The 56116-nt window shown below is 72.1% G+C and carries 51 protein-coding genes (1 of these 51 cut by a window edge); 20 read left to right on the top strand and 31 right to left on the bottom strand.

The window, feature by feature from the left end; genetic code table 11:
• Positions 1–1395: the 5' portion of a PepSY-associated TM helix domain-containing protein gene (locus ACGF3A_RS40815; protein WP_393735772.1), read on the bottom strand. 24 nt of this gene lie to the left of the window's left edge; 1395 of the gene's 1419 nt are visible here — the first part of the coding sequence; its start codon is at positions 1393–1395; the stop codon falls past the left edge of the window.
• A gap of 345 nt (positions 1396–1740) precedes the next feature.
• On the opposite strand from ACGF3A_RS40815, the gene ACGF3A_RS40810 reads away from it, so the two are divergent.
• From ACGF3A_RS40810 to ACGF3A_RS40790, 5 genes are all read left to right on the top strand, one after another.
• Positions 1741–2343, top strand: a complete 603-nt coding sequence (locus tag ACGF3A_RS40810; protein WP_393735770.1) for a hypothetical protein — start codon at positions 1741–1743, stop codon at positions 2341–2343.
• 56 nt (positions 2344–2399) lie between these two features.
• Positions 2400–4427, top strand: coding sequence for an SPFH domain-containing protein (locus ACGF3A_RS40805; protein ID WP_393735768.1), 2028 nt, complete (start codon positions 2400–2402; stop codon positions 4425–4427).
• A 259-nt stretch (positions 4428–4686) separates the two neighbouring features.
• Positions 4687–9579 (top strand): DNA repair ATPase, encoded by a 4893-nt coding sequence (locus ACGF3A_RS40800; protein WP_393735766.1) that lies wholly within the window; start codon positions 4687–4689, stop codon positions 9577–9579.
• Positions 9580–9625: 46 nt separating this feature from the next.
• Complete coding sequence (locus ACGF3A_RS40795) at positions 9626–10942, top strand: cytochrome P450 (protein WP_393735764.1); 1317 nt, start codon at positions 9626–9628, stop codon at positions 10940–10942.
• A 37-nt stretch (positions 10943–10979) separates the two neighbouring features.
• A complete protein-coding gene (locus ACGF3A_RS40790) occupies positions 10980–11792 on the top strand; it encodes a helix-turn-helix domain-containing protein (RefSeq protein ID WP_393735762.1) in 813 nt (270 codons plus the stop codon).
• A 12-nt stretch (positions 11793–11804) separates the two neighbouring features.
• Here ACGF3A_RS40790 and ACGF3A_RS40785 read toward each other — a convergent pair whose 3' ends face one another.
• Positions 11805–12404: a TetR/AcrR family transcriptional regulator gene (locus tag ACGF3A_RS40785; protein ID WP_393735760.1), complete on the bottom strand. Its 600-nt coding sequence runs from the start codon at positions 12402–12404 to the stop codon at positions 11805–11807.
• 97 nt (positions 12405–12501) lie between these two features.
• Between ACGF3A_RS40785 and ACGF3A_RS40780 the strand changes: the two genes are divergently transcribed.
• The 3 genes from ACGF3A_RS40780 (at position 12502) to ACGF3A_RS40770 (ending at position 14606) form a co-directional block, all read left to right on the top strand.
• A complete protein-coding gene (locus ACGF3A_RS40780) occupies positions 12502–12948 on the top strand; it encodes a VOC family protein (RefSeq protein ID WP_393735758.1) in 447 nt (148 codons plus the stop codon).
• Positions 12949–13035: 87 nt separating this feature from the next.
• Positions 13036–14022: a LuxR C-terminal-related transcriptional regulator gene (locus tag ACGF3A_RS40775; protein ID WP_393735756.1), complete on the top strand. Its 987-nt coding sequence runs from the start codon at positions 13036–13038 to the stop codon at positions 14020–14022.
• A 122-nt stretch (positions 14023–14144) separates the two neighbouring features.
• Positions 14145–14606, top strand: a complete 462-nt coding sequence (locus ACGF3A_RS40770; protein ID WP_393735754.1) for a hypothetical protein — start codon at positions 14145–14147, stop codon at positions 14604–14606.
• A 23-nt stretch (positions 14607–14629) separates the two neighbouring features.
• On the opposite strand, the gene ACGF3A_RS40765 is transcribed toward ACGF3A_RS40770, so the two are convergent.
• Positions 14630–15124, bottom strand: coding sequence for a carboxymuconolactone decarboxylase family protein (locus tag ACGF3A_RS40765; RefSeq protein WP_393735752.1), 495 nt, complete (start codon positions 15122–15124; stop codon positions 14630–14632).
• Between the two features lie 190 nt (positions 15125–15314).
• Between ACGF3A_RS40765 and ACGF3A_RS40760 the strand changes: the two genes are divergently transcribed.
• On the top strand, positions 15315–16223 hold the full coding sequence (locus ACGF3A_RS40760; protein ID WP_393735750.1) for an RNA polymerase sigma-70 factor: 909 nt from the start codon (positions 15315–15317) through the stop codon (positions 16221–16223).
• Positions 16224–16291: 68 nt separating this feature from the next.
• Positions 16292–17089: a Clp protease N-terminal domain-containing protein gene (locus tag ACGF3A_RS40755; protein WP_393735748.1), complete on the top strand. Its 798-nt coding sequence runs from the start codon at positions 16292–16294 to the stop codon at positions 17087–17089.
• Here ACGF3A_RS40755 and ACGF3A_RS40750 read toward each other — a convergent pair.
• The gene (locus tag ACGF3A_RS40750) at positions 17032–18093 is read right to left on the bottom strand and encodes a glycoside hydrolase family 130 protein (RefSeq protein ID WP_393735746.1); all 1062 of its coding nucleotides are present in this window, start codon (positions 18091–18093) and stop codon (positions 17032–17034) included. The genes ACGF3A_RS40755 and ACGF3A_RS40750 overlap by 58 nt on opposite strands.
• A 234-nt stretch (positions 18094–18327) precedes the next feature.
• Here ACGF3A_RS40750 and ACGF3A_RS40745 point away from each other — a divergent pair, with 234 nt between their 5' ends.
• Complete coding sequence (locus ACGF3A_RS40745) at positions 18328–21471, top strand: discoidin domain-containing protein (RefSeq protein WP_393735744.1); 3144 nt, start codon at positions 18328–18330, stop codon at positions 21469–21471.
• A gap of 37 nt (positions 21472–21508) precedes the next feature.
• On the opposite strand, the gene ACGF3A_RS40740 is transcribed toward ACGF3A_RS40745, so the two are convergent.
• Positions 21509–22498, bottom strand: coding sequence for a YncE family protein (locus tag ACGF3A_RS40740; protein ID WP_393735742.1), 990 nt, complete (start codon positions 22496–22498; stop codon positions 21509–21511).
• Between the two features lie 127 nt (positions 22499–22625).
• Positions 22626–23012 (bottom strand): nuclear transport factor 2 family protein, encoded by a 387-nt coding sequence (locus tag ACGF3A_RS40735; protein WP_393735740.1) that lies wholly within the window; start codon positions 23010–23012, stop codon positions 22626–22628.
• A gap of 117 nt (positions 23013–23129) precedes the next feature.
• On the opposite strand from ACGF3A_RS40735, the gene ACGF3A_RS40730 reads away from it, so the two are divergent.
• Positions 23130–23708: a TetR/AcrR family transcriptional regulator gene (locus tag ACGF3A_RS40730; RefSeq protein WP_393735738.1), complete on the top strand. Its 579-nt coding sequence runs from the start codon at positions 23130–23132 to the stop codon at positions 23706–23708.
• Between the two features lie 55 nt (positions 23709–23763).
• Here ACGF3A_RS40730 and ACGF3A_RS40725 read toward each other — a convergent pair whose 3' ends face one another.
• Positions 23764–24489: a maleylpyruvate isomerase family mycothiol-dependent enzyme gene (locus tag ACGF3A_RS40725; RefSeq protein WP_393735736.1), complete on the bottom strand. Its 726-nt coding sequence runs from the start codon at positions 24487–24489 to the stop codon at positions 23764–23766.
• A 126-nt stretch (positions 24490–24615) separates the two neighbouring features.
• On the opposite strand from ACGF3A_RS40725, the gene ACGF3A_RS40720 reads away from it, so the two are divergent.
• The 3 genes from ACGF3A_RS40720 to ACGF3A_RS40710 all read left to right on the top strand — a co-directional run bounded on the left by ACGF3A_RS40720 (position 24616) and on the right by ACGF3A_RS40710 (position 26898).
• Positions 24616–25392 (top strand): class I SAM-dependent methyltransferase, encoded by a 777-nt coding sequence (locus tag ACGF3A_RS40720; RefSeq protein WP_393735734.1) that lies wholly within the window; start codon positions 24616–24618, stop codon positions 25390–25392.
• An 11-nt stretch (positions 25393–25403) separates the two neighbouring features.
• Positions 25404–26309 carry an aminoglycoside phosphotransferase family protein gene (locus ACGF3A_RS40715; protein WP_393735732.1) on the top strand — a complete coding sequence of 302 codons (906 nt, stop codon included), beginning with the start codon at positions 25404–25406 and terminating at the stop codon, positions 26307–26309.
• A gap of 157 nt (positions 26310–26466) precedes the next feature.
• The gene (locus ACGF3A_RS40710) at positions 26467–26898 is read left to right on the top strand and encodes a hypothetical protein (protein WP_393735730.1); all 432 of its coding nucleotides are present in this window, start codon (positions 26467–26469) and stop codon (positions 26896–26898) included.
• A gap of 23 nt (positions 26899–26921) precedes the next feature.
• Here the strand turns inward: ACGF3A_RS40710 and ACGF3A_RS40705 are convergent, their stop codons facing one another.
• From ACGF3A_RS40705 to ACGF3A_RS40680, 6 genes are all read right to left on the bottom strand, one after another.
• A complete protein-coding gene (locus tag ACGF3A_RS40705; RefSeq protein WP_393735728.1) occupies positions 26922–28631 on the bottom strand; it encodes a DUF885 domain-containing protein in 1710 nt (569 codons plus the stop codon).
• Positions 28632–28682: 51 nt separating this feature from the next.
• Positions 28683–29978, bottom strand: coding sequence for an MFS transporter (locus tag ACGF3A_RS40700; RefSeq protein WP_393735726.1), 1296 nt, complete (start codon positions 29976–29978; stop codon positions 28683–28685).
• Positions 29979–30087: 109 nt separating this feature from the next.
• Positions 30088–30873 (bottom strand): hypothetical protein, encoded by a 786-nt coding sequence (locus ACGF3A_RS40695; protein ID WP_393735724.1) that lies wholly within the window; start codon positions 30871–30873, stop codon positions 30088–30090.
• Between the two features lie 423 nt (positions 30874–31296).
• Positions 31297–31617, bottom strand: a complete 321-nt coding sequence (locus ACGF3A_RS40690; RefSeq protein WP_393735722.1) for an antibiotic biosynthesis monooxygenase family protein — start codon at positions 31615–31617, stop codon at positions 31297–31299.
• A 97-nt stretch (positions 31618–31714) separates the two neighbouring features.
• On the bottom strand, positions 31715–33070 hold the full coding sequence (locus tag ACGF3A_RS40685; protein ID WP_393735720.1) for a class I SAM-dependent RNA methyltransferase: 1356 nt from the start codon (positions 33068–33070) through the stop codon (positions 31715–31717).
• A gap of 133 nt (positions 33071–33203) precedes the next feature.
• Complete coding sequence (locus ACGF3A_RS40680; protein WP_393735718.1) at positions 33204–35267, bottom strand: APC family permease; 2064 nt, start codon at positions 35265–35267, stop codon at positions 33204–33206.
• A gap of 68 nt (positions 35268–35335) precedes the next feature.
• On the opposite strand from ACGF3A_RS40680, the gene ACGF3A_RS40675 reads away from it, so the two are divergent.
• The gene (locus ACGF3A_RS40675; protein WP_393735716.1) at positions 35336–36004 is read left to right on the top strand and encodes an NAD-binding protein; all 669 of its coding nucleotides are present in this window, start codon (positions 35336–35338) and stop codon (positions 36002–36004) included.
• On the top strand, positions 36001–36669 hold the full coding sequence (locus ACGF3A_RS40670) for a potassium channel family protein (RefSeq protein WP_393735714.1): 669 nt from the start codon (positions 36001–36003) through the stop codon (positions 36667–36669). Before ACGF3A_RS40675 ends, ACGF3A_RS40670 begins: the two co-directional genes overlap by 4 nt.
• Positions 36670–36688: 19 nt before the next feature.
• Here ACGF3A_RS40670 and ACGF3A_RS40665 read toward each other — a convergent pair whose 3' ends face one another.
• The 6 genes from ACGF3A_RS40665 to ACGF3A_RS40640 all read right to left on the bottom strand — a co-directional run bounded on the left by ACGF3A_RS40665 (position 36689) and on the right by ACGF3A_RS40640 (position 42643).
• A complete protein-coding gene (locus ACGF3A_RS40665; protein WP_393735712.1) occupies positions 36689–37456 on the bottom strand; it encodes a DUF3159 domain-containing protein in 768 nt (255 codons plus the stop codon).
• A gap of 3 nt (positions 37457–37459) precedes the next feature.
• The gene (locus tag ACGF3A_RS40660) at positions 37460–37864 is read right to left on the bottom strand and encodes an OB-fold nucleic acid binding domain-containing protein (RefSeq protein WP_393735710.1); all 405 of its coding nucleotides are present in this window, start codon (positions 37862–37864) and stop codon (positions 37460–37462) included.
• 305 nt (positions 37865–38169) lie between these two features.
• Complete coding sequence (locus tag ACGF3A_RS40655; RefSeq protein ID WP_393735708.1) at positions 38170–38856, bottom strand: response regulator; 687 nt, start codon at positions 38854–38856, stop codon at positions 38170–38172.
• Positions 38831–41458, bottom strand: a complete 2628-nt coding sequence (locus tag ACGF3A_RS40650; RefSeq protein WP_393735706.1) for an ATP-binding protein — start codon at positions 41456–41458, stop codon at positions 38831–38833. The genes ACGF3A_RS40655 and ACGF3A_RS40650 overlap by 26 nt, the downstream gene beginning before the upstream one ends.
• Positions 41459–41521: 63 nt before the next feature.
• Positions 41522–41878: a phosphopantetheine-binding protein gene (locus ACGF3A_RS40645; RefSeq protein ID WP_393735704.1), complete on the bottom strand. Its 357-nt coding sequence runs from the start codon at positions 41876–41878 to the stop codon at positions 41522–41524.
• A gap of 57 nt (positions 41879–41935) precedes the next feature.
• Positions 41936–42643, bottom strand: coding sequence for an ABC transporter ATP-binding protein (locus ACGF3A_RS40640; RefSeq protein ID WP_393735986.1), 708 nt, complete (start codon positions 42641–42643; stop codon positions 41936–41938).
• A gap of 160 nt (positions 42644–42803) precedes the next feature.
• Between ACGF3A_RS40640 and ACGF3A_RS40635 the strand changes: the two genes are divergently transcribed.
• Positions 42804–43937, top strand: a complete 1134-nt coding sequence (locus tag ACGF3A_RS40635; protein WP_393735702.1) for a glycoside hydrolase family 88 protein — start codon at positions 42804–42806, stop codon at positions 43935–43937.
• Between the two features lie 99 nt (positions 43938–44036).
• On the opposite strand, the gene ACGF3A_RS40630 is transcribed toward ACGF3A_RS40635, so the two are convergent.
• From ACGF3A_RS40630 to ACGF3A_RS40595, 8 genes are all read right to left on the bottom strand, one after another.
• Positions 44037–44561, bottom strand: coding sequence for a hypothetical protein (locus ACGF3A_RS40630; protein ID WP_393735700.1), 525 nt, complete (start codon positions 44559–44561; stop codon positions 44037–44039).
• Between the two features lie 86 nt (positions 44562–44647).
• Complete coding sequence (gene kdpC, locus ACGF3A_RS40625; protein ID WP_393735698.1) at positions 44648–45259, bottom strand: potassium-transporting ATPase subunit KdpC; 612 nt, start codon at positions 45257–45259, stop codon at positions 44648–44650.
• 6 nt (positions 45260–45265) lie between these two features.
• Positions 45266–47395 carry a potassium-transporting ATPase subunit KdpB gene (kdpB, locus tag ACGF3A_RS40620; protein WP_393735696.1) on the bottom strand — a complete coding sequence of 710 codons (2130 nt, stop codon included), beginning with the start codon at positions 47393–47395 and terminating at the stop codon, positions 45266–45268.
• The gene (gene kdpA / locus ACGF3A_RS40615; protein WP_393735694.1) at positions 47395–49056 is read right to left on the bottom strand and encodes a potassium-transporting ATPase subunit KdpA; all 1662 of its coding nucleotides are present in this window, start codon (positions 49054–49056) and stop codon (positions 47395–47397) included. Before kdpA ends, kdpB begins: the two co-directional genes overlap by 1 nt.
• An 8-nt stretch (positions 49057–49064) precedes the next feature.
• Positions 49065–49154, bottom strand: a complete 90-nt coding sequence (gene kdpF, locus ACGF3A_RS40610) for a K(+)-transporting ATPase subunit F (protein ID WP_393735692.1) — start codon at positions 49152–49154, stop codon at positions 49065–49067.
• A 311-nt stretch (positions 49155–49465) separates the two neighbouring features.
• Positions 49466–50242 (bottom strand): DUF3710 domain-containing protein, encoded by a 777-nt coding sequence (locus tag ACGF3A_RS40605; RefSeq protein ID WP_393735690.1) that lies wholly within the window; start codon positions 50240–50242, stop codon positions 49466–49468.
• 1 nt (position 50243) lies between these two features.
• Positions 50244–50759 carry a dUTP diphosphatase gene (gene dut / locus ACGF3A_RS40600; RefSeq protein WP_393735688.1) on the bottom strand — a complete coding sequence of 172 codons (516 nt, stop codon included), beginning with the start codon at positions 50757–50759 and terminating at the stop codon, positions 50244–50246.
• A complete protein-coding gene (locus ACGF3A_RS40595; RefSeq protein WP_393735686.1) occupies positions 50756–51376 on the bottom strand; it encodes a PaaI family thioesterase in 621 nt (206 codons plus the stop codon). Before ACGF3A_RS40595 ends, dut begins: the two co-directional genes overlap by 4 nt.
• 58 nt (positions 51377–51434) lie before the next feature.
• Between ACGF3A_RS40595 and ACGF3A_RS40590 the strand changes: the two genes are divergently transcribed.
• Positions 51435–51899 carry a DUF3093 domain-containing protein gene (locus tag ACGF3A_RS40590; protein ID WP_393735684.1) on the top strand — a complete coding sequence of 155 codons (465 nt, stop codon included), beginning with the start codon at positions 51435–51437 and terminating at the stop codon, positions 51897–51899.
• 9 nt (positions 51900–51908) lie between these two features.
• Here the strand turns inward: ACGF3A_RS40590 and ACGF3A_RS40585 are convergent, their stop codons facing one another.
• The 4 genes from ACGF3A_RS40585 to ACGF3A_RS40570 all read right to left on the bottom strand — a co-directional run bounded on the left by ACGF3A_RS40585 (position 51909) and on the right by ACGF3A_RS40570 (position 55387).
• Entirely contained in the window at positions 51909–52820 is a 912-nt protein-coding gene (locus ACGF3A_RS40585; protein WP_393735984.1) for a hypothetical protein, read from the bottom strand.
• Positions 52799–53098, bottom strand: a complete 300-nt coding sequence (locus ACGF3A_RS40580) for a DUF4193 domain-containing protein (protein ID WP_016470291.1) — start codon at positions 53096–53098, stop codon at positions 52799–52801. The genes ACGF3A_RS40585 and ACGF3A_RS40580 overlap by 22 nt, the downstream gene beginning before the upstream one ends.
• 384 nt (positions 53099–53482) lie before the next feature.
• Positions 53483–54727 (bottom strand): sensor histidine kinase, encoded by a 1245-nt coding sequence (locus tag ACGF3A_RS40575; RefSeq protein WP_393735682.1) that lies wholly within the window; start codon positions 54725–54727, stop codon positions 53483–53485.
• Positions 54728–54733: 6 nt separating this feature from the next.
• A complete protein-coding gene (locus ACGF3A_RS40570) occupies positions 54734–55387 on the bottom strand; it encodes a response regulator transcription factor (protein WP_393735680.1) in 654 nt (217 codons plus the stop codon).
• A 323-nt stretch (positions 55388–55710) separates the two neighbouring features.
• Between ACGF3A_RS40570 and ACGF3A_RS40565 the strand changes: the two genes are divergently transcribed.
• Entirely contained in the window at positions 55711–55884 is a 174-nt protein-coding gene (locus tag ACGF3A_RS40565) for a hypothetical protein (protein WP_393735678.1), read from the top strand.
• The last annotated feature ends 232 nt before the right edge of the window (positions 55885–56116 follow it).

Genomic DNA, 56116 nt, shown 5'->3' with positions numbered 1-56116 from the left:
ACGACGGTCACGGCCGCCGTCGCTGCCGTCACCGCCGTCACCGGCACGGCGCCGCACCACGGCCCGCGTGAGGTCCACCGCGAGGAAGAGGACCAGCGGGAGGCCGAACCACGGCAGCCAGTACGCGAGCAGCGCGACCGCCACCACGGCCGGGGCCAGCACCGCGCCGGGCACGCGGCGCCAGCCGCCGGGCGCGGGAGCACGGCCGGGGCGGCGCAGCCACCACATGCGGTAGCCCCAGAGGATCATCGCGGTCAGCGCGAGGGCGAGGAGCGCCAGCGCGAGCTGGTTGGGCAGCCCGAAGAGCAGGCCCATGTGCGCGTCGATGCCCCAGCGGGAGAGCTTCGCGAGGACCGGGTAGTCGTCGAAGCGGAGCGTCGCGGTGACCTTTCCGGTGCCGGGGTCGACGGCGACGGAGTCCTGCCGTACGGGCCAGGAGCGGGTGTCCTCCTTCACCGTGTACGCGGTGCCCTTCCCCGAGGGGGGCGTGACCTCCAGCACCCCGCCGAGCCCGGCGCCGCGCGCGGCCCGTACGGCACGGTCGAACCCGGCGCCGGACGCCGCGCCCGCCCGGTGCTCGCCGCCGCCCGGCAGTTCGGCGGAGACGGCGGGTGTGGCGCTGTCGAAGCGGGAGCGGAGGCTGTCGATGCTCGCGCCCGCGTACGCGGACCAGGTCAGGCCCGTCGCCGAGAGGCCCAGCAGTCCCACCGAGGCCCACAGGCCGACGGCGCCGTGCCAGGACCTCACGCGGCGCCGCCCGGCGGGCGCCGCACGCTCGGGCAGCAGCGTGCGGCGCAGCTTCGCGCGGGAGCGGCGGGCGCCGAGCCAGAGCGCGAGCCCGCCCGCGACCTCGACCCACAGCCAGCTCGCGGCGATCTCGCTGTAGTTGCGGCCCAGGTCGCCGAGGTGGAGGTTGCGGTGCAGGTCGTCGAACCAGGCGCGGACCGGCAGCCACTGGCCGAACGTCTCCAGGGTGCCGAGCACCTCGCGGTCGTACGGGTTCACGAACGCGGTGCGCGTGTATCCCTCGCGCAGCCCCGGCTCCTCGAAGACCACCCGCGTGCTGTCGTCGGCGCCCGCGCCCGTCCGTACCGCGGAGAGCGTGCCGTCGGGCACGGCCTCCCGCGCGGCGGCTATCTGCTCGGCCAGCGGGGCCTGTTCGCGCGCGGGCGCCGGCTCGACCTTCAGCTCGTGCCGGTACACGGCCTGTTCGATCTGCGGCATCGCCGTGTAGAGCAGCCCGGTGACGGCGGCGACCAGCAGGAAGGGGCCGATGACGACGCCCGCGTAGAAGTGCACGCGCAGCAGGAGCGGCCGCAGGTCCCGCCACGAGGGCGGCCGCGGGGGCGGAGCCGAGGGCTCCGCCCGCTCTGTACCGGCGAGAGTGCTGGTCATCCTGCTGTCCTTCCGTGCCGCCCGCGGCCGTGAGAGCGGGTTCGGGAGAGTCAGTCGGAGGGCGTACGGGGGTGGTTCCGGGCCGTGCGGACGAGGGGGTGTGACGCGGCGCACGCCGGGGCCTCGACGACGCGTCCTCTCCGGCGCGGCCTTTACGCGTCCTTAACGCCGCCCGGCATTCAGAACCGTCTGAACATTGCCGGGGCACGGCAATGCGGTACGCCCGTCGACTCGCCAGAATGCCGGTACGGCAAGCACGGCAGGGCCAGACGGTGCCGGACACCGGCAGAGGTGTGTAGAGGTGTGCACCGGGGCCCCAGCGACCGGGGGAACGGGGGTGAGGGAATGCGGACGTTCGCCGAGGCGGCACTGGCCTTCCCCACAGTCTGCTTCTCCGCCGCACTCGCCGTGGTCGTGGTCTTCTGGCTGCTCGTCGCAGTCGGTGCCGCCGAGGGCGAGGGGCCCGGCGCCTGGGAGTGGGGCGGGGTCCCGCTCACGGTCGGGCTCTCGTTCCTCGTCGCGTTCGCCTGGTTCCTGAGCCTGGCCGCCATGGCGCTGCTCGCGCCGCTCGGCCTGACAGGGGTGCCGGGCGGGCTCGCCGGATGCGCGGTGCTCGTAGGGGCCCCGCTCCTCGGCCAGCGCGCGGCCCGCACGCTCGTACGGCCGCTCGCCGCGCTCTTCCCCGACGAACCCCCGCCGTCCCGCTCCGACTTCGTGGGCCTGACGTGCGTCATCCGCACCGGGCGCGTGGACGCGGGCTTCGGCCAGGCCGAGGTCAGGGCGCGGGACGGCTCGACGGCGCTCGTCCAGGTACGGCAGTACGCCGACGATCCGCTGGCACTCGGCGACACCGGCCTGCTGTACGCGTACGAGGCCGACGGCGAGTTCTTCTGGGTCGCGCCCTTCGACGACGCGCTGCCGGACGCCGGCGGCCACGCCGCCGCCTGACCCGCGCGTCGTCGCTCTCCCCTTCTTCCGCTGTCCGCTTCCACCGAGGACTTCACATGGATGCCATCACCGTGGGCATCGGCGTGCTCGTCGCCGTTGTCCTGCTCATCGTCCTGGCCGTGTTCTTCGTCGTCTCCCGGCTCTTCCGCAAGGTGGAGCAGGGGCGGGCGCTGATCGTCTCCAAGATGCGGAAGGTCGATGTGACCTTCACCGGGCAGGTGGTGCTGCCCGTGCTGCACAAGGCCGAGGTCATGGACATCTCGGTGAAGACCATCGACATCGCCCGCATGGGCCAGGACGGACTGATCTGCCGGGACAACATCCGCGCGGACATCCGCATCTCGTTCTTCGTCCGGGTCAACAAGACCGTCGAGGACGTCATCAAGGTCGCGCAGGCGATCGGCACGGAGCGGGCCAGCGACCAGGGCACGCTGCAGGAGCTGTTCAACGCCAAGTTCTCCGAGGCGCTCAAGACCGTCGGCAAGCACATGGACTTCGCCGACCTCTACACGAAGCGCGACGAGCTGCGCGACAGCATCATCCGCGTCATCGGCACCGACCTGAACGGCTACAGCCTCGAAGACGCCGCGATCGACTACCTGGAGCAGACGCCGCTCGCCCAGCTCGACCCGTCCAACGTGCTGGACGCGCAGGGCATCCGGAAGATCACCGAGCTGACGGCCGTCGAGCACGTGCGGACCAACGAGTTCCAGCGCAACGAGGAGAAGGAGATCACCCGGCAGAACGTCGACGCGCGCGAGGCCATCCTGGAGCTGGAGCGCCGCCAGGCGGACGCCGAGATCAAGCAGAAGCGCGAGGTGGACACCGTCCGCGCCCGCGAGGAGGCCGAGACGGCGCGGGTGATGGAGGAGGAGCGGCTGCGCGCACAGGGCGCGTTCCTGCGTACCGAGGAGCAGCTCGGGGTGCAGCGCGAGAACCAGACCCGTGAGGTCGAGGTCGCGCAGAAGAACCGCGAGCGCGTCATCGCCATCGAGAACGAGCGGATCGAGAAGGACCGCCGCCTGGAGGTCATCGCCCGCGACCGGGAGACGGAGCTGACCCGGATCGCCGCCGAGAAGGAGGTCGAGGCGGAGCGCCGGGAGATCGCCGAGGTCATCAGGGAGCGCGTCGCGGTGGACCGTACGGTCGCCGAGCAGGAGGAGTCCATCAAGAAGCTGCGCGCCGTCGAGGAGGCGGAGCGCGAGCGGCAGGCCGTGATCATCGCGGCGGAGGCCGAGGCGCAGGAGCGGCTCGTCAAGGACATCAAGGCCGCCGAGGCCGCCGAGCAGGCCGCCACCCACAAGGCCGCCGAGGAGATCACCCTCTCCGAGGCCCGGCTGAAGTCCGCGGACCTGGACGCGCAGGCCAAGACCCGGCTCGCGGAGGGCGTCAAGGCCGAGAAGGCGGCCGAGGGCCTCGCGGCCGTCATGGTCCGCGAGAAGGAGGCCGACGCCATCGAGAAGTCGGGCCAGGCCGAGGCCCGCGCCACGGAGGCCCGGATGCGCGCGGAGGCCGAGGGCACGGAGGTCGCCCTCAAGGCCGAGGCGGCGGGCCTGACCGAGAAGGCCGCGGCGATGGCGGCGCTGGACGAGACGTCCCGCGCGCACGAGGAGTACCGCCTGCGCCTGGAGGCCGAGAAGGACATCCGGCTCGCGGGGATCGACGTGCAGCGGCAGGTCGCCGAGGCGCAGGCCACGGTGCTGGCGACCGGCCTGGAGAACGCCGACATCAGCGTCGTCGGCGGCGAGTCGGTCTTCTTCGACCGGCTGATGTCGTCCATCGCGCTCGGCAAGGGCGTCGACGGCTTCGTCCAGCACTCCGAGACGGCGCAGGCACTGGCCGGACCCTGGCTGGACGGCACGGCGAGCTTCACCGAGGACCTCACACGGCTGGTCGGCTCGGTCTCCACGTCCGGCGTGCGCGACCTGACGGTCTCCGCGCTCCTGATGCGCCTGATGCGCGACGGCGGCGACCGCTCCCCCCAGTTCGCCGAACTCCTCGACAAGGCCCGCCAACTCGGCCTCGCGGACATGCCGCTGGCAGAACTGAACACCAACGGCGACGCCTCCGGCGCGCGGAGCTGACCAGGCCGTGTCCGGCGGATCGTGGGTGCCCTCTCGTCTCAGGCCTGGGCAGGGGCTGCCCCTCCTCTCCGTCGCAGTCCGCGGGTTGGGGTCGGTTGCTCGCGCAGTTCCCCGCGCCCCTTGAGGGCGCTCCGGGAGCACCCCGTCAGGGGCGCGGGGAACTGCGCGACAAGCCACGACGCAGCCGCAGCCTGCAAGGCACGAGACGGGGCAGCCCCTGCCCAGCAGCCACGACTGACGACCAGAAGGGAATCCACCCATGACCGACGGGCTCGACACCGGGACCTACGAGGTGCTGCGGGACCGGCTCGTCGCGCGCGCCGGGGAGTTGGGGGCGCGCGCCGAGGCCCTCAACGCGCGCCGCACCGAGGAGTTCGGCTCGACGCGCCTCGCGCTCGACGGCTCCGCGCAGCTGCGCACCGCGCACCCCGCCGTGCCGTGCGACGTCGTGGCCGTCGGCCCGTACCTGCTCTTCGGCCGCGCCCCCGCCCCCGGCCTCCCCCGCGAGGCGGGGCGGGAGACGGGCCCCGAGGACGTGTTCAGCCTGCACGACGGAGAGCTGGACCCGCTCCCGTACGACACCGTGCCGGGCCTGCTCGACGACGCGGACTTCCGGCGGGAGTTCGCCGCCCTGCACCGCTACTACCGCGACGCCACGCTGCTGCGGCTGCGGCGCACCGAGGGCAAGCTCCTCGCCGTCTTCCGGACCGGGGAGAAGCCCGGGGACGTCCGCGTGCTGCGCTGGGCCCTGGACGGTGACGGGGACGGCGACGGTACGGGCGCGCGGTTCCTCGACGCGCGCGGCGAGCGCGACCACGTGCTGCCGCCGCCGCACGACGTCACCTGGACGGCGACGAGCCGCGCCGACCACGTGCTGGGCCGCCACCCCCATGTCGCCGTCGGCGAAGGCCTGTTCGTCTCGACCGTCGGCGGCGCCCTCACGCTCAAGACCGAGGACGACACCGAGACCGGCGAGGGCGTCTGGTCCGAGCCCGTCGCCGAGCCGCTCCAGTCGCTCGCCGACGCGGACATCGCGTACGCCCGCGCGGGCGCCCTCACCCTGCTGCGCGTCCTCCCCTACAAGGAGGAGCACGCCCGGTACCTGGCCGTCAGCCGCCTCACCGGGACCGTCGTCCGGCTCGACGGCATCGGGCAGGGCTGCCGCCGGCTGCCGGAGGACCAGGGCGTGGTCTTCCCCGGCGGGTACTGCCTGGCCGACGGCACGGCGAAGACGTTCGACGCCGTCGCCACGGACGGTCTGGAGTACGAACGTACGGTCCGCGCGCCCAACGGCGAGGACGTCCTCCACGCGTTCCACGCCCAGGCCGCCGGGCGCGCGCTGCTGCTCTCGTACAACACGATCCGCAAGGAGTTCGCCGCGCCGCTCTCCTGCCGGGGGTACGCGCTGTTCGACGACGGGACGCTGCGCGTGCTCCGTGCGGAGTCCGGGACGGGCGAGCCCGCGCGCGTGCACCCCCTGCAGACCTGGACGTCGCCCTACGCCACCGACGCCTGGGCCGCCGCGCGCCCGGCGGGCAGCGGCCCCCTCGCCCGTATCGGCAACGCCGACCTGGTCCGGGGCATCGCCGACTGCCTGACCGTCGCGCGCACGGCCACGGAGACAGCGCCGACCGCCGAGGTCTACCAGGAGCTGCTCGCCCTGTGCGCGCGGACCGCCGACAGCCACCCCTGGCTCGGGGAGCCGGAGACGGGCGACCTGCGTGCGCCGCTGGAGGAGGTGCGGGGCACGGCGGGGCAGGTGCTGGCCGAGTTCGAGACCGTACGGGAGCTGGCCCGGCAGGCGGCGGACGCGCTCGACGAGGGCGCCGCGCGCCTCGCCTCGGTGGTGCGCGGACTGCGCGGCCAGGCGCCCCGCACCGCCGTCGGCTGGGTCGACGGGCTCGCCGCGCTCCGGCAGGCGCACGGGCACCTGCTCACGCTCAAGGAGATGCGGTACGCGGACGCGGACCGCATCGACGCGCTCGCGGCGGACGCCGAGGCCGAGCTGTCCGCCTTCGGGCAGCGCGCCGTCACGCACCTCGCGGAGGAGGAGTCCTTCGCCGCGTACCACGCGGACGTCGAGGAACTGGTCGCGGAGGCCGGGGCGTTGACCACCGCCGCCGAGGCGGGCCCCGTCACCGAGCGCATCGATGATCTCGCCGCCGGGCTGCGCACGGTGACCGACGTGGTCTCCGCGCTCGACACGGGCGACGCGACCGTGCGCACCGCCGTCCTGGAGCACGTCGCCGCCGTCCTCGGCGCCGTCAACCGGGCCCGCGCCACGCTGGAGGCCCGGCGCCGCGCACTGCTCGCGGAGGAGGGACGGGCCGAGTTCGCCGCCGAGTTCACGCTGCTGGGCCAGGCCGTCGCGGGGGCGCTCGCCGCCGCGGACACGCCGGAGGCGTGCGACGAGGAGCTGGCGCGGCTGCTCGTACGGGTGGAGAACCTGGAGTCCCGCTTCGCGGAGGACGAGACCTGCCTCTCCGAACTCGACGCCAAGCGCGCCGAGATCCACGAACTGCTCTCCGCGCGCAAGCAGTCCCTCGCCGACGCCCGCGCGCGCCGCGCCGAGCAGCGGGCGACCGCCGCCGGACGCGTGCTGCGTACGCTCGCGCGCCGGGCCCGCGAACTACCGGACGGCGACGCGGTGTCCGCGTTCTTCGCCTCCGACCCGATGGTCGCCAAGGTCCGCCGCACCGCCGAGGAGCTGCGGGAACTCGACGAGCCCGGCCGCGCGCAGGAGCTGGACGACCGGCTCGCCGCACTCCGCCAGGAGGCCGCGCGCGCCCTGCGCGACCGCGACGACCTCTACTCCGACGGCGGCCGGACCGTACGCCTGGGGCGGCACCGCTTCGCCGTCAACACCCAGCCCCTCGACCTCACGCTCGTCCCGCACGGCGACGGCCTCGCCTTCGCCCTCTCCGGCACCGACTACCGCGCCCCCGTCACCGACCCGGACTTCCTCGCCACCCGCCCGTACTGGGACCGCGCGGTCCCGTCCGAGTCCCCGGCCGTCTACCGCGCCGAGCACCTCGCCGCGCGCCTGCTCGCCGAGCACGGCGCGGAGGCGCTCGCCGCGGCGGACGACCTCGGCGCACTCGTACGGCAGGCCGCGCGCGACGCCTACGACGAGGGCCACGAGCGCGGCGTCCACGACCACGACGCCGCCCTGATCCTCGCCGCGCTGCTGCGGCTGCGCGAGAGCGCGGGCCCGCTGTGCCACGAGCCGGACGCGCGCGCCACGGCCCAGCTCTTCTGGGCGCACCGCACGACCGCCGGTCAGCGCACCGCCTGGACGCGGCGGGCGGTCTCGCTCGCACGGGCGCGCGACGCCTTCGGGGCGCACGAGGCGGTGGCGGAGCTGAAGGCGGAACTGGCGGGGGCTTTGGCGGAGTCCTCGGCGGAGTCCTCGGCGGACCCGGAGGAGACGGGATCCGCCCCGTTCGCGGCAGCGGCGGCATACCTCTTCGACGAGCTCACCTCGGCGCCGGAGGGCTTCGTGCTCAGCGCCGCGACACGCACGCTCCTCGACAAGTTCCGCCGCACCGCCGACGCGGAGGCGTACGAGAGCGACCTCGGCGCCCTCGACCGGCTCGCCGACCGGCGCCAGCTCGCGGAGGCGTGGCTCGGCTCGTACGCGCGCGCCGCGGGCGAGCCCCTCGCGCCGGGCGACCTGGCCGAGGCGGTGGCCGCCGAACTCTGCCCGGACCTCCCCCGCTACGCCCTGGAGGCGCCGGTCGCGGAGCGGATCACCGGACTCCTCGGCGCCCATCCGCGTGTCGAGGGCGGCGCGCTGACCCTGCGGATCGACGAATTCCTCGCCCGTACGGAGGACTTCCGTACCCGCGACGTGCCCGGGTTCCGCGCGTACCAGCGGGAACGCACCGCGCTCGTGACCGCCGAGCGGGACGGGCTGCGGCTGGAGGACCACCGGCCGCGGGCGCTCTCGTCCTTCGTCCGGGGACGCCTCGTCGACGAGGTCTACCTCCCGCTCGTCGGCGACAGCCTGGCCCGCCAGATGGGCACGGCCGACGAGTCGGGCACGGGCGGCGCGGGCGGCCTGCTGCTGCTCGTCTCCCCGCCGGGGTACGGCAAGACGACGCTCATGGAGTACGTCGCCGAACGCCTCGGCCTCGTCCTCGTCAAGGTCAGCGGCCCGGCGCTCGGCCACGCCGTGACCTCGCTCGACCCCGCCGAGGCGCCGAACGCCATGGCCCGCCAGGAGGTCGAGAAGATCAACTTCGCGCTGGAGGCGGGCACCAACACCCTCCTGTACCTGGACGACATCCAGCACACCTCCCCCGAACTCCTCCAGCGGTTCATCCCGCTGTGCGACGCCACGCGCCGCGTCGAGGGCGTGTGGAACGGCCGGGCACGCACCTACGACCTGCGCGGCAAGCGCTTCGCCGTCTGCATGGCGGGCAACCCGTACACCGGGGACGGCAGCCGCTTCCAGATCCCCGACATGCTCGCCAACCGCGCCGACGTCTGGAACCTGGGCGACGTCCTCACCGGCAAGGAGCACCTCTTCGCGCTCAGCTTCGTCGAGAACGCGCTGACCTCCCACCCCCTCCTCGCCCCGCTCGCCGGGCGTACGCGCGACGACCTCGGCGTGCTCGTCCGCCTCGCGGAGCAGGACCCGACGGCACGCGCCGACCAGCTCACCCGCCCGTACCCGGCGGCCGAACTCGCCCAGGTGCTCGCGGTGCTGCGCCATCTGCTCGCCGCCCGCACGACCGTCCTCGACGTCAACCGCGCCTACCTGGCCTCCGCTGCCCAGAGCGACGCCACCCGCACCGAACCGCCCTTCCGGCTCCAGGGCTCGTACCGCGACATGAACAAGATCGTCCGGCGCGTCCAGCCCGTCATGAACGACGCCGAACTCCACGCCCTCGTCACCGACCACTACGCCACCGAGGCCCAGACCCTCACCAGCGGCGCCGAGGCGAACCTCCTCAAGCTCGCCGAACTGCGCGGCACCCTCACCCCCGAACAGGCCACACGCTGGACGGAGGTGAAGCGCACCCACGTCCGGGCACAGGCGCTCGGCGGCGACGAGGCCGACCCGGTCGCCCGCGCGGTCGGCGCGCTCGGCCTGCTCGCGGACCGGATAGCCGCGGTCGAGACGGCCATCACGCGCGCGAAGGCCTGACGGCGCCCTTGTCACGGGTCGCGACAGCTCCCGTACAGTCCGTACGGTGGACTTCCGAGCAGAGCCAGAACCCGCGCCGCCAGCCACCCCTCTCCCCCTCCCGGAGGCCGACCCCGCACTCGTCAAGCGATGGGGAGCGGGTGGAGGCGAACTGGTCGACCTGCTCACCGAGGTGCGCGAACGCTGCGGGGGCGTAGCCGCGTTCCGCCTCGGCGGCCCGGCGCCGACCGTGCTGGTCACCGAGCCGCGCGCGGTCCAGCACGTCCTCGCGCTGCGCCCCGAGGTGTACGTCAAGCGCTCGCACCGCGCCCGTCTCCTCGTCGGCGACGGCGTCCTCTCCGCCACGGGCCCGGCGTGGAAGCGCCAACGCCGCCTGCTCCAGCACCAGTTCACCGGCACCGGCATGCGCCGCCACGCGCGGCGGATCGACGAGGCGGCGCAGTGCACCGCCGAGCGCTGGGCCGCGTACGCGCGCTCCGGCGAACCTCTCGACCTCGACCGGGAGATGCACCGCTTCGCGCTCGACGCCATCTGGCGCACCCTCACCGGACGCCCCCTGGACGACGAGACCGAGCACGAGCTGAACGCCGTCCAGGCCGTGGCGGAGGTCCTGCCCACGCTCCCCGCCGACGCGGCGGACGCGCGCGAGTCGGTCGCCGACGAGCTGGCCCGTATCGACGCGGTCGCCCACCGCGCGATGGCGGAAGCACGCGCGGCCGGAACCGGGGACCTGCTCCGCGTCCTGATCGACGCGGGCGACACGCGCCCCGAGTACACCGACCAGCTCGTCCGCGACGAGCTGGTCACCCTCCTCGCCGCCGGTCACGAGACCACGGCCACCACCCTGACCTGGCTCTACCTCCTCCTCGACCGCCACCCCGAGGCCCGCGAACAGACCCTGACGGCAGGCCCGCAGGGCTCCGCGGAGCGCACCAGAGCAATCCAAGCCCTCTTCCAGGAAACCCTCCGCCTCTACCCCTCGGCCTGGATCCTGCCCCGCCACGCGGCGGAGTCCGACACCCTCGCGGGATACGCCGTCGAGGCAGGCACCGACCTCCTGGTCTCCCCCTACCTCACCCACCGCGACCCGTCCCTGTGGCCCAACCCCGAACGCTTCGACCCCCGCCGCTTCCTCACCCCCGAAGCGCGCCCCACCCACCCGGGCGCCTACTACCCCTTCGGCCTCGGCCCCCGCACCTGCCTCGGCATCCAATTCGCCCTCCGCGAGGCCACCGCCCTCCTCGAACGCCTCCTCCCCGCCCACACCCTCACCCTCCACTCCCCACCCCCACCCCCCACCTTCGCCTTCACGGTCCGCCCGAAGACCCCGACCCTGGCGACGCTGACGCCGCCGCCGCACTGACCCGGCACCACGCGCCGACCGGTGCGACCATGGCCGGGTGGATGTGAGGCCGGAGCTGCGGGAGGCGTGCCGGGCGGCGGGGATCGGGGTCGTGGCCGCCAGTGAGTACGCGGGGCCGCCGCGTGTGCACCTGGCGTTGCCGTCCCTCTCCGCGCGGCTGGTCGTCAGCCTCGGCGATCCCGTCGAGGTGGAGTACGGCGGGCGGACCGAGCGGCGGGCGGCGGTCGTCGCCGGGCTGATGCGGCCCGGGGTGGCCACGGCCAGCCAGACCCTGCGTCCGGGCCAGCCGATGGTGTACGTCGATCTGTCGCTCCCGGCGATGCAGCGGCTGACCGGGGTGCCGCCCGGCGAGGTGGACGCGGGCGGCGTGAGCGCGGAGGCGCTGCTGCCGTGGGTGGGTCTGCTGACCGAGGAGCTGGCCGAGCAGCCGCCCGAGGGACGCGCGGCGCTCATGCGCGTACGCCTGCTGGAGCGGCTGCGGCGGGCCGGTCCGGTGGACGTGCCGCGGGATGCCGTGGAGACGATGCGGCTCATCGGCGCGTGCCAGGGGCGCGTGCCCGTGGACGAGCTGGCCCGCCGTGCGCATCTGAGCCCGCGCCAGCTGCGGCATGTGATGGGGCGCGCGCTCGGCGTCGGCCCCAAGTTCGCCTCCCGGGTCGCGCGGCTGTCGGCCGCCGTCGACCGGGCCGGTGCGGGCGCCGAGTCCTGGGCACAGGTCGCGGCCGAGTGCGCGTACCACGACCAGAGCCATCTGGTGCGGGACTTCACCGCCCTCATGCGTACGACGCCCACGGCGTGGCTCGCGGAGGAGGGCCGGGACCTCGGGGGCTGGCGCCGCCCCGCGCCGTAGCCCCGTACGGATTCAGGGGGCGCGCAGCGCCTGGAGCATGCGGTCGAGCGCCGCCGTGGTGTGCGCGAGGTCCTCGGGTCCGGAGGAGGGGGAGGCCAGCCAGAGAGCCGCCTCGTTCATCGCCCCCGACAGCAGACGGGCCAGGGGCGCGACGGGCTGCGGCGCGAGGGTCCCCGCCTCGGCGAGCGCGGTCAGCGCCTCCGTGAGGTGACGGGCCGAAGCGGCCTCGTCCATCGCCCGCCACTCGCTCCAGCCCAGCACGGCGGGGCCGTCCACCAGCATGATCCGCTCGGTCTCCGGCGCGGTGGCGGCGGCCAGAAACTCCCGGCACCCCGCCGTCAGCTGCTCCCACGAATCCTCCTGGGCCTCCGCCGCCGCGGCCACCCTGCGCCCCACCTCCCGCTGCGCCTCCTCCAGCACCGCCCGGAAGAGGTCCGTCTTGCCGCCGGGGAAGTGGTGGTAGAGCGCCCCCTTGGTGACCCCGGCGGCCTGGACCAGCTCCGCCAGCCCCACCGCCGCGTAGCCCCGCTCCGAGAAGAGCCGCCTGCTCTCCCGCAGCAGCGCGAGCCTGGTCTGCTCCCGCTGCCGCTCCCTGACGCCCTGCTCCCGCATCGCGCCGCCTCCTTCGTTGACATACCAACGGTACGCCAATAGTCTGCCGCCGGACATTGACATACCGATGGTACGCGAAATGGAGAGGAGCCCCGTGATGCGGCTGACCAGCCTGTACGCGGTGATCTGCACGGCACGCCTGAAGGAGTCCCGCGACTTCTACACCGGCCTGCTCGGCTTCACGACGACCTTCGAGGCGGACTGGTACGTCAGCCTCCGCCACCCGGGAGGCCCCGGCGAACCCGGCATACCCGGCGCACCCGGCGCACCCGGCCACGAGCTGGCCCTCCTCGACCACACCCACCCGACCCTCCCCGAGAGCCACCGCGCCCCGGCCCAAGGCCTGCTGCTCAACTTCGAGGTCGAGGACGTGGACGCGGAGTGGCAGCGGCTCGTCGTCCGCGAAGGGCTCCGGCCCCTGCTCGGCCTGCGCAGCGAGGACTTCGGGCAGCGCCATTTCATCGTGGCCGACCCCAACGGCGTGCTGATCGACGTCATCACGCCCATCGCCCCCACCGGGGAGCACGCGGCGCAGTACGTCTAGGGCACGAGGGGCGGCGGAGATTGCACGGGCGACGCGGGAACGTGCACTCTTCTGCGGCGAGCAGCGCACGAGCCCGGAGGGAAACCCATGTGTGGAAACGCGGACGAACCGCATCGGCCCCCTTCCGCGCGGCTGTGCGCCCAGGGGCTCGATCGCTACCGCGAAGCCGCGGCGAAGGGCCGTATCTCCGGTGAGGTGCCCGAGTGCCTGATCCGGCTCGGGCTCGTGCGCCCCGCGTCGGACGACCCCGCCTCCTACGCCCCCGTACCGCCCGACATCGCCCTCGCACGGCACACCCGCCCCGTGCAGGAGGCGATCCTCGAACAGCAGCAGGCCCTGCTGCGCGTCCAGGACTCCTACGCCGAGGCCGAGGCCGCGTACCACGAGGCGCAGCGGGTCGCCACCACCTCCGGGCGCCTCCTCCAGGGCAGTGCCACCATCTACGCCGCGCTCAAGGCGGGGTCCGACAGCTGCACCGAGGAGGCGCTCACCCTCCAGCCCGGCGGCGGCCGCCCGGCCAAGGTGCTGGACACCGTGCTGACCTGGGAGTACGAGATGCTGGGCCGCGGCGTCCGGCGCCGTACGCTCTACCAGCACTCCGCCCGCTCGGACGGCCCCACCCTCGCGTACATGGAGAAACTCACCGAGGCGGGCGGCCGGTTCCGCACCCTCGACGAGCTGTTCGACCGCCTGGTCATCTACGACCGCAGAGTCGCCTTCATCCCGGTCGCGGGCATGGACATCCGGGAGAACGCCCTCGTCATCGAGCATCCCGCGATCGTCGACTACCTCACCCGGGTCTTCGAACACGCCTGGGACCGGGCAGAAATGGTCACCTTCGCCCGGCCCCGGTCACGCCCCGCCCCGCTGACCGACGTGAAGCGCCGCGCCGTGCTCCGCCTGATGGTCGAGGGCCACACCGACCAGACCATCGCGGCCCGGCTCGGAATGAGCGCCCGCACCGTCGCCAACCACGTCAGAGCCGCCTCCGACCAGCTCGCCGCCCGCAGCCGCGCCCAACTCGCCTACCGCCTCGCGGGATCGGGCCTGCTGGAAGAGCCCCGGGACGGATGAGGCGTCGCTCTCCGCGAGCGATGAATTCCGCCGCCCGCCGAGGTCTGTTCCTGTACAGGCACGAGTACGGGCACGAGTACGAGTACGAGTACAGCCAACGAGACGGAAGCGGAGTGATCACCATGGCGGACCGCAGGGCGGAGGCGCTGGCGCGGCTGGACGTCTTCATCGGTGACTGGACGGTGGAAGTCCGCTTCCCCGGAACGACCGCGGGCGACGCCCCCGTCGCCCGCAGCCGCTTCGAGTGGACGCTGGACCGCCAGTTCCTCCTCCAGCGCACCGAGATCCCGGTCCCGGAGGCCCCCGACGGCCTGATGCTCATCGGCGCGGACCAGGAGACCGGCGCGTACACCCAGCACTACTACGACTCACGCGGCGTGGCCCGGCTGTACGCCATGACCTTCGACGGCCGGACATGGACGCTGAAGCGCGAGGCCGCCGACTTCACGCCGCTCGACTTCCACCAGCGCTTCACCGGCACGTTCGACGACGCGGCGAACACCCTCACCGCCGCCTGGGAGACCCGCCAGGAGGGCCAGGACTGGCAGCTCGACTTCGACCTCGTCTACCGCCGGGCCACCTAGAGGCAAGCCACGGCCCGTCGCGGTCAGCCGCGGTCGGTCGCCAGGGCCGCGAACATGCCGGGGTCGTAGGTCCCGCCCCGCATGCGCGTGATCACGCCGAAGCGGTTGGAGGCGTTGATCATCGCTATCGCGGAGACCAGGGCCGCGGTCTGGTCGTCGTCGTAGTGCTCGCGCACCTGGGCCCAGGTCTCGTCGGACACGCCCTGGTGGGCGTCGGCGAGCCGGGTGCCCTCCTCGGCGAGGGCCAGCGCGGCCCGTTCGGCGTCCGTGAACACGGTCGCCTCGCGCCAGGCGGCGACCAGGTTGAGCCGCAGCGCGGTCTCCCCCGCGCGGGTGGCCTCCTTGGTGTGGACGTCGACGCACCAGCCGCAGCCGTTGATCTGGCTGGCGCGCAGCTCGACCAGCTCCAGCAGCGACTGGGGCAGCGCCGCCTCCTGGATGGCGAGGTTGACGGCGTAGACGCGCTTGCCGACCTTGGCACCGAGCTTGTTGGTCATCAGGTCGAGACGGGTTTCCATGGTTCGTCCTCCCTCGTGTTCGTGCGTCACCGTGACGCCGTACGCCATGGAGAAGCCGCTCCCCCGCCCCCTGTGACAGCCCGGCGATGTGACGCGGGCCACGCGGTCCGGCTGTCACAGAACGACGCCGCGCGGCATCTTGTGCGTGAAGTGATCTGACACGGCTGCGAACGAACAGGCAGGAGCGGACATGGAAACCGGAACGGACGCACGCGGCCCGGAGGGCGGCCGTACGGACCCCGCCACCACGGCGTTCGTGGCCCACCGCAACCTCCTCTTCACCGTCGCCTACGAGATGCTCGGCTCCGCCGCCGACGCCGAGGACGTCCTCCAGGAGACCTGGCTGCGCTGGTCGGGCGTCGACCTGAGCACGGTGCGGGACTCGCGCGCGTACCTCGTACGGATCACGACCCGCGAGGCCCTGACCCGGCTGCGTACGCTCCGCCGCCGCAAGGAGTCCTACGTCGGGCCGTGGCTCCCCGAACCGCTGCTGACCGCGCCGGACGTCGCCGAGGACGTCGAACTCGCGGACAGCGTCTCGATGGCGATGCTGCTGGTGCTGGAGACGCTCGCGCCGACCGAGCGAGCCGTGTTCGTCCTGCGCGAGGTCTTCGACCTCGGCTACGGCGAGATCGCGGACGCCGTCGACAAGACCCCGGCCGCCGTCCGCCAGATCGCCCACCGCGCCCGGGCCCACGTCGCCGCCCGCCGCCCCCGCGTCGACGTGCCCGCCGCCGAGACCCGCGACGCGCTCGACGCCTTCCGGGAGGCCGTCGAGACGGGCGACATGCGGCGCCTCCTCGACGTCCTCGCGCCGGACGTCGTCCTGCTGACCGACGGCGGCGGAGTCGTACGCGCCGCGCTCTCCCCCGTCGTGGGCGCCGGGCCCGTCACCCAGGTCCTGGCCCGCCTCGCCACCGCCGCGGCCCTCCGCCCGGCCCAGATCAACGGCCACCCCGCGCTCCTCGTCGAACTCTCCGGCAAGACCGACAGCGTCCTCGCCGTCCGCGTCGACGACGGCCTCATCACCGGCCTCTACGCGGTCCGCAACCCCGAGAAGCTGGCCCGTATCACCCACGAGACGCGCGTGAGCCGCTGAGCCGTGCACCCCCGGCAGTTTGGCAAGCAGCCGTTGACAATTCCCCTTTGTCAAGGCTGACTTGCCCCATGACGCTTCCGGACCTTGACGATCTGATCGCCGAAGTGGACCGCACCTGCGAGGTCGCGCATCGCCCCGGCGGGCAGGAGCAGCCCGACTGGCTGGCGCTGCTCGGCTCGGCCGCCGGGATCGCGGGCCAACTCCAGGCGCTGGCCGACGACCTGGTCGAGGACTACGTCGAGCACTGCCGGCTGCACGGCATCTCGTGGACCGACATCGGCACGGCCCTGGGCGTGACCCGGCAGGCCGTTCAGCAGCGCTTCCACGCGCCGCACAAGCGATACCCCCCGGAGACGCTCACCGAGGGTCTCCAGCAGGCGATGACGCACATGAAGCGGGCCGCCGTGCAGCACCGCAACAACTACATCGGCACCGAGCACCTGTTGTGGGGGCTGACCGCGGAGGAGAACACCGCCACGGCCCTCCTCGCGGCAGCGGGCGCCGACCCGGCCGAGATCCACCGCGCGGTCGGCGCCCAGATCGGCATGGGCGCCTCGCAGGCCGCCGAGCGCATCGCCTGGACCCCGTACTCCCGCAAGGCCATCGCCCTCGCCGAGGAGTTCGCCGGGGAGTTCGCCGAGGAGTACGCCGGGGAGCACGCCGGGGAAGCGGGATCCTCACTGATCGACTGCGACCACCTGCTCCTCGGCCTCACCCGTATCGCCCGCGGCGCGGCCGCCACGGTCCTCTCCACGGCGGGCCTCGACGCGGACAGCCTCCGGGAGGCGTCGCGTCACGGCCGCGAAGGTCACTCCCCCGACGGGTCGAAGACCGCGGCGCCGAGGACCGAGTCGGCCATGCCGTAGTAGAGGAACCAGGTGCCGCGGAAGTGGACGAGGCCCTCGCTGAAGACGACGTGGTTGACCTGGCCGCCCTCCTCGTCGTCCGAGGTCGGGACGAGGAACGGGCGTTCCAGGCGGGCGACCGCCTTCGTCGGGTCGGCCGGGTCGATGAGGAGCTGCCCGCCCGAGTACTGGCCCTTGGTGTAGCCGCCCTTGCCGTCCGAACGGCCGTTGTAGACCAGCAGGATGTGGCCGTCGTCGGTGAGCAGCGGCGGCGGGCCCGGTTCGATGAGGGAGCCCTCCCAGGGGTGGAGGGGCTTCGCCACCGGGTCGTCGTTGCCGACGGTCTTCCAGTGGATGAGGTCCTTGGACGTGGCCCAGTAGATGTTGGACTCGCCGAAGTACATCCAGTACTTGCCGTCGATGGGGGTGGCGAGGAGGGCGCCCGCCTTGTTCCAGGGCTTGTCGCCGTGGATCGGGTCGGGCAGGTCGGGGAAGAGCGGGCCGTGCTTCTCCCAGTGCACCAGGTCCTTCGAGGTGGCCAGGCAGAGCAGGGCGCTCGTCCCGTCGTAACCGGTGTACGTGAGGTAGTACGTGTCGCCGATCCGGACCACGCGCGGGTCCTCGCAGCCACCGGGCTTCTCGTACGGCTCCGTCGGCTTGAGCACCGGCTCCGGCCTGCGGCGGAAGGTGAGGCCGTCGTCGCTCCAGGCGAGCCCGATGCTGGAGGTCTTCTTCTCGTCCTGGGCCCGGTAGAGCAGCGCGATCCGGCCGCCGACGACCAGGGCGCAGGGGTTGTAGAGGTACGCCGACTCCCACGCGTGCGCGGGTTCGGGGCGCAGGATCGGGTTCGACTCGCTCTTGGTGAAGGGGCCCAGGGGGAAGCGGGCGGGTCCGCGAAGGGGCTGCTGGAGGCGCTGGTGACCCGCGGCCGACGAGGGGCCCGCCATGGCGAGCGTCCCCGCCAGCGCCGCACCGGCCACACCGGCCGACGCCTTCAGCACTCCGCGGCGGTTGGCGTACTCCATGTCCGTACGACCTCCTGGTGGTCGGGAGCCACGAGCCGCTGACAACGTTGTCGAACAGCGGTCCGCACGCGCTTGCTTGGCCCACACCCTGAGCGAGGCACCCCGCCCCGTCAAGGGAACGGACGCCACGGGTTCCCCAAGAGTCCAGCGCGTCCGAGGTGTTGACAGGTTTCACGAGGCGGCTCAAGAATCGGCCCCTACGTGACAACGTTGTCGGCAGGCAGGAGGACCACCGTGGGGTCCGAGTCCATCTCCCTTGAGGTCGGCCGTCGGCGCCTCCTGCAGCTGCTCGGCGCGACCGGCGCCGCCGCCGCGCTCCCCCTCGCCCTCGCCTCCCCCGCCACGGCGGCCCCGGGGCGGACCACGGATGTCGCCGCCGCCTACTACCGCGCCCTGCTCCGCCACACCCGCTGGTCGGAGACGCAGTGGGACGAGGCGAAGGGGACGTACAGCGAGAAGGACTTCGGCTTCGCCGTCGTCCTCGGGCACGCCGTGCTGCTGACGCGCGGGGAGTTCGACGAGGGCGTGGCCGGGGTGAGCAGGGCGACGCTCAAGCGGCGTACGCTCGCGACCCTGCGCCACTTCGCGGCGTCGAACCGGCTGGCGGGCGGCAGCACATGGGGCCGCAGGCTCTTCTTCGACACCACGTTCCAGTCGTACTTCGTCCTCGCCGCGCGCCTGCTGTGGGACGAGCTGGACGCCGGGACGCGCTCCGCGGTCGACACGATCACCCGCGAACAGGCCGCGTACACGCACTCGCTGGGCACGGGCGACGACCCGGACTCGGGCGACTGGACGCCGAACGGCCTGAAGGGCGGGTACGTCGGCGACACCAAGCTGGAGGAGATGGGCGTCTACTCCCAGACGCTCGCCCCGGCCCTGGCCTGGGCCCCGGACGACCGGCGCCGCCCCGGCTGGGCCGCCTCCTATGGCGCGTGGTCGCGGAACGAGGCAGGGCTGCCGCCCGCCGACCTGGCCAACCCCACGCGGGTGGACGGCGTCCCGGTCTCGCGCAACACCGCCCGCAACACGTACGACACGTTCATCGTCGAGAACCACGAGTCGTTCGGGCCGCACTACCAGGAGGAGCTGTGGCGCACCTCGGGCCGTAACGCGGCGCACTTCCTCGCGGCGGAGCAGCCGCTGCCCGAGGTCCTCACCGCGCAGCCCAACGCCGGGCCCCTGTGGCGCACGCTGCTGGGCGTCATGTCCGACGCGGGCGAGCCGCTGATGCCGATGGTGAACGACCGCGAGCACCTCTACGGCCGCGACGTGATCCCGCTCGCCTTCCTCTCCCGGGTGGCCGGTGACAGGGCCGCGGCGCGCGCCGAACTGGAGCTGGCCGCGCGGCTGGAGGCGTACCAGAAGTACCCGCCCGAGAACCGGCTGACGAAGTTCTCCGGCGAGCCGAAGTACGAGCCCGAGGCGCGCGCCGAGCTCGCCATCAGCTACCTGCTGCACGAGTGGACCGCCGGCCGGCACGTACGGGCGCTCTCGCGGGCCGGACTCTTCGAGCACGCCAAGGGCGTCACCGACTTCGGCACCGGCCCCGGCCTGGTCTCGCACCAGTCCCCGGCGGCCTGGGCGGGCGCGGTGACGAAGCCGGGCTTCGTGAAGTTCGCCTGGCAGCCCGCGCACGACGACTGGCTGTTCCGGCTCAGCGGCAGCACCCCGATGTTCCTGCCCTCGACCGCCGCCGAGGTCACCGGCCGTACGGTGCGGGTGCACACGGCCGTACGGGACGGCTTCGACGGCAGCGCGACACTGCTCCGCCTCGGGGACGGCTTCGCCGGGTACACGACGCTCCCCACCGGCGCGGTGGTCTACGCGGCCGACGGCTCGTTCGCGGGCGGCTCACGGCTGGAGGTGCACAACCTGACCATGCCGGGCGTGGCGGGCCTGGACGGCAGCCGCACGTACCGCTTCGCGGAGGGCACGGCCGAGGTCCGCGCGCAGGACGCCGCCGCCTCGGAGGGGTCCGGACGCACCGACGAACTGACCTTCGAGCGGGCGACGGTCCGTCACCTCCGCGTGCTGGGCGTGCAGCCCGACCCGGCGTACGGGTACTCGCTGTACGCGGTGGAGGCCCGCGACGCCGACGGCGGTCCCGACCTCGCCCGCGGCCGTACGGCGACGGCGTCCTCGCACGCGTCCGGCATGGAGCCGGAGCTGGCGGTGGACGGCGAGGCCGACACCCGGTGGGCCGTCTCGACGAAGGACCGGCCGCGCGCCGACAGCTGGTGGGCGGTGGACCTCGGCGCCGCGCACGCGCTCGACCGGGTCACCCTGCGCTGGGAGGCCGCCGCCGCGCGCGTCTACCGCCTCCAGGGCTCGGCCGACGGCGAGCGGTGGACGGACCTGGCGACGGGACCGGAGCCCGCGGTGCGCAGCGAGGGCGGCTGGCTCGACGTCGACGGCCGTGCGGGCCTGGTGGTGCGCGGCGGGCGCGGCGGCGGCAAGCGCGCGGTCGCCGTCTACGGCGACATGATCGTCCCGGCCGACGGCGCCGACGACGCACGCACGCCCCTCGTCGTCGAGGGCCACTGCGCCGCCTCGCCCGAAAAGCTCCGCGACCTGGCGCGCGACGCCACGCCGACCGCCGAGGACGAGCGGCTCCGCGCCGCGCTCACGGACGGGTACCTGAGCCTGTTCAACCTCTCCGGGGACGCGGTCGGCACGCGCGTCGAGGTGCCCCAGCCGGGCCGCCGTCTGCGCGTCCACGAGGGCGAGCAGACGGTGACCCGGAACGGCCTCGTCCGCACCGCGCGCCTCGACGCCGCGTCCGCCCGGCTGCTGCCGCCCCGCTTCACCCTCACCTCGCTGTCGGGCCGTACGCTCCCCCCGGGCCTGCGGATCCGGGTGACCGACGGGGCGACCCTGCACCTGTCGGGCCCCGGCTGCCGGGTACGGATCGAGGGCCAGGGCCGCAGCACCGTCGCGACCGTACGGGCCGGGCGCGGGACCCGGGTCACCGTGCCGGGCGCGCGGCCGTTCCCGTACGACGACCACGCCCTGGGCCGGAACACCTTCCCCACCTCCCCGCTGCCGCCCGGGATGTCCTCGCCGGGTGCGGCGGTGGACGGCGCCCCGGACACCGCGTGGCGGCCGGGGCCGGACGGCCGGATGGTCGTGGACCTCGGGGAACGGCGCCCGGTGCGCCGTGTGGAGGCCGAGTGGACGACGCCCTCGGCCCCTGCCGCGCACGTGGAGTTCAGCAAGGACGGCGTGCACTACCGGAGGGCGGGCACGCTGGACGGCCACGGCCGCGTACGCCGCCTCCGGCACGAGGCCGCCGCTCCCTCCGCCCGCTACGTAGCCGTGAAGGTCCACGGCACGCCGCCCGCGCACGCCCGCCTGGTGCGGCTCTCCGTGCGCTGAGCCCGGGGGGCTCGGGGGTGGGACTCGGGGGTGGGCCTCACCTCCTCACCCGGACCACCTCGTAGGTGAGCCGCCCGGAAGAGGGCACGTCGAACCGGGAGTTGACCGCGTAGAGGTCGCCGCCGCGGCCGAAGGCGAGGTTCGTGGGCACGGCGAGGTCGCTGTCCTCGATCGTACGGACGTGCGTCGCGGAGGTGCCGTCGCGCGAGAGCTTCAGCTCGGCGATGGTGTTCTCGCTGTGCTGCGCGACGTGGAGCGTGGAGCCGCGCAGCTCGATCCCGTCGGCGCCGAGCACCGGGCCGCCGTGGACGGTCACGCGCCGGGCGTCTCCCGTACGGGTGTCCACCCGGTACAGCTCGCTGCTGTTGCCGTACGGGTCGTCGGGGCTGTCGGTCTGCGCGACGAGGACGGTGTGCGCGTCGATCGCGGTGATCCCGTTGCCGTTGAACGCCCTGCCGAGCTCGCTCTCCTTCACGAGTTCGAAGTCGCCGCCCAGCCGTATCGTCCGGGGCTCGCCGAGCCCGCGCCCGTCCGCGCGCAGCGGGAAGGCGTGCAGGACGCCCTTGTACGAGTCGGTGACGTACGCGGTGTCCCCCGTCACGGTGATGTCGTTGAGCAGCTCCGCGCCCGGGACCTCGTGGTTCTCCAACTGCTCGCCCGTGAACCGGTCGTAGACGCGCAGCTCCCCCGAGGTCTGACCGGCTACCAGGAGCAGACGGCCGGTGACGTGCAGGCCGAGCGCGTGGTCCCCGTCGGCCTCGACGAGCGGCTTCACGTCCCCGGTACGGAGGTTCACCTTCATGACCCTGCCGTCGGTGAACGAGCTGATGTACGCGGTGTCGCCGACGGTCTCGATGCCCTCGGGCTGGTAGCCGAGGCCGTCGGGCATGCCGTCGTTCGGCAGCGCGATGGTCTTCGGCGGGCTGGCGGGTTCCGCGCCGTAGGCGGTGGCGGTGGCGCCGGTGACACCGGCGACGGCGACAGCGACGGCGGCGACCGCTGTCGCGATGCGGGTGACGCTCTTCATGATCACTCTCTCCCTCTCCAACGGACTGGCCCTGGCGGTCCCTTGGGGCCTCTGGGAGGAACGCTAGAACCTGACACCCATGTGAGAGGCAAGCGCCGAGGCGTCGTACGAGGTCAGAGCGCAGAGGTCAGACGAAGAAGGCGTTCATCCCCGGCACGTCGGAGAGGTAGGTCTCGACGCTCGCGATCCTTCCGTCGCGGAGCCGGCAGACCGTGGCCAGGTGCTCGTCCAGCACAGCGTCCTCGCGGCGCGCGGTGTTGTGCAGCGAGAGGGCCATGTTCTCCCTGCTGACCAGGAGGTTGAGCAGCTCGAAGTGGACGCCGTACGAGGCGATCAGCTGCGCGCGCTCCACCACGGCGTCGGCCCCCTCCGCCGTACCGGAGATGGCGTTGTCGCCGGGCAGGGTCCAGGTCGCGTCGTCGTGCAGCAGGGCCCGGATCCCGTCCCAGTCGGCGGAGACGAGGGCCTTGTGGAAGGTGCGCCCCAGGGCGAGGGCGGCGGCTTCGGTGGACATGGTTGATCCCTTCGAGGGCGTACGGACGGCCTTAAAGCGGTGATCTCCGCTTTAAGGCACCGTAGGCCTACGAGCCACTAAGGCGCAAGCCTTCGCTTTAAGGCTTAGGGTAGGAGCATGGACACCGACGACGCACCGGCGAAGCGGCCGGGCGGGCGCAGCAGCCGCGTCCGCGCCGCCGTGCACAGCGCCGCGGTCGCGCTCGTGAGCGAGCGCGGCGCGGACCAGGTGACCCTCCCGGCCGTGGCCCAGCGCGCGGAGGTCAACCCCAGCACTCTCTACCGGCGTTGGGGCACGCTCGCCGCACTGCTGGCCGACATCGCCGAGGACCATGGCGACAAGGGAGCGCCCCCGCTCGTCGGCGACCTCCGCACCGACCTGGAGAACCAGGCCCTCTGGACCCTGGAAGAGCTCTCCCGCCCCGGCGGCATCGCCTTCTTCCGCGCCGAGGTCGCCCCCGACGTCGACGAACGCCACGCCGGAATGCGCGCATGCCTCCGCCGCGTCAGCGACCGCTTCGCCCCCGTCCTCGAAGCGGCCCGGACCCGCGCCGGCACGTCCGGGCCCCCGCCGTCCCTGGAACAGGTCCTGGACCGCCTGGTCGCCCCGCTCTACTTCCGCGTCGTCTTCTCGATCCCCGGCACGGACGAGACCTACGTCCGCTCCCTGGTCACGGACCTCATCGGGGAGACGTGAGCCACGCGCACCGGACGACCGCCCCTGTGCCGCCCGGCGACCTGGAGGGCTTACGTCAGTCCGCCGGGTCCGGCGGCCAGGGGCCGAGCTCGGGCAAGGCCGTACCGGTCGTGTCCAAGGGACCGTCGGTGTCGCGCCCGGCCATCCACGCCGCGAGGTCACGCACCGCGCCGGAGACCTCGACGGACGACGTCCCCGCCCCGAGGGTCCGGGTGAACTCACCATCGGTGGCCCGCAGGACCAGCCGGGTACGGTCCGGGGCACGGCCCGACAGGAAGTCCAGGGTGTGCAGCGCGAAGTCCGACGGCCAGTCGCGGGGCCGGTACCCGGCCGCCAGGTCGACCGCGTGGATCTCCGCCTCCCGCCACCGGGCCAGCGCGGTGTCCAGCACCGTGGCATGGCGGAACCGGACAGCTCGCCCCCAATCCTCGGCCCCCAGCCTGCTCCAGGTCTCTTCCAAGGCCCGCTGGGCCAGCCCCAGTTCCCCGTACAGCTCCGCCAGCGGCAGGGCGGCCCCCTCCTCGATGGCCCGGTCACGCTCCGCCGGGCCGCCGTCGTACATCTCGACGCGCTCGCCCCGCAACGCCGCCCGCGCCTGCCGCTCGAAGGCGCGGGCGTTGTCGGCGAGGTGCTGGAGGACATGCCCGCGTGTCCACCCGGGCAGGGCGGAGGCCTCGCCCTTCTGCCGCTCGTCGAACCGTTCGACCAGCGCGAGCACCCTGGCATGCGCGGAGGAGACCCGGGGCAGCAGTTCGTCAGGAGCAATAAGTGAGTTGACCACTGTCGCAGCCTAACCGTCGGCCCCTTTCCGCTCGCGGGCAGCGAAGGGGCAGGATCAGGAAGACGAAGAGGACCGAGCGAACCCTTCAACGATGTCTGCGACCGGGGCAGGGCCTAGGCTGCGACGATGCAGTCTGCGGACCGGAATCGGGCGAACGACTACGACAGCATCGCCGAGGCGTACGCGGCGGAGAACGCGAACAGCCTCGTGAACGCCTACTACGAGCGGCCCGCGATGCTGGCCCTCGCCGGAGACGTCACCGGCCGCCGGGTCCTGGACGCGGGGTGCGGCTCCGGCATGCTGTCGGCCGCGCTGCGCGACCGCGGTGCCGTCGTCACCGGCATCGACGCCAGCGCGGGAATGCTGGCGCAGGCGAGGCGGCTGCTCGGCGAGGACGCGGACCTCCACGTGGCCGACCTGCGGGACCCGCTGCCGTTCGACGACGGGACGTTCGACGACGCGGCCGCGTCGCTGGTGCTGCACTATCTGGAGGACTGGGGGCCGACGCTGGCCGAGCTGCGGCGGGTGCTCCGGCCCGGCGGGCGCCTGATCGCCTCGGTGAGCCACCCCTTCACGTCCTACGCGCACCGGGATCCCCGGCCCGACTACCACGCGACGACCAGCTACACCTTCGACTGGGCCTTCGACGGGGAGTCCGTCCCGATGAGGCTGTGGCGCAGGCCGCTGCACGCGATGACCGACGCCTTCACCGCCGCCGGTTTCCGCCTCACCGCTCTCAGCGAACCGCGGCCCGACCCGGCCGCCCGTGAGCTGTTCCCGGACGGATTCCAGCAGCTGTCGAGCAACCCCAACTTCCTCTTCTTCGTCGTCGAGGCACCGCCGTCGGCCACCGCCGTCGATCACCGGCTCGGGCGGAACGGGAAGCAAATCCCGCCCCAGTAATGTGGTTTCGCATGACCGACTCCGAGGCCGAGGCCGAGACCGAGATCACCGCAGACCTGGTCCATGAGCTGCTGCGGGAGCAGCACCCTGACCTCGCTGGACCGGCCGTCCGCGAAGTGGCGGGCGGTTGGGGCAACCAGATGTGGCGCCTGGGGGACGACCTGGCTGTGCGCATGCCGCGTACGGAGGACGCTCCGGACCTGCTCCGCAAGGAGTGCCGGTGGCTGCCCGTACTGGCCCCGCGCCTGCCGCTCCCGGTCCCCCTCCCCGTACGGACCGGCGAACCGTCCGTGCGCTTCCCGAAGCCCTGGGCCGTGATGTCGTGGGTCCACGGCGAGCCCTTGGACCGCTCCTCGATCAGCGAGGGCGGGCACGCCGCCGACGTGCTGGCGGGCTTCCTCAAGGCGCTCCACGTCGAGGCGCCGCCCGAGGCACCGCCCGTTGCGGATAGGGGCGCGCACCCCAAGCAGTACACGGACGGCTTCGAGCAGTTCTTCCAGGCCGTGGTCCCCGGCGACGTCGCCGACGAGGTCCGGGCCGTCTGGGACGAGGCTGTCGCGGCCCCCGGATGGGAGGGCCCGCCGGTGTGGGTGCACGGTGACCTCCACCCCGCGAACGTCGTCGTCTCGGAGGGGACGCTCGCGGGCGTGATCGACTTCGGCGACATGTGCGCCGGTGATCCGGCGTGGGACCTCGCGGCCGCATGGGTACTCCTTCCCGACGGCGCCGCCCGGCCCTTCTTCGACGCGTACGGGCAGGCGGACGAGGGCACGGTCCGCCGCGCCCGCGGACTGGCCGCCCTGAAGTGCCTGTTCCTCCTGCTCATGGGCCAGAACGGCGACCGGGGCCTGCCCGGCGGCAAACCGGCATGGGGACCGGCGGGCCGGGCAGCGCTCGATCGCGTCCTGCGCGGCTGATCTCCCCACCCACCCCACATCCACACCACACCCGCCCCATCCGACCCACCCGCCCCACGGGCACGTATGGCACCATCCTCCTTCCGGTCGCACGGGGGATCAGGAAGCGCGATCGGCAAGCAGAGCACGGAAGTTGAGAACGGGGAACATCATGCGCGTGCGCAGGACCGCGGCCTGTCTGGCCGCCGTGGCGGCACTCATGGCCGGGCTGACCGGCTGCTCGGACGACGGCGGGAAGAAGTCGAAGAGCTCCGGCGACGGGCCGGGGCTCGGCGCCAAGGACGGAGCGGACGGGAAGGTCACCGTCGAGTTCCAGCTCACCGGCGACTCGCCCGCCAGCGTCTACATCCCGGGCATCATCCGGAAGAACGGCGGGTTCGAGGATTACGAGGTCGAGAAGGTCAAGACGCCCTGGAAGAAGAAGTTCAAGGTCAATCCGGGCAACCCGCTGTCCATCCAGTCCTCGCCCGAAAACGGGCAGAAGTCCATCGGCTGCAAGATCGTTGTGAACGGCGAGGTCAAGGACCAGGACATGCAGCGGTACAAGGAGGGTTCCACCCTCACCACCGGCTGCACGACGTCCGCCTAGGCAGCGCCTTCAGCCCTTGGCCGTCAGCCCCCTGGCCGTTCGGTCCATCCCCGTTCGATCCATCGCCGGATGATGTCGTCGAGCGTATCCAGGGGCACGGCGCCATGGGCCAGCACGTGGTGGTGGAAGTCCTTGACGGAGAACCCGGAGCCGAGCCGGCGTTCGGCGAGGTGCCGGAGTTGCTCGATCCGCAGGCGCCCGATGAGGTAGGCCAGGGCCTGGCCGGGCCAGGCGATGTAACGGTCCACCTCGTTGCGGATGTTGGACTCCGAGAGCGCGCTGTTCGCCCGTAGGAACTCGATGGCGCGCGTGCGGGACCACCCGAGGTGGTGCATGCCGGTGTCCACCACGAGACGGCAGGCGCGCCAGGCGTCGAAGGACAGCATGCCCAGCCGGTCCAGGTCCGAGGTGTAGAGGCCCATCTCGTCGGCGAGGCGCTCCACGTACAGGCCCCAGCCCTCCCCGTGCGCGGTGAGGAAGGCGAACCGCTGGAAGTCGGGCAGGTCGTCGCGGGACTGGGCGAGGGCGATCTGGAGGTGGTGGCCGGGCAGGCTCTCGTGGAAGGCCAGTGCCTCGTACTCGAACCGGGGCCGGGAGCGCGGCTCGTGGGTGTTGACCACGTGCGCGCCCGGGCGGGAGCCGTCCGCGGCGGGAGGCCGGTAGTAGGCCAGCGTGGAACCCTCGGCCTCGGCCGGGTGCGTCGCCTCGACCACGCAGGGCGCGAGCGCGTAGTCGCGGAACCAGTCCCGCATCGCGGCCTCGGCCCGGCGCAGGGACGTGGTGGCGCTGTCGAGGATCTGGCCGGCGTCCTCGAAGCGGAGGGCGGGGTCCGCGCGCAGGCGGCGCAGGACGGCGGTGACGTCGGAGGTGCCGAGGGCGCGGGATCCGGTCTCCGCGAACTCCGCCCGGAGCGCGCCGAGATGGTCGAGGCCGATCCCGTGGATCTCCTCCGGTGTCAGGTCCGTCGTCGTGTGGACCTGCGCGGCGACCTGGTAGGCCGCTTCGCCGCCGGGTACGTGGCACAGCCCCACGTGGCCGTCGGAGCGCGCCCGCGGCAGGATTTCGCCGGTGAGCGCTGCGGCGTGCCGGGCCAGTGCGGGACGGACCACGTCGCGGACGACGGTGAGGATCCGCTCGCGTTGCCGGTCGTCCGTGGCGGGCCGGAGGAAGAGGTCCCCGGCCGGGTCGGAGGCCAGGTACGCGCGCAGTTGTTCGGCTGCCTGGCGTACGCCGTGTGCCGGGGGAACGCGGCCTTCGGCGGCGGCCTGGCGGTAGCGCCGCGACAGCGCCTCGAAGTAGCCCCCGAGCCCGCGCAGCCGCCGCAGATAGGCGTCGGCGTCCGCCTCGCCCCGCAGTCGCGCGGTGGTCGGCACGGTGGCGAAGACCTGGCTCGGCACTCCGGCGACGGAGCCGGAGACGCCCACCTCGAAGGCGCCCCGGCCGAACCCGGCCGCCATCTCGTCGCGTTCACCGCGCAGGAGCCGTCCGAGCATCGTGTACGTGACCCGGTCCTGGTCGTCGAGCGCGGCCGGGTCCAGCGCGCCGAATTTCTGGAGCAGACCGTCCAGCGCTTCCAGCCGCCGCCGGTCGCCGTCCCGGCTCGGATCGGGTACCTCCGCCTCGTGGCCGGGGATGCCGAACGCGGTGGCGGCGAACGGATCTTCGGCGTACGTGTGCCGGAAGTACTCCGAGCCGAGCCAGGACAGCCGGTCGTTCGGTGCGTGCTTCGTCATGCCGCTCCTGCAGTGACGGGAGGGAAGGGACCCTCACAGACGTACCCGCGCTCACGCGGCCTTGGACAGACTGGCCGGGTCCGGACCAGAGGTCTGCCGGGTGTGCCGGGCGGGTGTCACGGAGCTGGCCACGGCACTGGGCACGGTCCCGTGTGCGGCGTGGCGCGGCCACAGGAGGGGCGCGGCGAGCGCTCCCGCTCCGGCGAGGACCGCGAGGACCGACCAGGCGACGGGCAGACCGGCGGTCGTACCGAGCCATCCCGCGACGGGGTAGGTGAGCAGCCAGGCCAGGTGCGACAGGGAGAACTGCGCCGCGAACGCCTCGGGGATCGCGTTCCGGGCGACGGAGGCCCGCAGCACCTTGCCGGTCGGCGTGATGACCAGCGCCATGCCGACGCCGATCGCGGTCCACACGACCGCCGTTCCGGCCCAGGTGAGGAGACCGGCCGCGACGAGCGCCACCGCGGCGCCCGTACCGGCGACGAGGACCGCAGCGCCCGTCATCATGACCGTACGGGCGGCGACGCGGTCCAGGACGCGGGGCAGCGCGAGGGCGGTCAGCAGGGTTCCGGTGCCGGAGGCGGCGAGCATCCAGGCGACGGCCGACTGCGAGCCGCCGAGCTGGTCCCGTACGTGGTTCACGGTGTTGACGACGACGATCGAACCGGCCGCCGCGACCACGAGGTTGAGGGCCATGACGCCGCGCAGCCGCGGCGTCCTGAGGAAGGTCCTGATGCCTGCCGCCGCCTTGTCCCACGCCCTGGTGTGGGCGCTGGGGCGGGCGTCGGGGACGCGTGTGGCCAGGACGAGCAGGGCGGAGAGCAGGAATCCGGCGGAGGTGCCCAGGAACAGCCGGTCGAAGCTCATGAACGTGAGGGCCACGGCGGCCAGTACGGGGCTGAGCAGGCTCTCCATGGTGGAGGCGACCTGGGAGGCGGACAGGGCGCGCGTGTAGGCGGCGTCGTCGGTGACGATGTCGGGGATGACGGCCTGGAACGTCGGGGTGAACGCCGCGGAGGCGGCCTGGAGCAGGCCGATCAGCACGTAGATGTGCCAGACCTCGGTGACCAGGGGCAGCGCGAGAACCACGGCGCCGCGGACCGTGTCGAGGAGGACCAGGAGGGTTCTCCGGGGGAGCCGGTCGACGTACGCGGCGGCCAGCGGGGCTATGAGCACGTACATGACCATCTTGACGGTCAGCGCCGTGCCGAGAACGGTCCCGGCGCGCGGACCGGCGAGGTCGTAGGCGAGCAGCCCGAGGGCCACGGTGGTCAGCCCGGTCCCGAACAGGGCGATGACCTGGGCGGCGAAGAGATGACGGTAGTCGCGGATGGCGAACAGTCGCATGACGGAGGTTCCTTCCGGGTCCACAAATCCATGAGTCCATACGGCGGGGACCGTGCCCCGCGGATACAGACGGGGGTGTCTGAGCTACGCACCGCTATCGCTCCCGGTGTCAGTGGTGGGCGTGGTGACTGTGGTGGCCGTGGTGCTCGCCTGCGGCGTCGGCCCGCACCGTGAACTCGGCAGTCCGCACGACACCGTCGTGCTGGAAGTCCAGGTACAGGCGGTAGGCACCGGCCGACGGCGCGACGGCCATGAAGGCGATCTCGGGCCCCGGCGCCGTGGCGCCGTCACCGGGCTCCCCTTCGGGGTGGACGTGGAGATACCCCAGGTCACCGACCCGCAGTGCCACGAGGTGCCCGTACGCGGCCAGGTACGGCTGGAGGTCGGTGACGGGGCTGCCGTTCCGGCTGACGGTGAGGGTCAGCGCGCTCGCCTCGCCGGGCACGAGCCCGCCGTCGAGCGCGACGGTGTACTCGCCGGTGCGCGCGACGCCCGTGGCCTCGGGGAGCGGCAGCGGCTCGTAGTGCCCGCCGACCGCGACGTCGATCCCCAGCGTCATCGCCCCGTGGTGACCCGCGGGGTGGATGTCGGCGAAGAATCTCCAGTCACCCGGCTCCAGGGCGAGTTCGGTGCTCCAGGTCCCCTTCTCGTCCCTCACCGGGTGCACGTGCTGGAACCCGGCCGTGTCGCGCCGGACGGCGATGAAGTGCAGCTCCTTCTCGTGCTCCGCCACGAACTCGGTCACCGCCCGCCCGTCGGGCCCGACCACCCGGAAACTCACCGGCTGCACACCGGCGGCGAGAACCGCCGAGTCGAGCTCCAGCGCATACCCACCCTCGGAAACCGCCAGCCCACCGGGCTGCGCGCTGCCGTGGCTGGAGTGGTCCATCGTCATGACATCTCCCAGGTAAAAGGACAACGCCCGTGCAGGGCATTGATCAGAACCATATACCCCCCAGGGGTATTCCACCACCCGCCTCCACCGCTGAACGGCTACGGCTACGACTGCGGACACGGGGAGACGCCGAGGCGGTCCGGCCTCTTGGCAGGCCCATTGAATGTTTACGCAAACATGCACACATGACGCCCAGGCAGATGGCGCACGCGCACGGCGGCGGCGTGGTCGGGGCGGACGGATACTACTACTGGTTCGGCGAGAACCGGAACGAGGACGACACCTTCCGCAACATCGAACGCCCCAAGGTCATGTTCTGGCTGCCCGTCGACTTCCCCGGCAAGACCACGATGACCATGGACTGGGCCGGGGAAGTCACCCTCGACACCGAGACGGGCACGATCGCCCCCTGGCGAACGACCGCTACGTCACCGGCCTCGCGGCGTGATCGCGGGGTTCGGAGAGGAGGTCGTCCACCACGTCGCAGCGCACCGTGGGCAGATGCTCCGCGATCGCCTCGCTCATCATGGCTTCGCCCTCGGGGTCGACGTCCGGGCACGCCGCGCGCGTGGCGGCGTCCGGCCACCGCGCGTACGCCACCCAGGTGCCGTCATCGGCCTTGTGCAGACGGGACCCGTAGCTGCCGCCGTGCTCGTGCATCGCCCTCGTCACGCGATGCCAACCGGCCGCGAACTGCTCCTCTTTGCCCTCGTGCAAACGCCAACGGTAGATCACCGCGAACATGAACAGCCTCCCCGTACACCCGTCGTTCGTGATCGGCACAGTACCGTCAAGCCCGCCCGGCGCGGCACCCTTTGACGATCACCGACTTCGGCCCGGGTCAGGAGCCCTTCTTCACCGGCTCCAGAATCGCCACGCACTCCATGTGGTGCGTCATCGGGAAGAGGTCGAACGCGCGCAGGAAGCGGGGCTTGTAGCCCTGGTCGGCGAAGTACTTGAGGTCGCGGGCGAGGGCGGCGGGGTCGCAGGCGACGTAGGCGACGCGGCGGGGGGTGAGGGACGCGATCTGGGCGACCGTGGAGCGGCCCGCGCCCGTGCGCGGGGGGTCGAGGACGACGAGGTCGGCCTCGGTGATGCCGGTGCGGGGGAGAACGCGTTCGACCTTGCCGTGTTCGACGCGGACGCGGGGGAAGGCGGCGAGGTTGTGGCGGGCGTCCTCGACGGCGCGCTTGGTGGACTCGATGCCGAGGACCGCGCCCTGCTCGCCGAGGCGGTCGGCGAGGGCGCCCGCGAAGAGGCCGACGCCGCAGTAGAGGTCGAGGGCCATCTCGCCCTTGCGCGGGGTCAGGCCCCGCATCACCGCGTCGACCAGGACCTCGGCGGCGCGCGGGTGGACCTGCCAGAAGCCGCCCGCGCCGACGCGCCACGTACGGTCGTCCGCGCGCTCGCGGACGAAGTCGCGGCCGTGGACACGGTGGACGGCGCCGTCCTTCTCGCCGATGCGGAGGACCGACACCTCGCGGTTCAGCTCGACGAGCGGGAGGCGGCCGCCGGGGCGCGGGGTGAGGATGACCTGGCGGTCGGCCGAGCCGCTGGCGGCGATCGCGTCGATCTCGGCGATCTGGGGCCACTCGCGGGCCTCGATGCCCAGCTCCTCCACGCCGGGCGCGGCGATCATGCAGTGGTCGACGGGCTCGACCTCGTGCGAGCGGTGGCGGCGCAGGCCCGCGCGGCCCTCGGCGTCCACCGCGTAACGGACGCGGGTGCGCCAGGCCGGGACCTCGCCGGGGGCGACCTTGTCGCCGGGCGCGGGCTCGACCGTGCCGTCCCAGGAGACGTCCTCGGGCGTCAGCCCGGCGAGGCGCTGGAGCTGCTCCGCGAGGACGTCGGCCTTGAGGCGGCGCTGCGCGCCCGGCTTCACGTGCTGCCAGTCGCAGCCGCCGCAGCGCCCCGGCCCGGAGAACGGGCAGGGCGCCTCCACGCGCTCCTTGGCGGCGTCCAGGATCCGCACCGCGTCGGCGCGCAGGAAGCGGGAGTCCGCGCGCCCCTCGGTCACCCGTGCCACGACGCGCTCGCCGGGGAGCGTATGGCGTACGAAGAGGACCTGCCCGGCCTCCGTACGGGCGACGCAGTGGCCGCCGTGCGCGACGGGGCCGACCTCGACCTCGTACTCCTCCCCCACGAGAGAGGGCGCGGAGGCGGCGTCGACGTCGGCGTCGGCAGGGGACTCGGGCATGGCGCACGGGCTCCAGAGGAAGGGCGGAAGGCGGGAGGTGGGCTCGGCGGTCGGAACCGCGAGGAACCGCAACCGCCGAGTCTACTTCCCCCGCCCCTCCCCTGCCGCCCGGTCAGTCCTCGTCACCGGCCGGTCAGTCCCGGCGCTGCTTCGTCATGCCCGCCGACGACTGCTTGCCCTGCTGCTTGACCGGGCCGCGGCGCACCGAGCCCGGTGCGTTCCAGTCCTCGCGGCGGCGGGCGCGCTTCTTGGCCAGCTCGGAGGATTCGAGCTGGTACGGCACGGAGGTGACCATCACGCCTGGCGTGAAGAGCAGGCGGCCCTTGAGGCGCAGGGCGCTCTGGTTGTGGAGCAGGTGCTCGTACCAGTGGCCGACCACGTACTCGGGGATGAAGACGCTCACGACGTCGCGCGGCTGCTCCTTGCGGAGCCGCTTGACGTACTCGATGACCGGCTTGGAGATCTCGCGGTACGGCGAGTCGAGGATGGTGAGCGGGATGTCGATGCCGCGCTCGTCCCACTGCCTGCGGAGCTGCTCGGTCTCGGCGTGGTCCACATTGACGGTGACGGCCTCCAGGTGGTCGGAGCGCATCAGCCGGGCGTAGGAGAGGGCGCGCAGCGTGGGCTTGTGGATCTTGGAGACGAGGACGAGGGAGTGCACGCGCGAGGGCCGGACGGCCTTCTCGCCCGGGTCCTCGGCCGCCAGCTCCTCCGAGACGCCGTCGTAGTGCCGGCGGATCGCGGTCATCAGGCCGTAGAAGAGCGCCATGCCCAGCAGGGAGACCCAGGCGCCGTGGGTGAACTTGGTCACCAGTACGACGACGAGCACCAGCCCCGTGAAGAACGCGCCGAAGGCGTTGATGGCGCGGGAGCGCTGCATGTGGCGGCGGCGCGCGGGGTCGGTCTCGGTGGTGAGCAGCCGGTTCCAGTGCCGCACCATGCCCGTCTGGCTGAGCGTGAACGACACGAAGACGCCGACGATGTAGAGCTGGATGAGCCGGGTGGAGTCGGCCTCGTAGACCGCGACGAGTATCGCGGCGGCGCCGGCGAGCAGCACGATGCCGTTGGAGAACGCGAGCCGGTCGCCGCGGGTGTGCAACTGGCGCGGCAGGTAGCGGTCCTGCGCGAGGATCGAGCCGAGCAGCGGGAAGCCGTTGTACGCCGTGTTGGCGGCCAGGAAGAGCACGAGCGCGGTGGCGGCGGCCAGGAAGATGAACGGGAGCGAGCCGTCGCCGAAGACAGCGGCGGCGACCTGCGAGATCACCGGGTTCTGGGTGTAGTCGGAGCCCACCGGGTGTCCGTTGTCCAGCAGGTCCTTGGCGGGGTTCTCGGCCATCTTGACGTTCGTGGCGAGCGCGAGCGCGATGATGCCGCAGAACATGGTGACGGCGAGGACGCCCATCATGGCGAGCGTCGTCGCCGCGTTCTTGGACTTGGGCTTGCGGAAGGCGGGCACGCCGTTGCTGATCGCCTCGACGCCCGTCAGCGCGGCGCAGCCCGAGGAGAACGCGCGCAGCAGCAGGAACGCCAGCGCGAAGCCGGTGAGCCCGGACTGCTCGGTGTGGATCTCGTAGTCGGCGGTCGGCGCGCGCATCTCGTCGCCGAAGAAGACCGCGCGCACGACGCCCCAGAGCAGCAGCCCGAAGACGCCGATCACGAAGCAGTAGGTCGGGATCGCGAAGAGCTTGCCCGATTCCCGTACCCCGCGCAGGTTCATCAGCGTGAGCAGCACGATCACACCGACCGCGCAGAGTGTCTTGTTCTCGACGACGAACGGGATCGCCGAGCCGAGGTTCTCGACCCCGGAGGAGATGGAGACGGCGACGGTCAGCACGTAGTCGACGAGGAGCGCGCTGGCGACCGTGAGCCCGGCCCTGCGGCCGAGGTTGGTCGTCGCGACCTCGTAGTCCCCGCCGCCGCTCGGATACGCCCGGACGTTCTGCCGGTACGAGGCGACGACGGTGAACATCAGCACCACGACCGCGACGGCGATCCACGGGCTGAAGTGATACGCGGAGACCCCCGCGACCGAGAGCACCAGCAGCACTTCGCCTGGTGCGTAGGCCACCGACGACAACGGGTCGGAGGCGAAAACGGGGAGGGCAATGCGCTTGGGCAGCAACGTCTCGCCTAGCTTGTCGCTGCGGAGCGCCCTCCCGAGGAGGAGTCGTTTCGGTACGTCGGTCATCCTGGACACGCAGAGGATCGTATGCGGTCAGTCGTGCGATGCTGAGACGGCCCGCTGTACGGGATGAAGGGACGGGCGTGCACATTGTGATCATGGGCTGCGGACGGGTGGGAGCCGAGCTCGCGCAGACCCTGGAACGACAGGGCCATACGGTGGCGGTTATTGACCAGGACCCCACCGCTTTCCGGCGTCTCGGATCCGGCTTCGGCGGCCGCCGTGTGACAGGGGTGGGCTTCGACCAGGACACCCTTCGCGAGGCGGGCATCGAGGAGGCGGGCGCCTTCGCGGCGGTCAGCAGCGGTGACAATTCCAACATCATCGCGGCCCGGGTGGCCCGCGAGATGTTCGGGATCGACCATGTGGCCGCGCGTATCTACGATCCCCGCCGGGCCGAGGTCTACCAGCGCCTCGGCATCCCCACCGTCGCCACGGTCCGCTGGACCGCCGACCAGATGCTGCGCAGGCTGCTGCCGTCCGGCGCCGAGCCGCTCTGGCGGGACCCCAGCGGCGCCGTGCAGCTCGCCGAGGTGCACGCGGCACCCGCGTGGGTGGGACAGCGCGTGAGCAGGCTCCAGGAGGACACGGGGGTGCGCGTCGCCTTCCTCACCCGGCTGGGCGAGGCGATGCTGCCCACCTCGGAGACGGTCCTCCAGGAGGGCGATCTGGTGCACGTGATGATGCGGTCCGACGAGGTGGGACAGGTGGAAGAGGTCTTCGCTTCGGGGCCTGAGGAGGAACACCGATGAGGGTCGCCATTGCCGGGGCCGGCGCTGTCGGCAGGTCGATCGCGGGCGAGCTGCTGGAGAACGGGCACGAGGTGCTGCTCATCGACAAGACGCCGACGGCGATCTCGGTCGAGCGGGTGCCCCAGGCGGAGTGGCTGCTCGCCGACGCCTGCGAGATCACCTCGCTCGACGAGGCGGCGCTGGAGCGCTGCCATGTGGTGATCGCCGCGACGGGCGACGACAAGGTCAACCTCGTCGTCTCGCTGCTCGGCAAGACCGAGTACGGGGTGCCGCGGGTGGTCGCGCGGGTCAACAACCCCAAGAACGAGTGGCTGTTCAACGAGTCGTGGGGCGTGGACGTCGCCGTCTCCACGCCGCGCCTGATGTCCGCGCTGGTCGAGGAGGCCGTGAGCGTCGGCGACCTGGTGCGGCTGATGCGCTTCTCGCAGGGCGACGCGAACCTCGTCGAGCTCACGCTGCCGCCGGAGGCGGCCCTCGCGGGCACGCGGGTCGGCGACGTGACGTGGCCGGAGGACACCTCGCTGGTCACCATCATCCGCGGCAACCGGGTGCTGACCCCGGACCCGGACGACGCGCTGGAGGCGGGCGACGAGCTGCTGTTCGTGGCGGCGCCGGCGCGCGAGGAGCAGCTGGAGCAGCTGCTGTCGGTGCGCGCCGACGCGTGAGCCTACGCCCCTACGGGGGTCAGCGGCGGTGACGTCCTGAACCGGAGGCGGCGGCCTGCTCCTTGGCCGCCGTCTTCTGGGCCTCCTCGGCCTCCTCCCGGGCCTCCATCTCCGCGATGACGTTGATCGGCGCGGGGGCCTTGGCCAGGAAGATCCAGGTGAGGTACACGGCGAGCAGGAACGGCGGGATCTTCAGCGCGACCGTGACCCAGCCGAACTTGGCCGTGTCGGCCCAGAGATACATCGGGAAGAGGATCGCGCACTTGGCCAGCAGGATGAGGCCCCATGCGTAACTCGCCTTGGTGTACGCCTTCTTACGGCCCGGATTGCGGGTCCGCCAGGAGAGGTTCTCCTTGAACACCGGGCCCAGCACGAGCCCGAGCAGCGGAACGCCCGCCGCCGAGGTGATGAGGTAGGCGAGCGCCAGGCCCAGCGTGTAGAGCATGCCGGGCAGGTAGAAGTCCTTCGCGTTCCCGGTCATCATCGCGAAGACCACGCCGAAGCCGACGCCGAAGATGCCGCTGAAGGCGTGCTTGACGGTGTCCTTGCGGGCGAGCCGGACCACGGTCATCAGCCCCGCCAGCACCAGCGCGGCGATGGCGGCGGCCTGGATGTTCTTGTTGATCGTGAACATCGTGATGAAGACCAGTCCGGGGACCGTCGTCTCCACCAGGCCGCGGATGCCGCCGAAGGCTTCGAAGAGCGCCGCCTCCGTGACGGCCTGGTCACCCGGCTCCGGCCGGTCGTCCGGATCCTGGTCGGCGGCCGGTTTGTCGAGGGAGGTCACCCGCTACTCCTGTCCGAGGGGTCGCAGCTCGTACTTCGGGTTGAACATCACGGGGCGGCCGCGGTTCTTCGTGATCCTGCCCCAGACGATCAGCTTGCGACCCGGCTCGATGCCCGCGATGGCGCGGCGGCCCAGCCAGATGACGTCCAGTGCGGCCGATCCGTCGAACAGCTCGGCCTCCAGCGTGGGCACTCCGGCTCGTGGCCGCAGGGTCACGGTGCGCAGCGTACCCGTCACACGGACCATGTCGCGGTCGGCACAGTCGGAAATGCGGGCGCAGCCACGGCCCGCTGCCTCCTGGCGCAGCTCCTCCGAACGGAGGTCCTCCTCCGAGGTGGAAAGCCGCTCCAGAAACCGCCGGAAACGCCCGTTTCCGGTGCTTCGCTGCTCACGGGTGGCGCCTGTCATGAGTGCCAGGGTACCGCCGCCGACCGGCCGCACCCACGTCCCCCAGAAGGGTCACTTCTCGAACCCCCGAGCCCTCACTTCTCGAACCGGTACCCCATCCCCGGCTCAGTGACGCTGTGCCCTCCCGGGGGACGACCCCCGGACCCCCAGCCGCCCGCGCAGCGCCCCGAACGCCCGGTGAAGCCCTCCTTCCCGAACCGGCGCCCCTCGGCCCTGCCTGCCGCACCCGCGGCCTCCCAGAGGCACCTCAGGGCCCCGCTCCCGGGCAGCGCCCCCAGTCCCAGCCCCCAGCGTCCGCGCAGCCCTCACTTCTCGAACCGGTACCCCATCCCCGGCTCCGTGACGAAGTGGCGGGGATGGGACGGGTCGGATTCGAGTTTGCGGCGGAGTTGGGCCATGTAGACGCGGAGGTAGTTGGTCTCCGTGCCGTACGACGGGCCCCAGACCTCCTTCAGGAGCTGCTTCTGGCTGACGAGGCGGCCCGTGTTGCGGACGAGGACCTCCAGGAGGTGCCACTCGGTCGGGGTGAGGCGGACGTCGCGGCCGTCGCGGTGGACCTTCTTCGCGGCCAGGTCGACGCTGAAGTCGGGGGTCTCGATGACGCCCGAGTCCTCGGCGGAGCCCGCGGCGGGCTCGGCGCGGCGTACGGCGGCGCGGAGGCGGGCCAGCAGCTCGTCCATGCCGAACGGCTTGGTGACGTAGTCGTCGGCGCCCGCGTCGAGCGCCTCGACCTTCTCGTCGGACGTCTGGCGCGCCGAGAGCACCAGGATCGGGACGCGGGTCCAGCCGCGGATGCCGCGGATGACGTCGACGCCGTCCATGTCGGGCAGGCCGAGGTCGAGCACGACGACGTCGGGGTGGCGGTCGGCCGCGAGACGGAGCGCGGTGGCGCCGTCGGGGGCGGCGTCGACCTCGTACTTCCGCGCCTTGAGGTTGATCACGAGGGCGCGGACGATCTGCGGTTCGTCATCGACCACGAGCACCCGGTGCATGCGGTATTTCCTCTCGTTCCCGTTCATTGTGTTGTTGTGCCGCGCCCGCGCGCACGCTGCGGGCCGGGGCGCGGCCGTGCGCGGCGCGCAGGGTGAGGACCATGGTCATGCCGCCGCCCGGGGTGTCCTCGGCCTCCAGGGTGCCGCCCATGGCCTCCGCGAAGCCGCGTGCGACCGCGAGGCCCAGGCCGACGCCGGAGCCGCCCGGAGCGTCCCCGTAGCGCTGGAACGGCTCGAAGATGCGGTCCTTGTCGCTGTCGGGGACGCCGGGGCCGCGGTCCATGACGCGGACCTCGACCCGGTCGGCGAGGGCGCTGGCCTTGATCAGGGCCTTCTTGCCCGGAGGGCTGTACTTGACGGCGTTCTCGACGAGATTGGCGACCGTACGCTCCAGCAGGCCCGGGTCGACGGCGACCAGCGGCAGGGCCTCGGCGATGGCGAGGCGCACGCTGCCCTCGGATACGCCCGAGAGGGCCTTGGGGACGACCTCCTCCAGGCTGATGTCGCGGATCAGCGGGGCGACGGTGCCGGTCTGGAGGCGGGACATGTCGAGCAGGTTGCCGACGAGGTTGTCGAGCTTGTCGGCGCCCTCCTCGATGGAGCGCAGCAGCTCGGACTCGTCCTCCTCGGACCACTCGACGTCGTCGGAGCGGAGCGAGGAGACCGAGGCCTTGATCGCGGCGAGCGGCGTGCGCAGATCGTGCGAGACGGCCGCGAGGAGGGCCGTACGGATGCGGTTGCCCTCGGCCAGCTCGCGGGCCTGCTCGGCCTCGCCGACGAGCCTCTGCCGGTCCAGGACGCCCACGGCCTGCGCGGCGAAGGCGGCCAGCACGCGGCGGTCCTCGGCGGGCAGCACACGGCCGGAGAGGACGAGCATCATGCGGTCGCCGACGGGCATGTCGACGTCGCCGTCGTCGGGCCGTACGAGCGGCTTCGCGCCCTCCTCCGCGCCGACGCTGCCCACGCAGGTCCAGGGCGAGCGTTCGTCGGCGCGCTCCAGCAGGGCGACGGAGTCCATGCCGAAGGTCTCGCGGACCCGCTCCAGCAGCTCGTCCAGCGAGTCCTCGCCGCGCAGCACACTGCCCGCGAGGACGGAGAGGATCTCGGACTCGGCGCGCAGCCGCGCCGCCTGGTGCGTACGGCGGGCCGCGAGGTCCACGACGGAGGCGACGGCGAGCGCGACGGCGAAGAAGACGACCAGGGAGACGATGTTGCGGAAGTCGCTGATCGTCCACTGGTGGGTGGGCGCCGTGAAGTAGTAGTTCAGCAGGGCCGAGCAGACCGCCGCCGAGGCGAGCGCGGGCAGCAGCCCGCCGACGAGCCCGGCGGCGACGGTGAGCACCAGGAAGAGCAGCACGTCGTTGGTGAAGCCGACGTTCGGGTCGAAGGTGAGCATCAGGAACGTCAGCAGGCAGGGCAGCCCGAGGGCCGTCAGCCAGCCCGCCGCGACCCGGGAGCGGCCCAGCCGCGCGGCGCGCGCGACGGGCAGTCCGCGGCCCTTGGCGACCTCTTCGTGGGTGACGATGTGGACGTCGAGGTCGGGCCCCGAGTCGCGGGCGACGAGCGCGCCGACGCCGGGCCCGAACATGTACTGCCACGCCTTGCGGCGCGAGGAGCCCAGCACGATCTGGGTCGCGTTCACGCCCCGTGCGAAGTCGAGCAGCGCCTCGGGGACGTCGTCGCCGATGACGTGGTGGTACGTGCCGCCGAGGTCCTCCACGAGGGTGCGCTGCACGGCCAGCTCCTTGGGAGAGGCGGAGGTGAGCCCGTCGGCGCGCGCGATGTAGACGGCGAGGATCTCGCTGCCGGAGCCCTTGGCTCCCATGCGCGCGGCGCGGCGGATGAGGGTGCGGCCCTCGGGGCCGCCCGTGAGGCCGACGACGATGCGCTCGCGGGCCTGCCAGGTGGAGCGTATGCGGTGCTCGGAGCGGTACTGCTGGAGGTACTCGTCCACCCGGTCGGCGGTCCACAGCAGCGCCAGCTCGCGCAGGGCCGTCAGGTTGCCGGGGCGGAAGTAGTTGGAGAGGGCGGCGTCGACCTTGTCCGAGGAGTAGATGTTGCCGTGAGCCATCCGGCGGCGCAGCGCCTGGGGCGACATGTCGACAAGCTCGATCTGGTCGGCGCGGCGTACGACCTCGTCGGGCACGGTCTCCTGCTGCCGGACGCCGGTGATCGACTCGACGACGTCGCCCAGCGACTCCAGGTGCTGGATGTTGACGGTCGAGACGACGTCGATGCCCGCTTCGAGGAGCTGGTCGATGTCCTGCCAGCGCTTCTCGTGCGCGGACCCGGGCACGTTGGTGTGCGCCATCTCGTCCACGACGGCCACGGCGGGGCGGCGCTCCAGGACGGCCGCGGTGTCCATCTCGGTGAGCGTCGCGCCGCGGTAGGTGACCTCGCGGCGCGGGATCTGCTCCAGGCCGTGCAGCATCACCTCCGTACGGGGACGGTCGTGGTGCTCGACGAAGCCGACGACGATGTCGGTGCCCCGCTCCTGTCTGCGGTGGGCCTCGGAGAGCATCGCGTAGGTCTTGCCGACACCGGGTGCAGCGCCGAGGTAGACCCGCAGCTTGCCGCGCCGCTTCTGGAGTGCTGACGCCATGGCTCCATTGTCACCGCTCCGACAAGTGTTCCCTCCCGAGTACGCCGTACGGAGCCGTCAGGGTTACGTATGGATCGCCCCGTGCCCGGCCCCGTGCCCGGCCCAGGGCCCGTTCCAGGACGCCCGGCGGGGCCGTACGGCGGCGTCCCGGGCGTCCTGCTGGGCGCGCTGCGCCTGGACCATGCCCCACAGCACGCCGGCGTTCGCGAACGCCGGGGGCGGCATGGTTCCGGGCGGGAAGGTCACGCCGTGGCTGTCCTCCAGCCGCGCGATCATCTGCATCATCCCGACGGAGTCCAGCCCGCAGGCCACCAGGTCGGTGTGCGGCAGCAGCTCCTCCGTCGGCTTCAGCGACGGCAGGCCCTCCCGTACGACCTCGTCGAACGCGGCGTCCCACGGCACGGCAACGGCTGGCAACATGGCGGCCCTCCCGGAACGGGGTGATTGACCCGACCGGGCAAGCGTGGGACCGCCGCCTCAAAGGGGGCTCGACACCGGCCCGGGCTCCCGCAGCACCCCGTCGCCGAGCTCCAGGACGCGGTCCGCGAGGTCGAGGAGCGACTCGTCGTGGGTGGCGACCAGGGCGGTGACGCCCTCGCCGTCCGGGCCCTTCTCGTCGCGGACGACGGCGCGGAGCAGCTCCATCACGTCATGGCCGGTCTCGGCGTCGAGCTGGCCCGTGGGCTCGTCGGCGAGGAGGAGCGCGGGGCGGTTGGCGAGCGCGCGGGCGATGGCGACGCGCTGCTGCTGGCCGCCGGAGAGCTCGCCCGGGCGCTGGGCCGCGTGGTCGGAGAGGCCGACGAGGGCGAGCAGCAGGGCGACGCGCTCCTCGCGCTCGGCGGCGGGGGCCCTGCGCAGCCGGAGGGGCACGCCGACGTTCTCGGCCGCGGTGAGGACGGGCAGCAGCGCGAAGGACTGGAAGACGTACCCGATACGGTCGCGGCGCAGCGCCAGGACGTCCTGCTCGCCGAGGGTGGCGAGGTCGGTGCCGTCGACCGCGACGCGCCCGGAGTCGGGGGTGTCGAGGCCGCCGACGAGGTTGAGCAGGGTGGTCTTGCCGGAGCCCGACCGGCCGCGGATCGCGACGAGTTCGCCGCGCGGCACGGTCAGGGAGACGCCGCGCAGGGCGTGCACGGCGGTGGGCCCGCGCCCGTAGGTGCGGTGCGCGTCCTCGATCTCGACCATGTGCGTGGACAATTCCCCGCCCCCGTTCGTGTGTTCGGCCGTCACGCCAGTATCCCCCCGCACAGGGTTCCCCGTAACGGGATTCGGCTGCATCATGTCCCGGGCCACAAGAGAGAACGTCGTTCACGTACACGAACCCTCCCCGATGGAAGGCACCCCCATGGACCGACGTCGTCTGCTCCTGAGCACCGCCGCCCTGGGCACCGCCGCACTGGGAACGGCGATCCCCGCCTCCCTCTCTGCCGCCGCCCGCGCCGCGCTCCCGCCCCGCGACGAGATCCTCCGCGCCCTGCGCAGAGCCGCCGACCACTGGATATCCGCGCACGGCGACCCCGGTGACAACCAGTGGGCCCGCGCGACCTTCTTCAGCGGGCTGATGGCCCTCCACCGCGCGACCCGCGAGCCCCGCTATCTCGCCTACGCCCGTTCCTGGGCCGAGAAGCACGACTACGCGCTGCACAACGGCGTCACCACCCGGCACGCCGACGACCACAACGCGGGCCAGGCGTACCTGGACCTGTACGAGGCCGAGGGCGGCGGCGACGGGGCGAAGCTCGCCGCGCTAGAGGACTCCCTGCACCGGATGACGTACACCGACCGGCCGGAGAAGAACGACGACTGGTGGTGGGACGACGCGCTCCACATGGCCATGCCGCCCTTCGCGCGGCTGAGCGTGCTGCGCGGCGACGCGCGCTACGCGGAGAAGCTGCACGCCCTCCACACCCACACGAAGTCGGCCGAAGGCGGCCCCGGCCTGCTCGACCCCGGCACCGGGCTCTGGTACCGCGACAAGAGGTTCCTTCCCGGCGGCATCGTCTCCCCCGCCGGGAAGCCCGTGCTCTGGTCGCGCGGCAACGGCTGGGTGACGGGCGGCCACGTCAAGACGCTCAAGGCCCTGCCGCGCGGCGCCGCGCACACCGCCGAGTACCGCGGGACGCTCGTACGCCTGCTGCGCGCGCTCCGTCCCGCCCAGCGCGAGGACGGCTTCTGGAACGTGAACCTCGCCGACGCCGCGCACCTCCCCGGCCCCGAGACGAGCGGCACGTCCTTCTTCACGTACGGCCTCGCGTACGCCGTCCGCACCGGCCTGCTCCCCCGCGAGGGCCACCTCCGGGCGGCGGCCCTCGCCTGGCGGGGCCTGGTGACGAAGGCCCTGCACGAGGACGGCTTCCTCGGCTACGTCCAGGGCGTCGGCGACCGCCCCGAGTCGAGCCAGCCCGTCACGCACGGCACAACGGCCGACTTCGGCGTCGGCGCCTTCCTGCTGGCGGGCACGGAACTGCTCCAGGTCTGAGAGGAGGCCCACAGGAACGCGCCGCCCGGGACGTGTCCCCCGGACGGCGCGTCACCTCAAGCGAGCTCAGACGGGCTCAAGCGAGCCCTGCTCGGCCGGTCAGTTCATGACCGTGGCGGTCGAGCCCTCCGCCACCCGTTCCCGGCCCTTGTAGACCACGGCGGAGAAGCTGATCCTCCGGTTCTCCTTCACCAGGTTCGCGAAACCGCAACGCGTCCAGCCCGCTCGCTTTCCCTTGAAGTCCCTGCAGTCGAAAAGGGTCTGCGGGTTTCCCGTGTACATCGCACGCATCACGATGTACTTCCCGTCGCTCCGCATGTCCTTGACCCAGAACCTGTCCCCGCGCCTTTCGAAGCACACCTTTCCCAGCGTCTTCGAGCGGACGTGAACCCATGTGCAGACCGCCCGGCTGGTCCCCCTCGGCGGCTGGCCGGTGACGTTCTTCGCGTTCTTGAAGCGCCATTCGGCCTTGGCGCTGGTGGACGACGGAGAGGTGGCGTCCGCGGAAGCCGTCGGCGCTGTCGCGGACAGCAGACCGAGGGCGAGGCCGCCGGTGGCGAGGAGAGTCGCGGGTGTACGGGTGCGCACTGATTTTCCCCCTGCGAGAGTTGTGGATCGCTTCATGCGCTGTCACTGCTCCGACGAGACACAACAGGGAAATGTGAGGCGCACGAGCCGACCCCCGACGCAGGAAGGTCACTTACCCAGGGTCACTTCCCCGCGGCCTCCTTCACCGCGAGGTTCAGCTTCAGCACATTCACGACCGGTTCGCCCAGGATCCCGGCCTCGCGGCCGCTCGTGTGCGCGTCGACGAGCTTGGTGACGGCGCCCTCGGAGAGGCCGTTCGCGCGGGCCACGCGGGCGGTCTGGATCTCCGCGTACTTCTCGGAGATGTCCGGGTCGATCGAGGACGAGGAGCCTGTCACGGCGTCCTTGGGGACCTCCGACTCCGGTACGCCGTTGAAGGCGGCGACGTCCTTCTTCGCCTTGCGGACCATCTTGACCAGCGTCGGGTCGCTGGCCCCGAGCTGGCTGGAGCCGGTGGCGCGCGGGTCGTAGCCGGAGTTGGAGGGGCGGCCCTGGAACCACTTGGGGTCGGGCTTCTCGCCGCCTTCCTTGTTCCAGCTCTGGCCGATGAGCGCGGAGCCGACCTCCTTGCCGTCGGCCTTCACCATCGAGCCGTTGGCCTTGTCGTGGAAGACGCCCTGGGCGACGCCCGTGATCGCGAGCGGGTAGATCACGCCGCAGACGACCGTGAGGACGAGCAGCGCGCGGAACGCGGCCCAGACCAGGCGTCCGGTGTTGCGTACAGAGGTGTTCATGGTGGGTCAGCCCACTCCCGGGATCAGAGTGATGAGCATGTCGATGAGCTTGATGCCGAGGAACGGGGCGATCAGCCCGCCGAGTCCGTAGACGCCGATGTTGCGGCGCAGCATCCGGTCCGCGCTCATCGGCCGGTAGCGGACGCCGCGCAGGGCGAGCGGCACGAGGGCGACGATGATCAGCGCGTTGAAGATGACGGCGGAGAGGATCGCGGACTCGGGCGAGGCCAGGCCCATGATGTTGAGCTTGTCGAGGCCCGGATAGGCCACCGCGAACATCGCCGGGATGATCGCGAAGTACTTCGCGACGTCGTTGGCGATGGAGAACGTGGTGAGCGCGCCCCGCGTGATCAGGAGCTGCTTGCCGATCTCGACGATCTCGATGAGCTTGGTCGGGTTGGAGTCCAGGTCCACCATGTTCCCGGCCTCCTTGGCGGCCGAGGTGCCGGTGTTCATGGCCACGCCGACGTCCGCCTGGGCGAGCGCCGGGGCGTCGTTCGTCCCGTCGCCCGTCATCGCGACGAGCCGGCCACCGGCCTGCTCGCGCTTGATGAGCGCCATCTTGTCCTCGGGGGTGGCCTCGGCGAGGAAGTCGTCGACGCCCGCCTCCTTGGCGATGGCCTCGGCCGTCAGCGGGTTGTCGCCCGTGATCATGACGGTCTTGATGCCCATGGCGCGCAGTTCCTCGAAGCGCTCGGCCATGCCCTCCTTGACGACGTCCTTGAGGTGGATGACGCCGAGCACCCGCGGCCCGTCGGCGTCCTCCAGTCCGACGACCAGCGGGGTGCCGCCCGCCTGCGAGATCTCGTCGGTGATCCGGTGGACCTCCTCGCCGGGCTCGCCGCCGCGCTCCGTGACCCAGGCGCAGACCGAACCGGTCGCGCCCTTGCGGACCTTGAGCCCGGAACCGTTCTCCGTCAGGTCCACCCCTGACATCCGGGTCTGCGCCGTGAACGGCACCCACTCGGCGCCCTCCAGCTCCCCCTCGTGCCGCTCGCGCAGCCCGTACCGCTCCTTGGCCAGTACGACCACGGAACGGCCCTCCGGCGTCTCGTCGGCCAGCGAGGAGAGCTGCGCGGCGTCCGCGACCTCGGCCGCGGTCGTACCGCGTACGGGCACGAACTCGGCGGCCTGACGGTTGCCCAGCGTGATGGTGCCGGTCTTGTCGAGCAGCAGCGTGGACACGTCGCCCGCGGCCTCGACCGCGCGGCCCGAGGTCGCCAGGACGTTGCGCTGCACGAGCCGGTCCATGCCCGCGATGCCGATCGCGGAGAGCAGCGCGCCGATGGTCGTCGGGATCAGGCAGACGAGCAGGGCCGCGAGGACCGTGAGGGACTGCTCGGCGCCCGCGTAGACCGCGAACGGCTGGAGCGTGACCACGGCCAGCATGAAGACGATCGTGAGCGAGGCCAGCAGGATGTTGAGCGCGATCTCGTTCGGCGTCTTCTGCCGCGCCGCGCCCTCCACCAGGGAGATCATCCGGTCGATGAAGGTCTCACCGGGCTTCGTCGTGATCCGGATGACGATCCGGTCCGAGAGCACCTTCGTACCGCCGGTGACGGCCGAGCGGTCGCCGCCCGACTCGCGGATGACGGGCGCCGACTCACCGGTGATCGCCGACTCGTCGACGGAGGCGACGCCCTCGACGACGTCGCCGTCGCCGGGGATCACGTCGCCCGCCTCGCAGACGACCTGGTCGCCGACGCGCAGCTCGGTGCCGGGCACGGACTCCTCGTCCCCGCCCGCGGCCAGACGGCGCGCCACGCTGTCGGTCTTGGCCTTGCGCAGCGTGTCGGCCTGCGCCTTGCCGCGGCCCTCGGCCACCGCCTCCGCGAGGTTCGCGAAGAGGACGGTCAGCCACAGCCAGGCCGCGATGACCCAGCCGAACCAGTCGCCGGGGTGGGCGACCGCCAGCACGGTGGTGACCACCGAGCCGACCTCGACCACGAACATGACGGGCGACTTGACCATGACGCGCGGGTCGAGCTTCCGGACCGCGTCCGGCAGGGACCTGCCGAGCTGCCTGGGGTCGAAGAGGCCGCCGCCGACGGGGCCTCCGGGGGCGTGGGACGCTCCGTGCGGAGGCTGGACGGGGCCGTCCTCCGCCGTACGTACGGGTGTTGCTGTGCTGCTCATCAGGAGAGTCCCTCCGCGAGCGGCCCCAGGGCGAGGGCCGGGAAGAAGGTGAGACCGGTGATGATCAGGATCGAGCCGACCAGCATCCCGGTGAAGAGGGGTTTTTCGGTGCGCAGCGTGCCCGCCGTGGCCGGTACGGGCGTCTGCTTGGCCAGCGAACCGGCCAGCGCCAGCACGAACACCATGGGCAGGAAGCGGCCCAGCAGCATGCACAGCCCGATGGTGGTGTTGAAGAAGGGCGTGTCTGCGCCGAACCCGGCGAAGGCGCTGCCGTTGTTGTTGGAGCCCGAGGTGTAGGCGTACAGCACCTCGCTGAAGCCGTGGGCCCCGATGTTGGTCATGGCCTCCTTGCCGTCCGGCAGGGCCATGGCCAGCGCGGTGCCGCCGAGCACGAGAGTGGGCGTGACGAGGATGTAGCAGGCCGCGAACTTGATCTCACGGGGCCCGATCTTCTTGCCCAGGTACTCGGGCGTACGTCCGACCATGAGGCCGGAGATGAAGACCGCGACGACGGCCATGATCAGCATCCCGTAGAGCCCGGAGCCGACGCCGCCGGGCGAGATCTCGCCCAGCATCATCCCGAGCAGGGTCACTCCGCCGCCGAACGCGGTGTAGGAGTCGTGGAAGGAGTTGACCGCGCCGGTCGACGTCATGGTCGTGGAGACCGCGAAGAGCGACGAGGAACCCTCCCCGAACCGCTGCTCCTTGCCCTCCATCGCGCCGCCCGCCAGCTGCGCCGCCGTTCCCGGGTGCGCGTACTCGGAGACGGTCACGGCGACGACGGCCGCGAACCAGATCGCGCCCATGGCGGCGAGGATCGCGTACCCCTGCTTCACGCTGCCGACCATCTTGCCGAAGGTGCGCGGGAGGGAGAACGGGATGACGAGGATCAGGAAGATCTCCAGGAGGTTCGAGAAGCCCCCCGGATTCTCGAACGGGTGCGCGGAGTTGGCGTTGTAGAAACCGCCGCCGTTGGTGCCCAGCTCCTTGATGACCTCTTGGGAGGCCACCGGCCCGCCCGGGATGTGCTGGGTGCCGCCGGAGAGGGTCTGCACCTCGTGCATGCCGGAGAAATTCTGCACCGCGCCCGTCGCGACCAGCACGATCGCCGCGATCACGGAGATCGGGATCAGGATCCGCACGACGCCGCGCACCAGGTCGGACCAGAAGTTGCCCAGTTCGCCGGTACGGGCCCGGGCGAAGCCCCGTACGAGCGCGATGGCGACGGCCATGCCGACGGCGGCGGAGACGAAGTTCTGCACCGCGAGGCCGGTCATCTGGGTGAAGTGGCCCATGGCCGACTCACCCGAGTACGACTGCCAGTTGGTGTTGGCGACGAAGGACGCGGCGGTGTTGAACGCCTGGTCCGGGTCGATGGGCTTGAAGCCCAGCGACATCGGCAGCTTGTCCTGGAAGCGCTGCATCGCGTACAGGAACAGGACGCCCACGGCGGAGAAGGCGAGCACCGCGCGCAGATAGGCGGGCCAGCGCATCTCGGCACCGGGGTTGGCGCCTACGCAGCGGTAGATCCACTTCTCGATACGGAGGTGCTTCTCGGAGGAGTAGACCCGGGCCATGTAGTCGCCCAGGGGACGGTGCACCAGGGCCAGCGCGGCGATGAGCGCGGAGATCTGGAGCACGTCGGCGAGGATCGGGCTCATGTCGGTGCTCAGAACCTCTCCGGGAAGACGAGGGCGAGGACCAGATAGCCCAGCAGTGCGACGGCCACGACGAGGCCGACGACGTTCTCGGCGCTCACAGCTTGTCCACTCCCTTGGCGATGAGTGCCACCAGCGCGAAGACCGCGAGCGTGGTGACGACGAAGGCCAGATCGGCCATCGCGCGCTCCTAGATGGTGATGAGGTGCTTCTGACCTCTTCAGGGAACCTCTGTTCCCAGCGCCCACCGCTTCCGTTGACGCCCCCCATACGCGCTGGTGAGCGCTATTGACGGCTCCCATACGGCGATGTGGCGGCGCACACACAAGAGGGTGGCCGGAACCCGTTCCCACGGATTCCGGCCACCCTCTGCGGCACTCTCTGAGCGGCCCTGCGGCGGGCCCTCAGCGCGTCAGCGGACCTCGGAGATCTCCGGCCCGCGCTGCAGCTTGTCGAGGCCGCCCGCGAAGCGGGAGCCCTCCTCGACCGTTTCCTGCTGCACACCGTCCGGCACCATCTGCGCGTCGTCCGGCAGCTTGAGGACGATCGGGTCGCGGGGCGCCATCGGCTGGTCACCGCGGACCACGACGGTGTCCCGGAAGATCTGCTCCAGCAGACCCGCGGCCTCGGGCTGCACCGCGCCCTGCCCGGAGATGACCCCGCGCAGGAACCAGCGCACCCCGTCGACACCGATGAAGCGCACGACCTGCACGCCGTTCGTCCCGTCCGGCAGCTGCACCGGCACCTGGGCCCGCAGCTCCCAGCCGAGGGGACCCTCGACCTCGTCGATCACGCCGCCCTGCTGGGTGATGCCGGAGGCGATCTCCTCCCGCACCTCGTCCCAGATGCCCTCGCGCTTGGGCGCGGCGAACCCCTGGAGCTGGATGGCGCTGTCCTGGAGCACGAGCGTGGCCGCGACGATCGCGTCGCCCGCGACCTCGACCCGCAGCTCCATGCCCTCGACGCCCGGCACGAACAGCCCGCCGAGATCGACACGGCCGGTGCTGGGATCGGTCACCTCGGTGACGTCCCAGGGACCGTCGGGACGCGGAGCGGGCGGCAGCTTGACCCGGGCGGCCTCGGCCGCGTCCTCGGACCCGGCCTCCTCGGTGCTGTCCTGTTCCGTCTCGAACTCGTCCGAGGCGCCCGTCCCAGGCTCTTCGCTCTTCTTGCGACGACGTCCGAACACGTCACTGTCCTCTCAGGTCGGAGGCCCCGGTGGCCCCGACCGCAACGTAATCCTTCTGCTGTGCGGCGTTCCCGCCCGTGGAGCCGAACCCGCCCTCGGCCCGCTCGGATCCCGGCAGCTCGGCCACCTCGCGGAAGCGCACCTTCTCCACCTGCTGGACGACGAGTTGGGCGATACGGTCGAACCGCTCGAACCGCACCGACTCGCGCGGGTCCAGATTGGCCACGATCACCTTGATCTCCCCACGGTACCCGGCATCCACCGTTCCCGGCGCATTCACGAGCGAGACTCCGCAGCGCGCTGCGAGCCCGGACCGCGGGTGCACGAAGGCCGCATACCCCTCCGGGAGGGCGATCGACACCCCCGTGGGCAGAACGGCGCGTTCGCCGGGCGCGAGTTCGGCGCTCTCGGTGGTGACGAGATCGCATCCCGCGTCGCCCGGGTGCTGGTAGGAGGGGACGGGCACCTCGGGGTCCGTCAGCTTGAGCAGCACCTCAACGGGCCTGTCCGTACTCATGGGTTCACCTCGAAGGCGCGGGCGCGCCTGACCTGGTCGGGGTCCGCCATCGCGGCCTCGATCTCCTCGTCCCTGCCGTGCTCGATGAAGTGCTCGACCTTCACCTCTATGAAGAGGGCGTCGGCGCGCACCGCGACGGGCCCGTCGGGGCCGCCGATACGGCCGACGGCCGTCGAGTAGATCTTGCGGCCGTGCACGCCGGTGACGTGGGCCTCCAGGTGCAGCACAGTGTCCACGGGCACGGGCCGGACGAAGTCGGTCTCCAGCCGCCCGGTCACGGCGATCACGTGCATCAGCCAGCCCAGGGACCCCAGCGTCTCGTCGAGCGCCGTGGTCAGCACGCCGCCGTGCGCGAGCCCGGGGGCGCCCTGGTGGGCGGCCTTCACGGTGAACTCCGCGGTGACGCTGACGCCCTCGCCCGCGCGCGCCACGAGGTGCAGGCCGTGCGGCTGCGCACCGCCGCAGCCGAAACACTGCTCGTAGTGGGCGCCGAGCGGTTCGCCCGGCGCGGGGGCCTCGGGATGACGGACAGGTGCGACGGCGTCCTCCGGCGGCTCCAGCGGTTGCTTCCGCTGCTCCGGGGGACGCGGCTCGTTCGTGGGGTTGGCAGCGCTCACGGGTGGAGACCTTACCGCCGTGTACGCCGCGGGGGCGCGGCGTGCCAAGCTTGGACGCATGGTTCCTCCGGCCCAGCCCTATGACGAACGCCTGACCGCACCGCGCACATGGTGGCTCATCGCCGCCGGAGTCGGCTTCGGGAGCGCGCTGATGCTGTTCCCGCTGGGTCCCCTGCCGGCGCTGGGCGGCCTGGTCGTGGGCGGCGCGCTGGCCGCGGCCTGCGTGAGCGCGTACGGCTCGGCGCGGGTGCGCGTGGTGGCGGGCTCGCTGATCGCGGGGGACGCCCGGATCCCGGTGTCGGCGCTGGGCGAGGCCGAGGCGCTGGAAGCGGACGAGGCGCGCGCCTGGCGCACGTACAAGGCGGATGTGCGCGCCCACATGCTGCTGCGCAGCTACGTCCGTACGGCGGTCCGCGTCGAGGTCACGGACCCGGAGGACCCGACCCCGTACGTCTACGTCTCGACGCGGGATCCGGAGGCGCTGGTGAAGGCCCTCCAGGCGGAGAAGGAGACCGCGGCCTAGGACAGGGGCCTAGAACAGGGCTCTGGGGCCCTCGCCGGGGCCCCCGTCACCGTCGGGCAGCGCCCGCTTGCGCAGGTCGCTACGGACGCGCGCGGCGAGCCGCGCGGTGTCGCGGCGGTTCATGAAGGCGCCCACGGCGGCTCCGATCATGAACGGGGTGAGGTTCGGCAGATTGCGCAGCGTCCGCTTCATGATCTGCTGGCGCAGCTCGCGGCGCATCTGGCCGCCCAGGGCCGCGTTGAGCGAAGCGGGCTTCAGGACGTTGATCCCCCGCTCGGAGGTCCAGGCGCCCAGATAGGCGGTCGAGCGCTGCGCCAGGGTGCCGGGAGGTCTGTGCCCGTACACCTCGTGGAGCTCGGCGATGAGCTTCAGCTCGACGGTGGCCACGCCCACGATCTCGGCCGCCAGCTCGGCGGGCATCGCGGGCGGCACCGGCAGCATCGCGGCGGCGCCGACCCCGGCGCCGACGGTCGCGGAGCTCACGACCGCTCCGGAGACGAGCTTGTCGGCGATCTCCTCGGGCCCGAGCCCGGGGAACTGCTTGCGCAGGGTTTCCAGGTCCCGCACCGGCACACGCGGCGCGGTCTCGATGACGCGGTCGGCGACGAACCCGAAGAAGGCACGGGTTCTGCCGCGGCCCTCGCGGCCGTCCCCTGCCCCGGCCGCCGTACGGCCCCTGTCGGCCTCCTGGCCGTCCCGGGCCTTGGGCACGCGGGAAGCCCCGCGGCGCAGGCTCAGACCCAGACGACGCCCCCGCGGGGCCCCTTCCTGGGCTTCCTGGGCGCCTTGGGCGTCCTGGGCGTCCCGGGCGTACGGCGCGAGCGAGGCCGACCGGTCATGAGGGCCTCGCTCGTCGTCACGTGCGTCGTCGACGGCCACCGGGTGGTGTCCGGACCCGCTCAGGCCGCGCAGTCGCGGCAGATGGGCTGGCCGTTCTTCTCCGCGGCGAGCTGCGAGCGGTGGTGCACCAGGAAGCAGCTCATGCAGGTGAACTCATCGGCCTGACGAGGCAGGACGCGGACGGAGAGCTCCTCGTTGGAGAGGTCGGCGCCGGGCAGCTCAAGGCCCTCCGCCTGCTCGAACTCGTCTACGTCGACATTGGAAGCGGACTTGTCGTTCCGCCGGGCCTTCAGCTCCTCAATGCTGTCCTCGTTGACGTCGTCGTCGGTCTTGCGTGGAGTGTCGTAATCCGTTGCCATGTCGCTCTCCCCCTCTGGGTGTCTGTGGTGTCTCCAGCGCACGTAACGCGTGAGAGGCCGGACTTGTGCCCGACCCGAGGCGGAGATTTTGCCTCACATCAAGGTCTGTTACTCAATCGACACCCAACTGCACCCCTGAAGAGGTGATCACGCAGGATGCCGAGGAGGACCATAAACGGTCCCCGGTCGCGCTTCACGCACGCCATCCCGGGTACTGCCCACGATCTTCACCTGCGGAAACCTGGATTTTCCCGGATTTCTTCCCGGTGGTCGGTCGCACTGCGCACAAGCCGAAAAAATCGCGTGTGTGATCGATCACAGCGGCTTTCGAAGCGTCCCAAAGCGTCCGGATTCCGCCAGTAGCGAACCTCTGCCGGGCGGACCCTACACCGGCAGCGCGACCCGCATCACCAGCCCCCCGTCCTCACGCGGCTCCGCCGTGGCCGTCCCCCCGTGGGCCCGCGCCACCGAGCGCACGATGGACAGACCCAGGCCGACCCCCTTGTCACTGCCCGTGCGCTCCGAGCGCAGGCGGCGGAACGGCTCGAAGAGGTTGTCCACCTCGTACGCCGGAACGACCGGTCCCGTGTTCTCGACGACCAGCACGGCCCGCCCCGGCTGCGCCTCCGTACTGACCGAGACCCATCCCCCCTCACGCACGTTGTAGCGCACGGCATTCTGCACCAGGTTCAGTGCGACCCGCTCCAGCAGGACCCCGTTGCCCTGTACGTACGTGGGCTGGCGGACCCCGCGCAGCTCGACGCCCTTCGTCTGGGCCTCGCCGCGGGCCTGCTCCACGGCCTGCGAGGCGACCTCGGAGAGATCCACGGGTTTCCGGTCCACCAGCTCGTTCTCACTCCGCGCGAGCAGCAGCAGGCCCTCCACGAGCTGCTCGCTGCGCTCGTTCGTGGCCAGCAGCGTCTTGCCGAGCTGCTGGAGCTCGGGCGAGGCCTCCGGATCCGCGAGCTGCACCTCCAGCAGCGTGCGGTTGATCGCGAGCGGGGTTCTCAGCTCGTGCGAGGCGTTGGCCACGAATCTCTGCTGGGCCGTGAACGCGCGGTCGAGCCGGTCCAGCATGTCGTCGAAGGTGTCGGCCAGCTCCTTCAGCTCGTCGTCCGGGCCCTCCAGCTCGATCCTCTTGTGAAGGTCGGAGCCGGCCACCTGGCGGGCCGTGCGCGTGATCCGGCCGAGCGGGGAGAGGACGCGGCCCGCCATCACGTAGCCGAACGCGAAGGCGGCGACGGCCAGGCCCAGCAGCGCCAGCAGCGAGCGGCGCAGCAGCCCGTCCAGCGCCAGCCTGCGCTGCTCGTCCGAGCAGGCCGACAGGCGGTCCATGAAGACGTCGCTGGGCAGCGTGCCGGTCAGCCCCGGGCACTGGTCGGAGGTCGGCTGGAGCTTCCCGTTCAGGATCCGGTACGGGAGCTGGCTGCTCTCGTGCAGGGCCTGGGCGGCCAGCAGATAGATGATCGTCAGCAGCACCATGCCCGCGATCAGGAACATGCCGCCGTACAGCAACGTGAGCCTTATGCGGATGGTGGGGCGCAGCCACGGGTACGAGCGCTGCGGCTCCGGCGGGTCCCAGGTGGGCTTGGGAGGGGCCTGCGGTGCGGGGGGAGGGTTCGTCGCCATCGAGGATCAGATCCGGTACCCCGCGCCGGGGACGGTGACGATCACCGCGGGCTCGCCGAGCTTGCGGCGCAGGGTCATCACGGTGACCCGGACGACATTGGTGAACGGGTCGGTGTTCTCGTCCCAGGCCTTCTCCAGGAGCTGCTCGGCCGAGACGACCGCGCCCTCGCTGCGGAGCAGCACCTCCAGGACCGCGAACTCCTTCGGCGCGAGCTGGATCTCCTTGCCGCCCCGGAAGACCTCGCGTCTGTTGGGGTCCAGCTTGATGCCCTCGCGCTCCAGGACGGGCGGCAGCGCCGTCGTCGTACGCCGCCCCAGGGCGCGCACGCGGGCCGTCAGCTCGGAGAAGGCGAAGGGCTTGGGCAGATAGTCGTCCGCGCCGATCTCCAGGCCCTCCACACGGTCGCTGACGTCACCGGAGGCGGTGAGCATCAGCACCCGGGTGGGCAGGCCCAGCTCGACGATCCTGCGGCACACGTCGTCACCGTGGACCAGCGGCAGGTCACGGTCGAGCACCACGACGTCGTAGTCGTTGATGTCGATGCGCTCCTGCGCGGCCGCGCCGTCGTAGACCACATCGACGGCCATGGCCTCCCTGCGGAGGCCCGTCGCCACGGCATCGGCGAGCAACTGCTCGTCCTCGACGACGAGTACGCGCACGGCGCTGTCCTTCCCTCGTGAGCTGGTGGGGCTGCGGACCCTCGGGCGCCGGGAGGCACCGGTCCGAGCGTCCTCCATCCTGCCTCGAACATTGATAAATCGGCTGTAAGAGACGGGTGGAGACGGGACTCGGGGATTTTTCAGGTGGGTTGAGGTTTCTCTGAGGGTCCGCTTGGGGAGGACGAGGGCACACCACACGATCACGCCCCGTGCGCGGCATGCCACGACAAGCTGCCGACGACGGTCGGGGACCACGCCGTGATCGTTCGAAGACTTAACCCTCGGCACACCCCCGTGCCACCGACCCACGACGAGGGGGCACCATGGACGCGTTCACCACAGGCATTCTCCAGCGCATAAGGACCACCGAGTCCGACCTGCGCCGCGCACGCGAGTCCGGCGACGAATTCCTCGTGGACGTCGAGCAGGCCGAGCTGGAAGACCTCCGCCGACTCGCCGCGGAACACGGCGTCGAGGTCGCCGCGACACCGCACTGACGCCGCGACCGACGACTCACGCACCACAGGCACGCGACAGGGCCCCGGGAAGACCCTCCCGGGGCCCTGTCGCGTGCGTACGGACCCGCGCCCGCCTCCGGGCCGCCGGCTAGGTCGTTTCTGATGGCTCTTGCTGAGGTGGGTGGACCATGCCCGGGGCGGGGCAGGCGTCGGGCATGGTGCGACGACATGAGCTGACGGACGCGCAGTGGGAGAAGATCGCGCCGTTGTT

The organism is Streptomyces sp. NPDC048172 (assembly GCF_043202595.1).
Taxonomy (GTDB): domain Bacteria; phylum Actinomycetota; class Actinomycetes; order Streptomycetales; family Streptomycetaceae; genus Streptomyces.
The sequence above is the reverse complement of the archived record's forward strand: the minus strand, read 5'-3'. Positions and strand labels throughout refer to the sequence as shown.

Bases quoted from the DNA above. Each gene is read 5' to 3' on its own strand.
- kdpC (WP_393735698.1), bottom strand. From the start codon at position 45,259: ATGAACACCTCTGTACGCAACACCGGACGCCTGGTCTGGGCCGCGTTC.
- ACGF3A_RS40655 (WP_393735708.1), bottom strand. From the start codon at position 38,856: ATGCACCGGGTGCTCGTGGTCGATGACGAACCGCAGATCGTCCGCGCC.
- ACGF3A_RS40705 (WP_393735728.1), bottom strand. From the start codon at position 28,631: ATGACGAAGCACGCACCGAACGACCGGCTGTCCTGGCTCGGCTCGGAG.
- ACGF3A_RS40775 (WP_393735756.1), top strand. From the start codon at position 13,036: ATGTGTGGAAACGCGGACGAACCGCATCGGCCCCCTTCCGCGCGGCTG.
- ACGF3A_RS40690 (WP_393735722.1), bottom strand. From the start codon at position 31,617: ATGTTCGCGGTGATCTACCGTTGGCGTTTGCACGAGGGCAAAGAGGAG.
- ACGF3A_RS40720 (WP_393735734.1), top strand. From the start codon at position 24,616: ATGCAGTCTGCGGACCGGAATCGGGCGAACGACTACGACAGCATCGCC.
- ACGF3A_RS40590 (WP_393735684.1), top strand. From the start codon at position 51,435: ATGGTTCCTCCGGCCCAGCCCTATGACGAACGCCTGACCGCACCGCGC.
- ACGF3A_RS40645 (WP_393735704.1), bottom strand. From the start codon at position 41,878: ATGTTGCCAGCCGTTGCCGTGCCGTGGGACGCCGCGTTCGACGAGGTC.
- ACGF3A_RS40565 (WP_393735678.1), top strand. From the start codon at position 55,711: ATGGACGCGTTCACCACAGGCATTCTCCAGCGCATAAGGACCACCGAG.
- ACGF3A_RS40780 (WP_393735758.1), top strand. From the start codon at position 12,502: ATGCGGCTGACCAGCCTGTACGCGGTGATCTGCACGGCACGCCTGAAG.
- ACGF3A_RS40700 (WP_393735726.1), bottom strand. From the start codon at position 29,978: ATGCGACTGTTCGCCATCCGCGACTACCGTCATCTCTTCGCCGCCCAG.
- ACGF3A_RS40785 (WP_393735760.1), bottom strand. From the start codon at position 12,404: ATGCGGGAGCAGGGCGTCAGGGAGCGGCAGCGGGAGCAGACCAGGCTC.
- ACGF3A_RS40730 (WP_393735738.1), top strand. From the start codon at position 23,130: ATGGACACCGACGACGCACCGGCGAAGCGGCCGGGCGGGCGCAGCAGC.
- ACGF3A_RS40750 (WP_393735746.1), bottom strand. From the start codon at position 18,093: ATGGAGTACGCCAACCGCCGCGGAGTGCTGAAGGCGTCGGCCGGTGTG.
- ACGF3A_RS40715 (WP_393735732.1), top strand. From the start codon at position 25,404: ATGACCGACTCCGAGGCCGAGGCCGAGACCGAGATCACCGCAGACCTG.
- ACGF3A_RS40735 (WP_393735740.1), bottom strand. From the start codon at position 23,012: ATGTCCACCGAAGCCGCCGCCCTCGCCCTGGGGCGCACCTTCCACAAG.
- dut (WP_393735688.1), bottom strand. From the start codon at position 50,759: ATGAGTACGGACAGGCCCGTTGAGGTGCTGCTCAAGCTGACGGACCCC.
- ACGF3A_RS40755 (WP_393735748.1), top strand. From the start codon at position 16,292: ATGACGCTTCCGGACCTTGACGATCTGATCGCCGAAGTGGACCGCACC.
- ACGF3A_RS40805 (WP_393735768.1), top strand. From the start codon at position 2,400: ATGGATGCCATCACCGTGGGCATCGGCGTGCTCGTCGCCGTTGTCCTG.
- ACGF3A_RS40810 (WP_393735770.1), top strand. From the start codon at position 1,741: ATGCGGACGTTCGCCGAGGCGGCACTGGCCTTCCCCACAGTCTGCTTC.
- ACGF3A_RS40580 (WP_016470291.1), bottom strand. From the start codon at position 53,098: ATGGCAACGGATTACGACACTCCACGCAAGACCGACGACGACGTCAAC.
- ACGF3A_RS40660 (WP_393735710.1), bottom strand. From the start codon at position 37,864: ATGACAGGCGCCACCCGTGAGCAGCGAAGCACCGGAAACGGGCGTTTC.
- ACGF3A_RS40670 (WP_393735714.1), top strand. From the start codon at position 36,001: ATGAGGGTCGCCATTGCCGGGGCCGGCGCTGTCGGCAGGTCGATCGCG.
- kdpB (WP_393735696.1), bottom strand. From the start codon at position 47,395: ATGAGCAGCACAGCAACACCCGTACGTACGGCGGAGGACGGCCCCGTC.
- ACGF3A_RS40770 (WP_393735754.1), top strand. From the start codon at position 14,145: ATGGCGGACCGCAGGGCGGAGGCGCTGGCGCGGCTGGACGTCTTCATC.
- ACGF3A_RS40760 (WP_393735750.1), top strand. From the start codon at position 15,315: ATGGAAACCGGAACGGACGCACGCGGCCCGGAGGGCGGCCGTACGGAC.
- ACGF3A_RS40575 (WP_393735682.1), bottom strand. From the start codon at position 54,727: ATGGCGACGAACCCTCCCCCCGCACCGCAGGCCCCTCCCAAGCCCACC.
- ACGF3A_RS40695 (WP_393735724.1), bottom strand. From the start codon at position 30,873: ATGACGATGGACCACTCCAGCCACGGCAGCGCGCAGCCCGGTGGGCTG.
- ACGF3A_RS40800 (WP_393735766.1), top strand. From the start codon at position 4,687: ATGACCGACGGGCTCGACACCGGGACCTACGAGGTGCTGCGGGACCGG.
- ACGF3A_RS40740 (WP_393735742.1), bottom strand. From the start codon at position 22,498: ATGAAGAGCGTCACCCGCATCGCGACAGCGGTCGCCGCCGTCGCTGTC.
- ACGF3A_RS40650 (WP_393735706.1), bottom strand. From the start codon at position 41,458: ATGGCGTCAGCACTCCAGAAGCGGCGCGGCAAGCTGCGGGTCTACCTC.
- ACGF3A_RS40635 (WP_393735702.1), top strand. From the start codon at position 42,804: ATGGACCGACGTCGTCTGCTCCTGAGCACCGCCGCCCTGGGCACCGCC.
- ACGF3A_RS40765 (WP_393735752.1), bottom strand. From the start codon at position 15,124: ATGGAAACCCGTCTCGACCTGATGACCAACAAGCTCGGTGCCAAGGTC.
- ACGF3A_RS40685 (WP_393735720.1), bottom strand. From the start codon at position 33,070: ATGCCCGAGTCCCCTGCCGACGCCGACGTCGACGCCGCCTCCGCGCCC.
- ACGF3A_RS40640 (WP_393735986.1), bottom strand. From the start codon at position 42,643: ATGGTCGAGATCGAGGACGCGCACCGCACCTACGGGCGCGGGCCCACC.
- ACGF3A_RS40630 (WP_393735700.1), bottom strand. From the start codon at position 44,561: ATGAAGCGATCCACAACTCTCGCAGGGGGAAAATCAGTGCGCACCCGT.
- kdpA (WP_393735694.1), bottom strand. From the start codon at position 49,056: ATGAGCCCGATCCTCGCCGACGTGCTCCAGATCTCCGCGCTCATCGCC.